The sequence below is a fragment of the Janthinobacterium sp. FW305-128 genome (assembly GCF_020858135.1).
Taxonomy (GTDB): Bacteria; Pseudomonadota; Gammaproteobacteria; order Burkholderiales; family Burkholderiaceae_D; genus Janthinobacterium.
Genome location: NZ_JACYMK010000006.1, coordinates 282060 through 338569 on the forward strand (window position 1 = coordinate 282060; position 56510 = coordinate 338569).

The following is a 56510-nucleotide window of genomic DNA, read 5'->3' on the forward strand; positions in this document are numbered from 1 at the left end:
GGAACAGCGCCTGCGAACAGTTGCTGGGCTTTACGGCCGCCGAAATGGTCGGCACGCGCGACCACTGGAAGGCGTTTTATCCGCAGCCGCGCGCCTGCCTGGCCGACCTGCTGGTGGCCGACGATATCGCGCTCGGCGAAAATGACCTTTACCTTGGCAAGCTGAAGCGTTCTCCCGTGATCCCCGGCGCCTTCGAGGCCGAGGATTTCTTTGCCGATATCGGGCCCGACGGCCACTGGCTGCATTTCACGGCGGCGCCCCTGCGAGACCGCCAGGGACGCCTGGTGGGCGCCATCGAAACCCTGCGCGACGTGAGCGAGCGGCGCCTGGCGGAACTGGCGCTGCGCAAGGCGCACGACAATCTGGAACACCTGGTGGCCAAGCGCACGGCCCAGCTGGCGGAAATGAACGAACGCCTGGCCGACGATATCCGCCAGCGCCAGATCGCCGATCTGGAACTGCGCGAGCGCAACCTGGCCCTGACGGAATTGAACAGCAAGCTGTCGCTGGCCCAGCAAAAGCTGCTGCAGTCGGAAAAACTGGCGTCGATCGGCCAGCTGGCCGCCGGCGTGGCGCACGAGATCAACAATCCCATCGGCTATGTGTTTTCCAATGTCGGCACCCTGGAAGGTTATCTGGATGACCTGTTCAGCATGCTCGACGCCTACGAGGACGCCGAGCCGGCCGTCGCCGACCCCGTGGTGGCGGCGCGCCTGCGCGCGCTGCGCGAACAGATCGACCTCGATTTCCTGCGCACCGACATTCCCATGCTGATGGGCGAGTCGAAGGAAGGCATTTCGCGCGTGCGCCGCATCGTGCAGGACCTGAAGGATTTTTCGCGCACGGATGCGCACCAGGAGTGGGTCTGGGCCGACCTGCGCCAGGGCATCGATACCACGCTCAACATCGTGAACAACGAGGTCAAGTACAAGGCCGACGTGGTGCGCGAATATGGCGACATTCCCGATATCGAATGCCAGCCTTCCGAACTGAACCAGGTGATCATGAACCTCGTCGTCAACGCGGCCCACGCCATGGGCGAGGCGCGCGGACGCATCACCCTGCGCACGGGCAGCGACAACGCCACGGAAGTGTGGATCGAGGTCGAGGACACGGGCGGCGGCATCGCGCCCGAACACCTGTCGCGCATCTTCGACCCGTTCTTTACCACCAAGGCGGTCGGCAAGGGCACGGGACTGGGCCTGTCGCTGGCCTACACGACGGTGCAGAAACACCATGGCCGCATCGACGTGCGCAGCATCATCGGCCGCGGCACCACCTTCCGCATCACCTTGCCCGTGCGCCAGGCGCAGCCCGTCACACCATGAACGAACAGGACAGCATGAGCACGAGCACGAGCACGAGCACTAGTACCAGCGCCAGCACCGCGGCCGCGCCGCCCACCATCCTGTGCGTCGACGACGAACCGAATATCCTGTCGTCGCTGCGGCGGCTGTTCCGCCCGCACGGCTACCGCGTGCTGACGGCCGACGGCGGCGCGGCCGGCCTGGCCCTGCTCGAGAGCGAAACGGTGGACCTGGTCATCTCCGACATGCGCATGCCGCACATGGACGGCGCGCAGTTCCTGGCCCAGGTGCGCCAGCGCTGGCCCGGCACCATCCGCCTGCTGCTGACCGGCTATGCCGATATCCAGTCCATCCTCGACGCCATCAACCAGGGTGAAATCTACCGCTACGTGACCAAGCCGTGGGACGAGAACGATATCGTGCTGGTGGTGCGCCACGCGCTGGAACGGCGCGCGCTGGAGCAGGAAAAACGGCGCCTGGAAGCGCTGACAGCCAGCCAGAACGTGGAGCTGCAGGCGCTCAACGCCAGCCTGGAAGCGAAGGTGGCCACGCGCACGCAGCAGCTGAAGCAGTCCCACGACGAGGTGCAGGCGGCCAACGAGCGCCTGAAAGCCACGTTCGTGACGACGATCAAGGTGTTTTCCAACCTGATCGAGATGCGCGGCGGCAAGCTGGCCGGCCATGCGCGGCGGGTGGCCGAGCTGGCGCGCAAGCTGGCGCAGGCGCTGGGCCTGGAAGGGCAGGAGGCGCGCGACGTGTTCATCGCGGCCTTGCTCAAGGATATCGGCAAGCTCAGCCTCAGCGACGACGTGCTGGAACTGCCGGCCAGTGCCTGGACGGGCGAGCAGCTGGCCGCCTTCCGCAAGCATCCGCTGCGCGCCGAACAGTTGCTGATGGCGCTCGACGAGCTGCGCGCCGTTTCCGTGATCCTGCGCTCGCAGCTCGAGCGCTTCGACGGCGGCGGCTTTCCCGATGGCCTGGTGGGCCTGGCCATTCCCATGGGCGCGCGCATCCTGGCGCTGGCGTCGGACTACGACGGCTTGCAGATCGGCGCCATGGTGCAGCGCAGCCTGCGCGCCGACGAAGCGCGCACCCTGATCTACGACAGCATCGGCAAGCGCTACGACCCGGCCGTGGTGGCCGCTTTCCGCAGCATCATGGAGGAGACGGAGCCGCCGGCGCGCGACCTGACCGTGCTGTCGGGCCAGCTGGAACCGGGCATGGTGCTGTCGCGCGACCTGATCAGCCGCGACGGCCTGATGCTGCTGGCGGCCGAACACGTGCTGACGGCCCGCGTGATCGCCCAGCTGCTCGATTTCGAAGGCAAGAATGGCGGGCGCCTCAGCATCCGCGTGTATGCGCCAGTGAAGGACGCCTAGGCGTTCGCGGCGGCGGTGGGCGGCTGCAGCGGCAGGTGCACGGTAAAGCGCGTGCCCTGGCCCACTTCCGAGGCCACCTCGATGCGTCCGCCGTGCTTGTTGACGATGCCGTACGAGAGCGACAGGCCCAGACCCGTGCCGCTGCCCACGGCCTTGGTGGTGAAGAACGGCTCGAAGATGCGGTTCAGGTGCTCGGGCGCGATGCCGGCGCCCGTGTCGCCGATTTCCACCCACACCCAGTCGCCCGCGTGGCCCGTGCGGATGCTGATCACGCCGTCGCTGCTGATGGCCTGGCCCGCGTTGACGAGCAGGTTCATGAAGACCTGGTTCAGCTGCGAGGCCAGGCACAGGATCGGCGGCAGCTCGCCATAGTGCTTCTCGATGCGCGCCTTGTATTTCAACTCGTTGGCGACGATATTGAGGGTGCTGTCCAGGCCCGCATGCAGGCTGGCCACTTGCCAGTCCGTCTCGCCCACGTGAGAAAAATCCTTCAGCGCCTGCACGATGTCGCGCACGCGTTTCAAGCCATCCATCGATTCGCGCACCAGATCGACCATGTCGTCCTGCAGGAAGGCCAGGTCGGCCTGCGCGCGCACCTCGGCCACGCGGGCGGCCAGGGCCGGGCCGTCGGGCGTCTCACGCATCGCCGCTTCGTATTGCCCGATCACGCCGAACAGGGTGCCGACATAGCCTTGCAGGGAACTCATGTTGGAGTTGACGAAGCCGATCGGGTTATTGATTTCGTGCGCGATGCCGGCCGCCAGCTGGCCGATGGACGCCATCTTTTCCGATTGCAGCAGCTGGTCGTGCGCTTCCTGTAACTTGCTGATCAGTAGTTGCTGCTCTTCGCCGCGCGCCTGCAGCATCGCTTCCATGCCCTTGCGTTCGGTGATGTCCGTCAGCGAGCCGATCACCTCGAACGGCACGCCGTGCTCGTCGCGCACGAGGCGCAGGCTGTCGTGCATCCACAGATAGCTGCCGTCGCGCACGCGGAAACGGTATTCATAGGCGCGGGCGCCTTCGACAAAGATCTGCGCCAGGCTGGAAAAAATACCGGGCGCATCGTCCGGGTGGATGTGGTCGAACCAGAAATTGGGATCGGCGACCATGTCCTCGGGCTGGTAGCCCAGCACGTTCAAGGCATTGTTGCTGACAAAAGTCATCTTGAAGTCGCCGCTGGGCACGGTGCAATAGATGATGGAGGGTGTATTGTCGAGCAGGTATTGCAGGCGCACGGCAGTTGCCGCCGATGTGTCATCGCCAGGCGCCGCCCCGGCATGCCGGCCGGTATCGGGAGTGGAAAGGTCGAAATCCTCGAACTGCATCGTCACACCTCGCTGCCTGCACGGCATAGCTGTCATCCTGGCTGAATTATGCCTGATTCCGCCTGCCTTGGGCCGCCATCGGCGCGCTCAGGGGGCCGGCGGCTGCTCGACGACCGCCATGCGCCGCGCGATGCGCTGCGCCGCTTGCGTGTCGCCCGCCTGTTCGGCGCGCAGGCGCTGCACGCCCAGCCAGGCCAGCAGCGGACGGCGCCAGCCCTGGTCCGAGGCGGTGGCGACGGCCGTGTCGAGCAGCGCCGGCGTGGCACGGCCCGAGCGCAGCAGCACGCCGGCCGCCACCAGCCGCGACAGCGGGTCATCGATGGCCGCCACGGCGCTGGCGGCGGCCGTGTCGGATGCGGCGCCTGCTGCCGCCCGCTGCGCTTCCGGCAGCAGGGCGACATCGGCCCCTTGCGCCTTGCCGGCCAGGTAAGCCGCATAGGCGCGGTCGGCGTCGTTCGCGTCCGCTTGCAGCGCATCGAAGCCCGTGCAGTCCTCGAAGGTCAGGCTGGCCACGCGCGCGGCGCAGCGCAGCAGTTCGATGCGCGCCACCAGTTCGAGCTTGCCCGTGCCCGCCACCTGGCTGCGGGCGCGCCGGAATTCCGTCTGTTCGACGAGGGCGTTGCCGCCCAGGTAGGCCGCTTGAAACCGTTCGACGGAACTTTGCGCATTCATTTTCCAGTCGGGCACGGGCGGGCCGCTGGAGCAGGCGGCGAGCAAGGTGGACAGCAGGGCGGCGAGGGCGGGGCGGGACATTTTCATGGCAGTTTGATCTCCGGATTGCGTTTGAACGGCCATTTGCGGTTGATTTCATTGACCAGCTGCTCGACCTTGCGCAGATTGCTTTCCACATCGGCGCGCAGCGGGCCCAGGTCGGCCGTGGCCGCCCTGGCGTTGGCGCCCACGGCTTGCGCCTCGACCAGCACGGCGTCGACTTTTTTCAGGCTGGCGCGGGTGTCGGCCAGCAGCGCGTTCAGCTGCACGATGGTCGCTTGCGCATCCGTCATCACGCCCTTGTCGCCAAACACGCGCGTATCGGCATTGGCCACCAGACCATCCGTGCGGCGCGCCAGCTGGTCGGCCGTGACCAGCAGGGCGTTGGCCCGCTCGACGAGCAGGCGCGACTGCTTGTCGTCGCCCGTCAGCAAGCCCATGGCGCCGCCCGGGCCGCTCAGCTTGCCCGTCACGGCCTGCACATTGCGCAAGGTGCCGTCGAGCGCGGAATCGCTGCCCGTCAGGGTCGCCACATTGTTCAGCAAATCCTTGGCGGCGGCCAGCAGACGGGGGATTTCCGCCGCCATGTCGCCCACCAGCAAGTCGCGCGTGGCGTCGTCGGGCAGCGGCGGGTCCGTCAGGATGCCGCTGTAGGCGCGCAGCTTGGCGCCGCCCACGATGCCCCGCTCCAGCGTGAAGATGGAGCTGCTGCGCAGCCAGTGCGCGTCCTTGCGCGGCACGTCGACGATGACGCGCGCGCGGCCGTCCGGTGCCAGTTCGATGCGCTGCACGCGGCCGATGGGAAAGCCGGAAAAGGTCAGGTCGGCGCCCACGCCCACGCCGTCGGAATCGTCGGCCGTCAGCACCAGGGTTTGCGTGGCTTCGAAGGCGCCGCGCGCATACATCAGGTAGACGACGGAGCCGACCACCAGCACGAACATGAAGATGAGCAGGATGGCCGCCTTCAGTTCGGCGTGGCGCACGGGCGGCGGGGCGGGCAGGACACTATCTTGCGCGAGACCGGCGGGCGCCGTGACGTCGACCTGGTCGGGATTTTGCGGTTGGCTCATGGCTTCTGGCTCTCGTATGGGTGGTTCGGGATCGCTGGCGGTGGCGGGCGGGGCATCAGTAGTAATTGCCCATCAGCGAAGCCACTTCGATCAGCAGGATGACGGAAAACAGGCGCAGCATTTCGGACAGGCCGTGCGCGGCCCACAGGCGGTTGCGCCGGCCGTGCGGGTCTTCCGGATAGTACGAGGAGGCCAGCGGGATCAGGGCCACGGCAAAGCTGAAGAAGATCACCTTGAGCATCAGGATCAGGGCCACGGCCGGATTGAAGATCTGCCCCACCACGCGCGTGTAGCCTTGCAGCGCCCACGGCGTGAAACCGTAGATGGTGAGATAGGCGAGGATCAGCGAGGTGACGCAGCTGACGATGGCCAGCATCCACACGGCGAAGATGCCCGACATGACACGTGGAAAATATTCGCGGCGCAGCAGGTCGACGCCCTGGCGCTGCATGGTATCGAGCATGCCGGACGAGCGCATTTGCGCGAAAGCAATGCCGTCGGGCAGGGTCAGGCGCAGGGCCACGAACAGGGCGGCCGTCAGCGGTATCAATTCCAGCACCAGCACGCGCACCACCATTTCCAGCGCATAGCGCGACAGGCCGTAGCTTTGGGCGCTGACGACGACGATGCGGATCAGCACCAGGCTGACGAGCGCGCAGGCCACGCTGAACCACACGAGATTGGGCGCCGTGTTCGTCACCAGGCGGTGCGCGAGGATGGGGCGGTTGTCGCGGTTATAGCTCGATGGCGACAGGGCCAGCGAAAACACGAGGATGGCGAAATGCAGCATGCGCCACCAGCTGACCAGCCAGGCCATGGTGGCCCGGTGCAGGCGGCGCAGGCTGATGATGAGGGAGACGGATAGGGTCATCATGGCATCTTAACATCTGCCCGCCCCGGCAAGCACGGCTAGCGTGCGGGCTGAAGTAGGTCGTAATAAATTATTGTTATTTCTGACTTCCATAACCGGCGCTCTGCGGCGTTACCCGCTGCTAGCAGTGCCTGCACTGCGTCGCAACGGGCGCCTTGCAGCGCATCCGGTTCTGTTCGTCATAACTTCACAATAATTTCCCACGACCTACTTACTCAAACAGGGCGAAGCCGGCCATGACGACCATCAGCACGGCGATGTATTGCATCGGAATCCAGAACAGGGTGTGGCGCTGGCGCAGGATCACGCGCTCCTGCGTGGCCGGGTCGATCAGTTCGCGTCCTGGCGCGCTGTTCAGGCGTACGCCCGCATACCAGCTGGCGGCAGCTGCCAGCAGGAAGGCCAGGGCCAGGGTCCATGTGTGGCTCTTTGTATAGGCCTCGCCCAGGGTGGCGTCAAACAGCGCCTGTGCGGCCAGTACGACGATCAAACAGATAAGGGGGCCAAGTATGCCGAAGCCTTGCCAGATAAGCATAAAAATTCTCCAGGGGGATTGAGGGATCCCGCGGCGATTGGCGGCGGCTGTGCGCGGCGGGGGGAGGAATTTTATCAGATTCGCAAGAGATAAAGTTTCTTTTGGGAATGATTTTTTTGAGGATGGACTTGCGCCTAGTGCGCCGGGCCGGCCACGCTGGCAATGATGGCGTCGGCCGCCGCCCGCACGCGGGCCGAGCGGTTCAGGTCCGCGTGCATGACCAGCCACACGTCGTAGCTTTCCGCCCGCTCGGGCCAGATGCGCACGAGCTGCGGGTCGATGTCGCCTAGATGAGTCGCCAGCTCGGCCACGCCCAGGCCCGCGCGCGTGGCTTCCTGCAGCATGGCCGCCGAGTTCACTTCCATGGCGACCCGGGCGTTGGCGACGGATTCGCCGGCGATTTTCTCTCCATGGCGCGGCGTCACGGACTGGTGGTAGATGACGATGTCGTGGCCGGCCAGCGCCGTGCCGCGCACGGGTTCGCCCCGTTCGGCCAGATAGGTTTTCGAGGCGTACAGGCCAAGGCTGCGTTTGACCAGGTGGCGCGAGATCAGGTCCGGGTCGGTGGGGCGCACGCCGCGCACGGCCAGGTCCGCTTCGCGCCGCGTCAGGCTGGCCAGCGCGGGCGCCACGTTGAGCACGATGCGGATGTCCGGGTGGGCCGCGTGCAGCCGCTGCATGGCGCGGATGACGAAATGGCTGGCCATGGTGTCCGTGGTGGCCACGCGCACCAGGCCGCTTAAACGGTTGTCGACGCCCTGCATCTCGCGCTGCAGCTTGTCGGCCGCCCGCTCCATCGCTTCGGCCGCCGTCAGCGCCAGCTCGCCGGCCGGCGTGGGCACGTAGCCCGATGGCGTGCGCAGGAACAGGGTGGCGCCCAGCGAGCTTTCCAGCGCGGCCAGGCGGCGCCCGCACGTGGCCTGGTCGATGCCCAGCAGGGCGGCCGCGCCGCGCAGGGTGCCGGCCCGCCCGATGGCGAGAAAGATGCGCGCGTTATCCCAGTCCATTGTATTTTCCTTTTTTTGTGATGCATTTTTGCATCAATGCGCCGAGTTTATGCCTGTTTACTGCATCATGCAACGCTTGCATAATGGCCGTCCCCCCCTGTTACTGCAAGGAGTACCATGTCTGCCCCCACACCGCGCCGCGCCAACGGCTTGATCCTGCTGACCCTGGCCTTCGGCTTCGTCATGGCGATGCTCGACGTCACGGCCGTCAACGTGGCGCTGTCCGATATCGCGCTGGACTTGCATATCCCGCTGACGGGCCTGGTCTGGGTGGTCGACGGCTACACCTTGACGTTTGCCGCGCTGCTGCTGGCCGGCGGCGCGCTGGCCGACCGCTACGGGGCGAAAGCCGTGTACCAGGGCGGCCTCGGCGTCTTCCTGCTCGGCTCGGTGCTGTGCGGCGCCGCGCCCGACGGGCATTTCCTGACGGCGGCGCGCCTGCTGCAGGGGGCGGGCGCGGCCCTGTTCATGCCCAGTTCGCTGAGTTTGCTCACGCACAGTTTTGACGACGAGCGCGAACGCACGCGCATGCTCGGCACCTGGTCGGCGCTGGTGGGCGTGGCCGGTGCATCCGGCCCCTTGATCGGCGGTATCCTCGTGCACCAGTTCGGCTGGCGCAGCGTGTTCTGGGTGAACGTGCCGCTGGGCGTGCTGGCCATCGTCATGGCGCAGCTGTTGCTGGTCGCGCCGGCGCGTCAGCCGCGCGATTTGTCGCTGTTCAGCCATGCACTGGGCGTGGCGGCGCTGGCGGGCCTCAGTTTCGTGCTGATCGAAGGGCCCGTGCTGGGCTGGCTGTCGCCGGATGTCGTGGCGGCGGGGGCATTGACCTTGCTGTCGGCCTGGCAATTGCTGCGGCGCGAGCGCAGCGGCAGCCATCCGCTGTTGCCGCGCGCGCTGTTTCACAGCAGCAGCTTCGGCGCGGCCAATGGCGTGGGTTTTTTGATCAATTTCTGCGTATTCGGCCAGCTGTTCTTATTGAGCCTGTTCCTGCAGCAGTCGGGCGGCGCCGACGCCCTGCAGTCGGGCTTGCGCCTGCTGCCCATGATGGCGGCCTATACGGTGGGCAATTTCATGGCGGGAAGTATTGCGGCGCGCCATGGCACGCGTAGGCCCATGCTGGCCGGCTTGCTGGTGGGCGCCGTCATGGCCTTGCTGCTGATGGGCTTGCGTCCGGGCACGCCGTATGGCTGGCTGGCGCTGGGCACGGCCGTCATGAATGTGGCCATCGGCATCGCCATTCCCGCCATGACGGCCACCGTGATGCGGGTGGCCGGCAAGCCGCATGCGAACAGCGCGGCGGCCGCCCTGAATGCCAACCGCCAGATCGGCGCCCTGGTGGGCGTGGCCCTGATCGGCAGCATCCTGCACATGTTGCCCGAATGGTCGCTGCGCCTGCCGCTGGCCTACGCGACGATTGCCGCCGCGTATGGCCTGGCGGCGGGCCTCGTCTACCGGCATGTGCATGTGCCGAAGGCCGTGGCCGCCTGAAGCAGGCTTACTGTTCGCGCGTGCTGCGCCATTCCACCAGTTCTTCGATGGTGAGGATCGGCATGCCATGCAGCTCGGCGAAGCGCTCGATATCATCGCCGCGCATCATGGTGCCGTCCGGGTTCATCAGCTCGCACAGCACGGCGGCCGGGTTCAGGCCCGCCATGCGCGACAGGTCGACGGAGCCTTCCGTGTGGCCACGGCGCTCGAGCACGCCGCCAGGCGCGGCGCGCAGGGGGAAGACGTGGCCGGGGCGCACCAGGTCGGCGGGCCTGGCGTCCGGCGCGATGGCGGCGCGGATGGTGGTGACCCGGTCGGCGGCCGACACGCCCGTCGTGACGCCGTCGCGCGCCTCGATGGAGACGGTAAACGGCGTGCCGTAGCGGCTGCCGTTGTCGGACGACATGGGCGGCAATTCCAGCGCGCTGACGACATCTGCCGGCAGGCACAGGCAGACGATGCCGCTGCATTCGCGGATCAGCAAAGCCATGGTTTCGTTCGTCAATTTTTCGGCAGACAGGATCAGGTCGGCTTCGTTTTCACGGTCGAAATCGTCGAGCAGGATGACGGGGATGCCGGCGCGCATGGCGGCCAGGGCGGACTGGATGCGACCTTCCAGGTCGTTGGAAAGCAGGGTATAGCTGTTGACTAACATGGTGAAACGCTCCTCGCATAGGCGAAAAACGCTGCAGGGCAAGCGAATAGACGCAACTGGCCGCATCGCCGTGGCGACGGGACATCACACTACTGCACATCTTCTTTCATCCGGACTATACCGTCGGCCCCGGAATCACACCGGATCTGCTGACCTCGCCAAGCGGTGCCTGGAAAGCGCTCGCGGGCTTGACCGTTGCCGGTCTTACCGCCGGTGGGGAATCGCACCCCGCCCCGAAGACGTATTGTTGTGCCGGTCCACATGACCGGCGGCAATACTTTAGCACAATTGAAAAAAGCTGGCAGGACACCGTTGAGTTTGTCATTCGGCAAAGTTGCCTGGGAAAAGCGGTTTTTCCTAAGCTGTTTTTAATGGCGGAAACAGAATTTCAGTGTAAGGTATGGCTACTGAATTTTACCGTTGAGAATACATGAAGCTGAGTAAATTACGCCTGATCTCGGGCGCCGTCTTGCTGGCGTGCGCCTGCATGGCCCAGGCGGAAATCCGTTTGACCGATCCCCTGCCGCTGGCACCAGAAGTTACCGTCGGAAAACTGCCGAACGGCTTGACCTACTACATCAAGAAAAATGCCCGTCCCGCGCAGAAAGTGGAATTGCGCCTGGTGGTGAAAGCCGGCTCCATTCTGGAAGATGACGACCAGCAAGGCCTGGCCCATTTCACGGAGCACATGGCCTTCAATGGCTCCACGCATTTCAAGCGCAATGAGCTGATTTCCTACTTGCAATCGATCGGCGTGAAGTTCGGCGCCGACCTGAATGCTTACACGAGCTTCGATGAAACCGTCTACGTGCTGCCGATTCCCACGAACAAGAAGGAAAACCTGGAAAAGGGTTTTCTCGTGCTGGAAGACTGGGCGCACGGCTTGAAATTCAATCCGGCCGACATCAATAGCGAGCGCGGCATCGTGCTGGAAGAGGCGCGCCTGGGCAAGGGCGCCAGCGACCGCATGAACAAGGTGCTGTATCCGAAGCTGCTGAACGGTTCGCGCTATGCGGAACGCATGCCGATCGGCAAGGAATCCGTGTTGAAAACCTTCAAGCCGGAAGCCATCAAGCGTTTCTACAAGGATTGGTACCGTCCCGACCTGATGGCCGTGATGGTGGTCGGCGACGTGGAGCCGAAACAGGCTGAAGCGATGATACGCCAGCATTTCGGCAAGCTGAAAAACCCCGCGAAACCGCGTCCGCGCCTGTATGCGGAAGTGCCGCAGCGCTCGCAGACGGAAGCGCTGGTGATCACGGACAAGGAAGCACCGGACGACAGCGTCTTCATCCGCTACCCGATCCGCGCCGCGCAGGAGCCCGTCACCATTGCCGACTACCGCCGCCAGATGATCGAAAACCTGTATGGGCAAATGCTCAGCGCGCGCATGCAGGAATTGACGCAGCAGGCCAACCCGCCGTTCATCCAGGGCGGCAGCAGCATGGGCAAGCTGGTGCGCGGCTATGAATCGTTTAGCGCCTATGCCTTGCTGGGCAAGGGCGGCGTGCAGCCGGCCGTCGATGCGCTGGTGCAGGAAGACGAGCGGGCGCGCCGCTTCGGTTTCAGCCAGGATGAACTGGACCGCGCGCGCAAGGACATGTTGCGCAATTACGAGCGCGCCTACAGCGAACGCGACAAATCCGATTCGGCCGGCTTCGTGGCCGAGTATTCGCGCAACTTCCTGGAGCAGGAAGCCATTCCCGGCATCGCCAATGAATTGCTGTACGCGAAGGAACTCTTGCCGCAGGTAACCTTGCAGGAAATCAACGAAACGGTGGCCAAGGTGATTCCCGACCAGCAAAAGAAGCTGGTGGTCTTCATGGGGGCCGAACCGAAAGCGGGCGATGCGACGTCCAGCGTGCCGACGCAGCAGCAATTGCTCGACGCCGTGGCGAAGGCCGAGCAGCAGAAGGTCGAGCCGCGCACGGAGAAAGTGCTCGCCAGCAAGCTGATGGACGGTCCGCCGGCCGGCGGCAGCATCGTTTCGGAAAAGTTGAACAGCGCCATCGGCGTGACGGAACTGACCTTGGGCAATGGCGTGCGCGTGCTGCTCAAGCCGACGGACTTCAAGAATGACCAGGTGCTGATGGGCTCGACGCGCTTCGGCGGCCAGTCGCTGTTTGGCGACGCCGACATCTACAACGCCCGCTACGCCAGCGCCGTGGTCGGCAGCATGGGGTTGAAGGATTTGGCGCCGCTGGACTTGCAAAAAGTATTGGCCGGCAAAACGGTCAATGTGGGCGCTTCGCTGGGCGAACTGAGCGAAGGCTTTGGCGGCTCGGCCAGCAGCGCCGACGTGGAAGCCATGTTGCAGCTCGTGTATTTGTATTTCAACGACGTGCGCAAGGATGCGGGCCTGTACCAGTCCTTCATCGGCAAGCAGCAAGACCTGGCGAAAAACAGCATGGCGCAGCCGGAAGCCGTGTTTTACGATGCCATCCAGCACGCCATGTATGGCGACAACCCCCGTGTCGATGGCGTGCCGCGTGCGGCCGACTTCGACAAGGTGGGCCTGGACCGCTCATTGGACATCTTCCGCCAGCGTTTTTCCAGCGCGCGCGACATGACCTTCATCTTTGCGGGCAGCTTCGAGCTCGACAAGATCAAGCCGCTGATCGCCAGCTACCTGGGCACCTTGCCCGTGGGCGAGGTGGCGCACGCCTACCGCGACGTGGGCATGCGCCCGGTGACCGGCGTCGTCAAGAAGGATATCTATATGGGCAGCGAGCCCAAGAGTACGATTTCCATCACCTTCAATGGCGACGTCGCGTATTCGGACGAGCAAAAGCTGACCCTGCAGGCGCTGGGCGAGGTGCTGAACCTGAAAGTCATCGAAGTGCTGCGCGAAAAGATGAGCATGATCTATGGCGGCGGCTTTGAAACCTCGATGGGCCAGCATCCGTACGGCCATTATTCGGTGGCCTTGAACTTGCCGACGGGACCGGAAAACGTGGACAAGGTGATCGCCGCCGCCTTTGCCGAAATCAACAAGATGAAGGCGGACGGGCCATCCGTGGCCGACCTGGAAAAGGTCAAGCTGAACTGGATCACGCGCCAGCAGAAATCCCTGCGCGAAAACAACTACTGGATGAACCAGCTGATGGGTTCGGTGACGCAGGGGCGCGATCCCGCGCACATCCTGAAGTACGAGCAGCGCGTGCGCGCCATCACGCCGCAAGCCGTCAAACTGGCGGCGCAGCGCTACCTGGACATGCATAATTATGTGCAGGTGGTGCTGTATCCGGAACGTAAAAATGTTGCAGCCAAGTAATCCTCGTGTTTGATCTGCATGGGCGGCAGCGTGGCGAAGCTGTTAAACTGCCGCTTATTGATGTGATATCGCAATTTAACAAGCAAGGAAATACGATGGCTAAGAAAGAAGAGCTCGATCCGGAAACCCTGGAGTTGATCAACTGGTGTATCGAGGTCGAAGGCTTCCTCGTGGCCGGCGGCGCCACCGTGGCGCAGGCGCAGGACCACATCGAAGAGCAGGTCGAGTGGTTTACCGACCAGTTCTACGACGGCTTGACGCCGGAAGAGGCGGCCAAGGAAGCCTTGGCCTGACCTTTTAAACACGACTTACAGCGGGCGGTGCCTGCCGGGCACAGCCCGGTAGCGCCGCCCGTTTTGCTTTTCTGAAAAGATTTCCATCGGGCAATTAAATTTCCTATTCACTCCAGGCACCCATGACACTCCGTTCACGCATTCTCCTCCTGTGTTTCAGCACCTTGCTGGGCATCGTCCTCATCGCTTCCTTCTCCCTGTATTCCCTGCGCCAGACCATGATGGCCGAGCGCGTCGAGCAATTGACGGTGCTGGTCGAATTGGCCAACGCATCCGTGGAAAAGGCGTACGCGCTGGAACAGTCGGGCAAGCTCACGCGGGAGCAGGCCCAGCAGCAGGCCAAGCTGGCTATCGGCAGCTTCGTCAAGGACGAAATGTATTACTTTGTGCGCGATTTCAGCACGGACTTGCTGTACGTGCATCCGAATGCGTCGCGCATCGGCACGCCGCAAAAGAACATGAAGCAGTCGGGCGACCGCTACCGCGCCGCGCTGGCCAACAGCCGCATCGGCCTCGTGCAGGCGGACGGCACGCGTCCGGGCGTGCCCGACCCCGTGGCGAAGATGTATGCCGTGGTGAAATTTGCACCGTGGGACTGGCTGATCGGCACGGGCACGTATATCGATGACATCAACCACAAATTCTGGGCCCAGGCGGGCGTGCTGCTGGCCATCGGCGGTGCGCTGATGCTGGTGGTGGGCGCGCTGGCGGCCCTGATGCTGCGCCGCATCCTGGCCCAGCTCGGCGGCGAACCCGACTATGCCGCCGCCATCGTGGCACAAATCGCGCAGGGCGACCTGACCACGCAGATCGACACGCGCCCCGGTGATACGTCCAGTCTGTTGATGGCCATCAAGGCCATGCGCGACAACCTGGCGCATCTGGTGAGCCAGGTGCGCAGCGATGCGGAATCGATTTCCACGGCATCGGGCGAGATCGCCTCGGGCAACCACGACCTGTCGGCGCGCACGGAGCAGCAGGCGGGATCGTTGGAAGAAACGGCATCGACCATGGAAGAGATGACCTCGACCGTGCGCCAGAATGCGGACAATGCGCGCCAGGCCAACCAGCTGGCCATTTCTGCCTCGCAAGTGGCGAGCCAGGCCGGCGGCGTGGTGAGCCAGGTGGTCGACACCATGGGCGCCATCAATGCCTCGTCGAAGAAAATCGGCGACATCATCGCCGTCATTGACGGCATCGCCTTCCAGACGAATATCCTGGCCCTGAACGCCGCCGTGGAAGCGGCGCGCGCGGGCGAGCAGGGCCGTGGTTTCGCCGTCGTGGCCAGCGAGGTGCGCAACCTGGCTCAGCGCTCGGCCAGTGCCGCCAAGGAGATCAAGCAATTGATCGACAGCTCCGCCGAACAGGTGGGCGCCGGTGAAAAACTGGTGGCGCTGGCGGGCGAAACGATGGAAAAAGTCGTCTCCAGCGTGCAGCACGTGACCGATATCGTGGCTGAGATTTCCTCGGCCAGCGCCGAGCAGAGCGCCGGCATCGAGCAGATCAACCAGGCCATCGTCGAGATGGATAACATGACGCAGCAAAACTCGGCCCTGGTCGAGCAGGCATCGGCGGCAGCGCAGGCCATGAACGAGCAGGCGGCCGGGCTGGCGCAGATCGTCAGCGTATTCAAGGTGGGCGCCGTGGCGCCGGCCGCGGCGCAGCGGCGCCTGACGCGCTAGCCGCTTTTTATCTGTCACGGGGGAACTTATCCCGGGCTCACCTGTCCAAACTTTTTCGTCCGCAATGGATGCACAGAAGAGGTGAGCATGACAGAAGGTTTTTCCTATCACGCGGCATTTGCCCGCAACCTGGGCTGGGTCACGCAGGCGGAGCAAAACAGCTTGCGCGGCAAGCGCGTGGCCATCGCGGGCATGGGCGGCGTGGGCGGCGTACACTTGCTGACCCTGGCGCGGCTGGGGATCGGTGCCTTCCACATCGCCGATTTCGACACCTTCGATATCGCCAACTTCAACCGCCAAGCCGGCGCCATGATGTCGACCCTGGGCCAGCCCAAGGTGGCCGTATTGGCGCAGATGGCGAAGGACATCAATCCCGAGCTGGAGATTAAACAATTTCCCGACGGCATACACGACAGCAACCTGGCCGAGTTCTTTGCCGGTGTCGACCTGTACGTGGATGGCCTCGATTTCTTTGCCTTCCCCGCGCGCCAGGCCACCTTCGCCACGTGCGCGCGCCTGGGCATTCCCGCCATCACGGCCGCGCCGCTGGGCATGGGCACGGCCGTGCTCAGCTTCATGCCGGGCGGCATGACGTTCGAAGAGTATTTTGGCTGGGGCGACTTGCCCGAAGAAGAGAAGGCCCTGCGCTTCCTCGTCGGGCTGGCGCCGTCCGGCTTGCACGGCCCGTATCTGGTCGACCCGTCCGCCATCAACCTGAAGGAGCGGCGCGGGCCGTCGACCATCATGGGCTGCCAGCTGTGCGCGGGCGCGGCCGCCACGGAAGCCTTGAAAATCCTGTTAAAACGGGGCAAGGTGATGGCGGCGCCGCACGGCGTGCATTTCGACGCCTACCGCAACAAGCTCGTGCATACTTGGCGTCCAGGCGGCAACCGTCATCCGCTGCAGCGCCTGACGATGGCCATCATCAAGCGGCGCCGCGCCGCACAGGGGGCATAAATGGCGCAAGCATTGCTGAACGATCCCGTGCTGGAAAACATCCTCGAGCAGGCGCGCTGGGCGCCCAGCGGCGACAATACGCAGCCGTGGCGCTTTGAAGTCGTCGACCAGCGGCACGTGGTCGTGCATGGTTTCGATACGCGCAGCCATTGCGTGTATGACCTCGACGGCCATCCCAGCCAGCTGTCGCTGGGTGCCTTGCTTGAAAGCATGGCACTGGCGGCCAGCTGTCACGGCTTGCGCATGGAAGCGCGCCGGCGTTTGTCCATGCCCGACACCTTGCCCACCTTCGATGTACGGCTGGTCGACAGCCCGGGCATGCTGCCCGATCCGCTGGCGGCCTTCCTGCCCCGCCGCAGCGTGCAGCGGCGCCGGCTCAGCACGCGCAGCCTGCGCGCCAGCGAAAAGGCGGCATTGGCGGCCAGCTTGCCGCCCGGCTACGGCGTGCAGTGGTTCGAAGGCGGGCGCGCGCGCCTGGCCTGCGCGCGGCTGATGTTCGACAATGCGAAGCTGCGCCTGACCATGCCCGAAGCGCACAAGGTGCACCGCGACGTGATCGAATGGGGGGCGCGCTTCAGTGCCGACCGCATCCCGGAGCAGGCGCTCGGCGTCGATGCCATGACGGCGCGGCTGATGCGCTGGGTCATGCACAGCTGGCGCCGCGTGGATTTTTTCAATACTTGGCTGGGCGGCACGATTGCTCCGCGGCTGCAGATGGACTTGCTGCCGGGCCTGTATTGTGCCGCGCATTTCGTGCTGCTGGCCGATGCGCCGCCGCGCCATATCGACGATTACGTGGCGGCCGGCCGCGCCATGCAGCGCTTCTGGCTGACGGCCACGCAACTGGGACTGCAATTGCAGCCGGAACTGACGCCGCTGATCTTTGCCCGCTACGTGCGCGAACGGCGCGCCTTTTCGCGCACCGATGGCATGCAGGACATGGCGCAGGAGCTGGCCGTGCAATGCCAGGGCGTGCTGGGGGAGGCGGCGGTCGAGCGGGCCGTGTTCCTCGGGCGCATCGGCGCCGGGCCGGCGGCGAGTGCGCGCTCGCTGCGCCGTCCGCTGCAAGACTTGCTGGTGGCGCCCACGGCTGGGCCGTGAGGCGTGACTCCCTGCGCGGTCAGCGCCGCCGCCGTGGCGCCAGGGCAGCCAGCGCCGCCAGACCCGCCACCAGCAGCGGCAAGGTGCCAGGTAGCGGTATCGGCGTGTCCGTCGGCACATAGGCCAGTTCGGAACTGTTCAGCATGTTCAATACCAGGGTATAGCTGCCTGCCACCAGATTGTCCGTGACGGCGCCATACTGCCCGCCGCACGTCGTGCCGATGCCCGTGCCCGTGGGCGCGCCGCAGCCGCCGGGATCGTAGGTGAACACGCTGCCGCTGGTCAGCGGCGTTTGCGCGTACCCTGTATTGAGGCTGGCGGCGTCGGCCAGTTCGGTGCCGCCCAGGATGCCGGAGCCCAGGTTGCCGTCGGGGGCCCAGTTGAAGACGATCTGGCCATGTTCATCGATGATGGTAAACGTCATCGCCATATTCGTCGTGGCCGCCGAGCCCGTGCCGGCCAGGGCATCGAGGTACAACTGCATGAAAGGCAGGGCCTGGAAGTCGAAGGCCAGGGTCGCGCCCGGTTGGCCGACGACGAAATTGACGGTCATCGCGGTACTGGAACCGTTGCGTCCCGAGGCGTCGGCGCTGCCGCCGCCCGTGAGGAAGGTTTCCGCCGCATTCACCGTGTGCGTACTGGTCGAGCCTGGCGGAAAGGGGGGGATTTGCGAGGTGACGATCTGCGCCTCGCCGCGCGCAAACGAGGCCGTGCCCATGCCTTGTTGCGTAAAATCATTTTCCCCCTTGGTGACGGCGCCGCGTGTCGCTTGCTGCGCATCGATCTCGTTGCTGCCGCCGTGGATGACGCTGCTGCCATTGAGCGTGGCGGTGGTGCGCGACAGGTCGATATTGCTGACCAAGGTGGTGGAGCCGGTGGGGTTGCTGATGACGAGGCCAAAGACGCTGGTGTACGAATAGCCATAGGCGGCGGCGCCGGCAGTGCCGCTGCTGGCCAGCAACAGCAAGGCCAGCAAGGCCGTTGGCAAGCGGGTACAAGAAAATGTAGTCATGAAAATCCTCATCTGCCGGTCGGCCGCGTTGTAAGGAAAACCGACAGGCTTGCCACATAAAAAAAGGCGAGGAGACTCCCTCGCCTGTAAATCCCCCCTGTTGCCTGGTTCAGGCGGCAACCTTGCGGCGGCGGGCATAGCCCAGGCCAGCCAGGCCCAGACCCAGCAGTGCCAGAGTGCCAGGTTCCGGCACCGCCTGTTTCACCAGGTCCACGCTTTCCACCGCATTCAAGGTCAAGGTGTAGTTGCCGGCCGTTAAAGCATTGCTGACGGAGCTGAAGTTGCTGCCGCAGCCCGTACCGACGCCCGTGCCCGTGGGCGTGCCGCAGCCGGAAGGGTCGTAGGTGAACAGGTTGCCGCGCGTCAGGAAATTGGTCGCCAGACTGGTGTTCAGGTTGGCGCCGTCGGCGTTTTCCGTGCCACCGAAGATGCCCGAGCCGATCACGCCATCGGGCGTCCAGTTGAACACCGTCAGGCCCGCCGCATCCGTGATGGTGAAGGTGACGACCAGGTTGGCCGTGGCCGTGGACAACTGGCCGACCGTGCTTTGCAGGAAGACCTGCATGAAGGGCGACGCCAGGAAGTCAAAGCTCAGCGTCGCCGTGGGCGAACCGACGACGAAATCGACGGAAAAACCCGTGGTCGAGCCATTGCGCCCGGAGGCATCGGCCGTACCGGCAGGGCCGCCCAGATGGGCTTCGGCCACGTTCACCACCTGGGTGGAGGTGGAGCCGGGCGGGAACGAAGGGAACTGCGTGCTGACGATCTGCGCATCGCCGCGCGAATAGGTGCCAGTGGGGCCTTGCTGGGTGAAGTCGTTTTCGCCCTTGGTGACGGCACCGACGTTGGCGCGCGGCGCGTCGAGCGAACCGGCGCCGCCGTTGATGACGCTCACGCCGTTCAGGGTGGCCGTGCTGCGCGAAATCGTGGTGCTGTTGGCCACCGTGATCTGGCCCGTCGGCACGGCGATGACCAGGCCGAAGATGTTGTTGTAGGAATAGCCGTAGGCGCCCGCTTGTGCGCTACCGGCCGCGCACAGCATGGCCAGTGTCGCTGCCGCCGGGAGCAGTTTCAGTTTAGAAAGTTTCATGTCATTCACCTCGTGGTTGAGTGAGTCTGGAAGTCTTGCCTGAGTCCTGTCGGCAGGTGCTCATGGCCAGACTTAAGCGACTTCCATGCCAACGCATGAGGTTCTTTTGAAATCAATGACTTGGCGTGCTTTTGTTGACACAGTGCAGGTGTTGCCGGACGCGTTGTAAGAAAAACCGACGGCGCCCGTCAAGGCTGGCTACCACGGGGCGACGAGCCCAGCAGGGCGTGCAGATGGGGCAGCAAGCGTTGCCCTGGCACATAGTCGCGCATGGCCGTGGCCAGTTGACGCGCCGCCAGCCTGGCGCGGCCATCGTCGAGCATGCGAGTGGCGGCATGGCGCAGGGCGGTTTCCTGGAAACGGTCGGCGCGCAGCAGCAGGCCGGCGCCGGCGCCCGCGATGCCGTGCATGTTGAGGAATTGGTCGAGGTTGCCGGCGATGCCGATGACGGGTACGCCTGCCGTCAGCGCCTGCTGGCTGGTGGGGCTGCCGCCGTTGCAGATCACCAGGCTGGCGCGGCGGGCGGCCGCGTCGCCCGGCAGAAAGGGCGCGACATAGGCATTCGGCGGCACGGCATCGACGCGGATGGTGCCGGCCGTGGCCGCCAGCACGGTGACGGGCAGGGGCGCCAGCGCGCGCAGCACGCGCGGCAGCAATTGCCCCTGGCCCGAGCTGCCCAGCGTGACATAGACGATCGGCCGTCCGCTGCTCAGTTCCGGTCGCTGCCACCAGTCCGGCAAGTCGAGCGGCGGCGCCCAGATGATGGGGCCCAGGTAGTCGTGCGTGGGTGGCATGCCATGCGGCGGGAACAGCTGGGGAATATCGGCGTACAAGGTGCGGTCGGCATCCGTATAGATGCGCCGCAGGTCGCTGCCCAGCGATGGCAGGCCATGGCGTCGGCGCACGCGGTTCAGGGGGACGGCATGCGAGGCGAAGGCCAGCGGGCGGATCAGGCGGAACAGGGGATCGGCCAGCCAGATGGGCAGCACGCCCGTCAGGGGCAGGCTGGGCACCGTGTAATGCTGGCGCACCCAGGGACTCCAGTAGGCGTTGCTGACGGTAATGTAGGGAATGTGCTGCAGGCGCGCGCTGACGGAGAGCGACAGGCGAAAGTCGCCGATCACGAGATCGGGCTGGGCGGCATTGAGCAGGCGTAAGTCATCTTCCACGTACGCGTGCAAGGTGCTTTCCGTATAGACGGGCTTGCCGTGGGCCAGCGCCTGCAGAAATTGCAATGATGAAATGCTGTCGATGCGCCAGCGGCGGAAGTGGGCTTGCCTGAAACAAAAGTCATACCCATCGGCGCAGGCAAAGTGCACTTCGTACGCTTCCTCGTCCAGGCCCTGGGCCAGGCTCAGTGGGCGGCCAACATGGGCCAGGGTCACTGCCTCGGCCATAAAGAGGATTTTCTTGCGCGCCATAGGGTCGCTTGCACTCGTGCTGTAGGGGATGCCTGCCAAGTTGGAGTGGCGCCACGCCGTTTAGTTCCCCTGCAGCGTGCCACTGGCGGGCGCCAGGATTTGGCCGCATCGGCTAGAGTGGGGCAAAGGAGGCCACCATGCAGCCACAATTCCATTTTTCCCCGCTGCGTGCACACAGCACGCCCGAACCCGATATGCCGCCACCGCCGGAAGGCGATCCCCTCACGCCGCCGCCGGAACAGCCGCCGCACATCGACCCCGTGCCGGTCGAGGAGCCAACGCCGCCGCCACCGCCCGTGAAAATGCATTGAGCGGTTTTCGTGCCATGGCGCCGCGCCAAGGCCTGCGGTGGGCAGGCGCGCGCCGTGTTTATTTCCAGTCAGAAATGGAAGGCGCGGGCCTCGCCGGAGGTACGCCATTTAAACAACAAAAATGCCCACAAATGTTGCCGAGTGGATACAAATCAAGCCCCAACTGTCGAGTGTCATGCGGCCGTCACGATTCTGTTCTTATAATGAGACATCATAAAAATTCTTGTACAGGAGACCATCGTGGGCAATTCCTTGCATAACAAAATCTACCTGGGCCGGCGGCCTGTGATCACCAGCAAACACCTCGTGGCGCTGGCCCTGGCGGGTGCCGTTGCTGGTTGCGGCCTCGCATGGCTGCTGCTGCGCAGCTACAAATAACGCTCATCACACGCGTGTTTCCGCCGCCTGGCCGCCTGGCCGGCGGCGGTAGATGCACGTTGCCTGTTGCCGATGCGCAGCGGGGCGCGTACCATGGGGGCCGAACACCTGGCCTTTTATGGAAAAGTAATGAAGAACGAGAAATTAACAACCGATGAATATGACGCGCTGGAGCAAGTTGCACGCGGCATCAAGACCGAGCGCCCCAGTGCTTGCGTTGCCCGCAATGCCAAGCGCCTGTCCGGCCTGAAGCTGCTCAGCTATGCACGCGATGGCCGTCTGTCCATCACCGATAAGGCGCAGCAACTGCTGTTCCTGCGCCGCTGCATCATGGGGCTGCGCGCCGTCGCCGCCGATCCGCTGACCAAGCTGGACACGGAAGTGGCATACTTCCTGGGCAAGAAAGCCCACATCGTGGCGCGCGCCGAAGGCGAGGGCCACGACATTTCCGACAAGGGCCGCGAATCGCTGGCCGACATCGACAACCTGGGACTGTAACAGCCTGTCCCGGCAACCGGCCCCTGGGGCCGGTTTTCACATCCCCCTCACTTTTATTTCCCCTTTGGAGAACACTTTGGACAGCGCGATGAACTGGTCGGCCCACGAACTGACGATGACGGTCTTGATGACGCCCGATATGGCCAACTTTTCCGGTAACGTGCATGGCGGCACCATCCTGAAATACCTCGACAGCGTCGCCTACGCCTGCGCCAGCCGCTATTCGGGCAGCTATGTGGTGACCCTGTCCGTGGACCAGGTGATGTTTTTGCAGCCTATACACGTGGGTGAGCTGGTGACGTTCCTCGCCTCGATCAATTACACGGGCACGACGTCGATGGAAGTGGGTATCCGCGTGGTGACGGAAAACATCCAGCAGCGCCTGGTGCGCCACGCCAACAGCTGCTATTTCACGATGGTGGCCGTGGACGCCAACCGCAAGCCGGTGGCCGTGCCGCCACTGGTGCTCGAGACGCCGGAGCAGCATGCGCGCTTCGAGCAAGCCAAGCTGCGCAAGCTGTCGCGCCAGAAGGTGTCGAAGAAGTAAAGGCAATCGGCATAAAAAAACGGCCGCCAGAGCAATCTGGTGGCCGTTTTTTTTATTGCCTGCCGCCTGCTGGCGGCATGGCGCCGTGATTAACGGTCGCCGTAGCTGCGGCGTGCGCCGTCGGTGCTGCGCGGGTTGGAACCCTTGTAGCCGCCGCCGGTGCTCGGCGCGCCGTCCTTGCGTGGTGCGCCCGGCTTGCTGAACGTGCGTTGGCCTGGCTTCGCGCCGCCACGGTTGTCGCCTGGTTTCCAGCCGCCTGGACGGGCGCTCGAACGTGGTGCCGATGCCGTTTTCTTCGGCTCGAAACCTTCGATGACATTGACCGGGATCAATTGCTTGGTGAAGCGTTCGATGCGTTTGACGTTCATGCCTTCAGCGTGGTTCACCAGCGAGATGGCCAGGCCATTGCGGCCAGCGCGGCCGGTACGGCCGATGCGGTGGACGTAGTCTTCCGGGAACTTCGGCAGATCGTAGTTGAACACGTGGGTGATCGTCGGCACGTCGATACCGCGGGCGGCAACGTCGGTGGCAACCAGCACTTTGACTTGGCCGCGGCGCATGCCGTCCAGGGTGCGGTTACGCGCGCCCTGATGCATGTCGCCGTGCAAGGCGGCAGCCGAGAAACCGGCGATGTTCAGGCGGTCGGCGATGGTGTCGGCGTCACGCTTGGTGGCGGTGAACACAACAGCCTGGTCCAGCGATTCGTCGCGCAGCAGGTGGTCCAGCAGGCGATTCTTGTGCGACAGATCGTCGACGAAGTGCACGCGCTGGGTGATGTTTTCATGCTTGTTGCTCGAGCTTGCCACCTGGATGACCAGCGGGTTTTTCGTGATGCGGCGGGCCATGTTGCCGACGACGCCGTCCAAGGTTGCCGAGAACAGCATGGTTTGACGGCCTTCCGGCGTCGCTTCCACGATTTTTTCGATGTCGTCGATGAAACCCATGTCCAGCATGCGGTCGGCTTCGTCCAGCACCAGGATTTCCAGTTGCGAGAAGTCGATCTTGCCCGAATCCATGTGGTCGATCAGACGGCCAGGGGTGGCGACCAGGATCTCAGGATTCTTGGCCAGCAATTGCATCTGTTTAGGGTAAGGCATGCCGCCCAGAATCGACACAGCCTTGATGCGGCGGATGCCGGTGCTGTACTTGTCTGTGTTGGTGGTCACTTGCAGGGCCAGTTCGCGCGTTGGCGTCAGTACCAGCATTTTTGGCTGGGCAGCCTTGAAGCGTGGACGCTCGCCGCGGGCGCGCGATGCTTGCATTTCCTGGTTCGGCGTCTTGCCGGCGGCACTTTGTTCGGCGCTGGCCAGTTTGTGCAGCGACGGCAGCATGAAAGCTGCGGTCTTGCCCGAACCGGTCTGCGACGAGACCAGCAGGTCACGGCCTTCGATCGCGGCTGGAATCGCTTGCGACTGTACCGCGGTTGGCGCGGTGTAGCCCGATTCGGTCAGAGCGGCGATGATGGACGGATGCAGGCCTAAGGATTCAAATGTCATTCTTTTCTTTCGTAAAAATCAGCGTTCTTGCAAAAAGCAGAACGCAAAATAGCAACGCCAACCAAAACGAAATGACTCAACTAAAAAGAAATTTCGGCACAAAAGCTTTGCGCCGGGACGGTGTCAGGTGCGACACACAAGGCGGGAGGGCTTTATAAGCGGCATCCTGTGGATGCGCTAAGGCTTGCGAAGCTGCTAAGTTTGTAGTGCATGACTGCGGTGTTGCCATCGCTTCAAGGGAACATATTGCAGCGCACAACGACACTATACCGTATTTGCCGCCGTTTTGCACGGGCTAAATGGGAAGAAACGCAAGTCCTACCACGTTTTGAAGATGTTTCCTATCTGAAATCAGTAGGAATACGTAGATTTCGCCCGTTTAATTGAGCATGGCCACGATGTCGGCGGGCAGCGGCGGTGCCTGCCGTGCAGGCCGGGCTCCAGCTGATACATTCCCTTGGCATGCCGCCAGGTCGGCACACGTCACCGCTTACTCTACTTCGGGATTGACGGCCATCACTTGTGAAAAGCCGCCATCGACGTAGGTAATCTCGCCCGTGATGCCCGACGCGAGGTCGGACAGCAGAAAGGCGGCCGTGTTGCCGACCTCTTCGATGGTGACGTTGCGGCGCAGCGGGGCGTGCTCGGCCACGAAGCCCAGCAACTTGCTGAAATCCTTGATGCCGGAAGCGGCCAGTGTCTTGATGGGGCCGGCGGAGATGCCGTTGGCGCGGATGCCGCGCGGGCCTAGCGATTCGGCCAGGTAGCGCACGGACGCTTCCAGCGACGCCTTGGCCAGGCCCATGGTGTTGTAGTAGGGCACGGCGCGCACGGCGCCCAGGTAGGTCAGGGTCAGGACCGACGCGCCCGGATGCAGCAGGGGCAGGGCCGCCTTGGCCATGGCGGGAAAACTGTAGGCGGAAATGTCGTGGGCGATGCGGAAGCTGTCGCGCGACAGGCCGTCGAGGAAGTCGCCCGCGATCGCCTCGCGCGGCGCGAAGCCGATGGCGTGCACGAGGCCGCCCAATTGATCCCAGTGGCGTGCCAGGTCGCGGAAGACGGCGGCGATCTGTTCATCGCTGGACACGTCGCAGTCGAACACCAGTTCGCTGCCGAATTCGGCCGCAAATTCCGTGATGCGCTCCTTGAAGCGTTCGCCCACATAGGTGAAGGCGAGGGTGGCGCCTTCGCGGTGGCAAGCCTTGGCGATGCCATAGGCGATGGAGCGGTTCGACAGCAAGCCCGTGATGAGGATTTTTTTGCCTTGCAAGAAAGCCATGACGACTCCTGTCTGGGGTGGTGGGTCGGGCGGATGTACAACCGGCCGCGACAGCAAAGCTGTGGCGGCCGGTGAAGTGCGTCAATACAACTCAGGCGATCAGTGACGCGCTTTTGCCCGACTGTTACCGCCGCCACGCTGGATGCGCGGCTTCACCAGCGAGATCGGTGCCGTTTGCGCCTTGCCGCCCTTGGCGACGCGGCGCAGCGCTTTGGCGGCCCGTTCAGGACGGTCCGCTTCCAGCAGCATGGTGGCGCTGTCGGCGATTTCCTGGGTGATGTCGCTGTTCATCGTGGCCGAGGTTTTCGGCACGAGGATGGTGGAACCGGCGCGCAGGCTGGTGCGCTGGGGAATATTGTTGGCCTGGCGCAGCACGTCGGCCGTGGTGCCGAATTTCGACGCCAGGGTTTCGATGCGTTCGCGCGCATTGGTGATCTTGTGCGTGGTCCAGCTCGACAAGGCATGGCCCCATTGCGCCAGGTTGGTGGTGAACTTGGCGGCGTTTTCCTGCGGCAACAGAATCTTGGTCTTTTCGCCGCCGATGATGACGGGGCGGTTAAATTGCGGATTCAAGGCCTTGAATTCATCCATCGACAGTTCGGCCAGCTGGGCGGCGACGGTGATGTCGATGTCGCTGGTCTTGTCGATGGCCGTGAAATACGGCTGGTTGTCGACCACCGGCAGGGTCAGGCCGAACTGGGCCGGATTGGCGATGATGTTTTTGACAGCTTGCAGTTTCGGCACGTAGTTGCGCGTTTCGGCCGGCATCAGGTCGGCCAGGCTTTCGAAATCGGTCGGCTTGCCCAGTGCCTGATTTTTCTTGATGGCGCGCTGCACCGAACCTTCGCCCCAGTTGTAGGCAGCCAGGGCCAGTTGCCAGTCGCCAAACATGTCATACAGGCGCTGCAGGTATGTCAGGGCCGCATCGGTCGAGGCCAGCACGCCGCGGCGCTCGTCCTTGAACATGTTTTGCTTGAGGTTGAAATCGCGCCCGGTGGCGGGCACGAATTGCCACATGCCGGCCGCATTGGCGCTGGAGAATGCCTGCGGGTTGAAGGCGGACTCGATGAACGGCAGCAAGGCCAGTTCCGTCGGCATGCCGCGCTTTTCTAGTTCCTGCACCACGTGGAAGATGTAGCGCGAGGCGCGTGCCGTGGTGCGGGCGATGTAGTCGGGGCGGGTGGCGTACCAGTTGACGTGATTCGCCACCAGCTGGTTGTTGATATCGGGAATCGCATAGCCGCTGCGAATGCGGCCCCAGACGTCGGCTTCGCGCAGCGGATCGGAATTGTCGCTGAGATTTTTCAGCAGACGGTCGGTCTTTTGCAGGCGGTTGTCGAGGGTGGGGAGTTTCGCCGTGACCTGGGCGGTCATCGGGATCAGGGCAGGTGCGGCGGCGGCGACTGGCGCGTTATCGCTCTCAACACCGGCTTCGTACGCCTGGCTGAGGGCGGGCGCAAGCGCCAGGGCCAACGCCGCCAGGACGGTAGATTTAAAGGAGTTTTCGTGCATAGTGTTCCATTGTTGTCGTCGGAGAAACATCGGACAGACCCATGATCAAGTTGCGAGTGTACGTATATCCACATGCCGGAGTCAAGAATTATGTCAGCATGATGACAGCACATAGGCGTCAATAGCGATGTTTCCAGTCGCTAATAATGCAATTATTACAAATTTAATTTGCCAGATGTGCGATTCGGCCGCTGTTATAGCATACATGGCGACGAGGCTGGCGCAAGCTTGGCGCCCGTCCGGTATGAGACTGCGCAAAGAGTGCGTACAATTTGGCTTTGGCCGGCCATTCGGCTGCCGGCCGCCTTATTGATAGAGAGTCAAGTATATGAACACCCCGCCGCGCCACGACGACGACAACGCCGTCATCATCGCCAATACCGTTGCCTGGCTGGAAAAGGCCGTGATCGGCCTGAACCTGTGCCCGTTCGCCAAGGCCGTGCACGTCAAGAAGCAGATCCGCTATGTGGTATGCGAGTCGGAGAACCCGGAAGATTTGCTGGCGATGCTGATGGACGAGCTGCAAACCCTGGCCGACACGGACCCCGAGCAGATCGACACGACCTTGCTGATCCACCCGTACACCCTGAACGATTTCCTCGACTACAACGAGTTCCTCGATGTGGCCGACGCGGCCGTGGAAGACATGCACCTGGCCGGCGAACTGCAAGTGGCCAGTTTCCACCCGCACTACCAGTTTGCCGAGACGTTCGAGGACGACATCAGCAACTACACCAACCGCTCGCCGTACCCGACCCTGCACCTTCTGCGCGAAGACAGCATCGAGCGCGCCGTCGAGGCCTTCCCGGAAGCGTCGGAAATCTTCGACAAGAATATCGCCACCCTGGAAGCGCTGGGCGTCGAAGGCTGGGAAAAGCTCGGCTTGCCGAAGGTATCCTGATGGCTGACAAGGAATTGCCGCCGCGTCCAGACACACCTTGCGTGGCCGTGTGCTCGACGACGTTCGATGAAATTTGCCGCGGCTGCGGCCGCACCGTGGTGGAAGTGGCCCACTGGGTGTCGATGACGGACGAGGAGAAGGAAGTGGTGTGGGTGCGCATCCTGGCGCAGGGGTATCCGCGCCGGAATACTTGACGTTTGTATTGCCAAACCCAAATGCAACTGCTGGGGTCAGACCCCCAAGGACGCCAACGCAGAGCTCAGCGTTGGCGGCCGCGAGGGTCTGACCCCGGTACTTTTGGCGTCAACTATTAATAACTACCGATAAAATCCTTCTTGCCGACTTCGATGCCATTGTGACGCAGGATGTCGTACGCCGTCGTTGCGTGGAAGAAGAAGTGCGGCAGTGCGTAGTGGAACAGATAGGTCTGGCCCGTGAAGTGCTTGGTCTTTTCGCCGCTGCCGGTGGTGATGGCGCGCGTTTCGCTGCCGTCGATGTCCGCTTGCGGCAGGCTTTCCAGGAAGGCGATGGTTTTCACGATGCGCGCTTTCAGCTCTGCAAAGCTCTGTTCGCTGTCTTCATACGGCGGCACGGCCACGCCGGCCAGACGCGCGCCGCAGCCCTTGGCGAAGTCGGTGGCGATCTGGATCTGGCGCACGAACGGCAGCATGTCCGGGAACAAGCGGAATTGCAGCAGGGCGTTCGGGTCGATTTTCTTGTCTTGCGCGTGCGTTTCCGCCTTGTCCAGGATGGCGGCCAGGCTGCCCAGGATCTGTTTGAAGACGGGGATCGAAGCGGAGTAGATGGAGAAGGTCATGGTGGTTCCTCTAGGTAAAGTGGCGCGATGATAGCAAGCCGCGCGCTTTTTTGCTGGCGCCGCCCGGGCGCGCCGGCCCACGTGTGGTTTTTCAAGCCTGTCTATATAGCATGACCTGGATGCTGACACGTGTTTATTGGTGACTTTTCCCGCTTTTTCCATGCATAATTGCTTTTGAAAAAGTTTCTTCCCGCCTTGTCACCTGAATTCCCCTGTAAAGTTCGATGATCGCCCGCCTGATCCCTGTTGCCCTGTTGCCGCATGTTTAATTCACCTTACCAGCGCCTGCGCGCCAGCCTGCGCGTGCTGTACGGCTCATCGATCTATGGCGCCCTGCTGCTGGTGGTGTTCGGCGGCCTGGTCGTGCCCGCCATTTTCGGCAGCTATGTGCTGGTCGGCGTGCATGAGCGCCAGTCGGCGCGGACCAGCCTGAACGAAGCCTTGCAGCGCAATGCCGACATCCTGGCGCTGGGCATGCAGGAGTCGCTGTGGAACATGAATGCGGAATCGGCCCATTCGCTGGTCGAATCGGTGATGCGCGACCGCGCCGTGCTGCTGGTGAAGGTGCTGGGGCAGGGCGACACGGAATTCATCCGTCTGCAGGCGCCGCAGCGGCCCGTGGGCAATCTGTACCGCGCCGAACGCGACATTCTCGTGCGCGGCGAACGCATCGGCCACATCGTCGTCGAGATGGACGACGCGCGCAGCCAGCAGGAGCTGCGCGAAAAGCAGATGTCCTATATTTTCGTGCTGGGCGCCCAGCTGGCCGTGTCGATGGCGCTGATCGTGCTGTTCCTGAACCGCCGCCTGCTCAAACCCCTGCGCCGCCTGACGCGCTTTTCCGACCGCCTGTCGCACGGCGATTTCGACACGCCGCTGACGTCGCACAGCAATGATGAACTGGGTCGCCTGACGGCCCAGCTCGAGCAAATGCGCGCGGCCATCGGCCAGCTGTTCGAGGATGTGGGCCAGCGCGAAGAGCGTTTCCGCACCATCGTCACGCAGGTGCCGGGTGCCGTTTTCCGCTACCGGCCCGACGGCCCCATCGACTTCGTCAGCGACGCCATCGAAGAGATCGCCGGCTATTCGGCGCACCAGTTCATGCGCGGCACCACGCATGCCTGGGCCGACCTGATCTGTCCGGAAGACCGGCGCGAGCACCGCCGCGCCGTGCGCCAGGCGGTGGCCGACGAACGGCCGTATGCGCTCGAATACCGCATCATCGACGCTTTCGGCATCGAGCGCTGGGTGGCCGAGAATGGCCAGCCGCAGGCGGGCGAGCAGGGCGTCATCTGGATCGACGGCATCATTGCCGACATCAGCCAGCGCAAGCACCACGAGATGCGCATCGAGGCGCTGCTCACGGAGCAGAGCGCGATCCTCGACAACGTGATGTTCGGCGTGATGTTCGTGCGCCACCGCCGCATCATTTCCGTCAACCGCCGCTGCGAGGAACTGTTCGGCTACGGCCATGCCGAGATGACGGGCAGTTCCACCGCCATCGTGTTCATGACCTCATATGACTTCGAGGAGGCGGGCGAGCGCCAGTATCCGGCAATGGCCGCGGGCGGCGATTTCAGCGAGGAGCGCCAGTACAAGCGCCGCGACGGCAGTCTGTTCTGGGCGCTGGTCAGCGGTTGCGCGCTCGATCCCCTGCGCCCCAACGAGGGCAGCATCTGGGTGTATGCCGATATCACGGCGCGCAAGGAAGCCGAGGAAAAGCTGCGCCTGTCGGCCACCGTGCTCGAACATATCGCCGACGGCGTGATGGTGGTCGATGCGGGCGGCATCATCGTCACCGTCAATCCCGCCTTCACGCAGATCACCGGCTATACCGAGGCCGAGGCGGTGGGCCAGCATTCCTCGCTGACACGCTCGGCGCGCCACGACTCTGCGTTCTACCAGGCCATGTGGGACGAATTGAAGGCCAGCGGTTTCTGGCGCGGCGAGATCTGGCACCAGCGCAAGAACGGCGAGCTGTATCTGGAGTGGCTGACGATCAGCGCCGTGCGCGACGCGCGCGCCGGCACCACGCATTACGTGGGCGTGTTCAGCGATATCACGCTGGTCAAGGAGTCGCAGGAAAAGCTCGACCACATGGCCCACCACGATCCGCTGACGGCGCTGCCGAACCGGCTGCTGTTCCACGACCGCCTGCAGCACGCGCTGCTGCGCGCCGCGCGCGACCAGGAGCAGCTGGCCGTGCTGTTCATCGACCTGGACCGCTTCAAGAACGTCAACGACACCCTGGGCCACCACGTGGGCGACGAATTGCTGCAGAAGGTGGCCGGCCAGCTGGCGGCCCGCCTGCGCGAAGGCGACACCCTGGCGCGCCTGGGCGGCGACGAGTTCATCGTGCTGCTCGAGGGTATCGACGGCGAGTACGGCGCGACGCAGGTGGCGGAAAAGCTGATGACCATGTTCGACCAGCCGTTCACGGTGGCCGACCACGAACTGTTCGTCACCTGCAGCGTGGGCATCAGCCTGTATCCGGACGATGCGCTGGACTTGAACATGCTGATACGTAATGCCGACGTGGCCATGTACCAGGCCAAGGCGCGTGGGCGCAACGGCTACCGCTTCTATGCGCCGTCGATGACGGGCGAGGGCGTCGAGCGGCTGCGCCTGGAAACGTTCCTGCGCCGTTCGCTGGAAAAGCACGAGATGTTCCTCAATTACCAGCCGCAGGTGGAAATCGACACGGGCCGCCTGGTCGGCGTCGAGGCGCTGGTGCGCTGGAACCACCCGGAACTGGGCCTGGTGCCGCCCGCGCGTTTCATCCCGCTGGCCGAAGACAGCGGTTTCATCAACCAGTTGGGAAAATGGGTGCTCGACGAAGCGTGCCGCCAGATGATGCGCTGGCAGGCGCAGGGCTTGCACGTGCCGAAGATGGCCGTCAACCTGTCCGTCAAGCAGTTCGAACGGGGCAGCATTGCCGGCATGGTGGCCGCCATCTTGCAGGAAACGGGTCTCGAGCCGCAGCGGCTGCAGCTGGAAGTGACGGAGTCCGTCATCATGAACACGGGCGACGCCCTCGGTTTCATCAATGATTTGCACGCCATCGGCGTGGGCCTGGCCATCGACGATTTCGGCACCGGCTATTCCTCGCTCGCGTATCTGAAACAGCTGCCCGTGCAGACCTTGAAGATCGACCGCTCCTTCATCAAGGATATCTCGACGGACGTCAATGACGAAGCGATTGCGATTGCCATCATCCAGCTGGGCAAGAGCATGCAATTGTCGGTGATCGCCGAAGGCGTGGAGACGGAAGAGCAGGCGGCCTTCCTGCTGCGCCATGGCTGCAAGCTGGCGCAAGGTTATTTTTATAGCCGTCCGGTGCTGGCACAGGATATGCTGGAGCGCTGGATCGATCACTCACTACTATAAAGGACAGCCCATGGCCGCACAATCCTCCCCGTCGCGCCGCCGTTTCCTGCTCGGCGGCCTTGGCCTCGGCGTGGCCGGCGTGGGCGCCCTGGTGCTGGGCTGGGGCGTGCTGCCGCCGCGCCAGCGCCTGCACGGCAGCGCGCCGCTGCCGCTGCACGATGGCGCCGTGGCCCTGAACGGCTGGCTGGCGATTCAATCGGACGGCACGGTGCTGCTGGCCATGCCGCGCAGCGAGATGGGGCAGGGCGTGCACACGGCCTTGCCCATGCTGGTGGCCGAGGAGCTCGACGTGCCTTTGAACAGCGTCAAGCTGATCCAGGCGCCCATGGACAAGATCTTCGGCAACGTCGCCATGCTCAAGGACAGCCTGCCGTTCCACCCCGATGACCAGGGCCGCTTAAAAGCGCTGGCGCAGTGGACGGTGGCCAAGGCGGCGCGCGAACTGGGCGTGATCGTCACGGGCGGCTCGTCGAGCGTGAAGGATGGCTGGGGTCCGATGCGCGAGGCGGGGGCGTCCGCGCGCGCCATGCTGCTGCAGGCCGCCGCCGCGTTGTGGCAGGTGCCGGCCGCGCAATGCCGCACGGAAAATGGCGACGTGCTCCACCCCGATGGCCGGCGCGCCAGCTACGCCAGCCTGGCGCAGCGCGCCGCCGCCATCGATCCGGGCACGCCCGTGCTGAAACTGCCCAAGGATTTCAAACTGATCGGCCAGCCGGCGCCGCGCCGCGACACGCCGTCCAAAGTCAACGGCAGCGCGCGTTTCGGCATCGATGCGCGTCCGCCCGGCATGCTGTATGCTGCCCTGCATCTGCCGCCGCGCCTGGGCGATACCTTGTCCGCGTTCGATGCGGCGCCCATCCTGGCCATGCCCGGCGTAAAGAAAGTGCTGGACCTGACGCCGCAGCTGGCCCAGCGCAGCGTGTCTTGCGCGGCCGTGGTGGCCGACACCTGGTGGCGCGCCAGACAGGCGGCGGCCGCCTTGCCGACGCAGTGGAAGGCAGGCCCGCAGGCGAACTTGTCCAGCGCGGGCGTGTATGCGGAATTTGCCCGCCTGCTGGACAGCGAAGCCGGTTACGCCTACCACGCCAGCGGCGAGGTGGAAAGTAAAGCCGTGCAAGGTTTGCGCAGCGTCAAGGCCGAATACCGCGCGCCGTTCCTCGCGCACGCCGCCATGGAACCCGTCAACTGCACCGCGCAGGTGAAAAATGGCAAGGTGATGCTGTGGGTGTCGACGCAGGCGCCCGGCATCGCCGTCGACGTGGCGGCGAAAGTGGCCGGCGTCGATGCGCAGGATGTCAGCATTGAAGTGCTGCTGCTCGGCGGCGGTTTCGGCCGCCGCCTGGAAGTGGACATGGTGGCGCAGGCCGTGGCCATCGCGCTGCAGTGCGATGGCGCGCCCGTGCAGCTGGTGTGGACGCGCGAACAGGACACCAAGCACGATATGTACCGTCCCGCCGCGCTGGCCCGCTTCGCGGCCCGGCTCGACGAGCATGGCCGCATCGCTTCCTGGGACAATAAATCCGTCAGCGGCTCCATCACGCACCAGTACCTGCAGCGCAATTTCGGCCTGCCCGGCGCGGGGCCGGACAAGACCACGGCGGAAGGCGAATTCGACATGCCGTATGAAATCGCCAACCAGCGCATCGCCCACGTGATCGCCGACAGTGCCGTGCCGGTCGGCTACTGGCGCTCCGTCGGGCATTCGCATAATGCATTCTTCAAGGAAAGCTTTATCGACGAACTCGCGCATGCTGCGGGGCAGGACGGCATCGCCTTCCGCCGCGCCATGCTGACGCAGCATCCGCGCCACCTGGCCGTGCTCGATGCAGCCGTCGCCAGGGCGGGCAGTGCTCCGCCCGGCCATGCGCATGGCGTGGCCCTGCACCAGTCGTTCGGCAGCATCGTCGCGCAAGTGGCGCAAGTGTCCGTGGAAAACGGCGAGATCCGCGTGCAGCGCGTCGTGTGCGCCATCGATTGCGGCATCGCCGTCAATCCGAACATCATCGCCCAGCAGATGGAGTCAGCCGTGCTGTTCGGCCTGTCGGCGGCGCTGGGCGGCGAGATCACGTTCCAGGAAGGGAAGGTCGAGCAAGGCAACTTCCACGACTATCCGGTGCTGCGCATGGGGCAAACGCCCGAGGTTGAAACCATCATCATCGCCAGCGCCGAGCATCCGGAAGGCGTGGGCGAACCGGGCACGCCGCCGATCGCGCCGGCCGTCGCCAACGCCGTGTTCACTCTGACGGGCAAACGCCTGCGCAGCTTGCCGCTGCGCCTGGCTTGATGCGGATCAGGCCAGCGTGGTAGCCAGTAAATGGCGCAGATTGCAGTCGCGCTGCCAGTCGCGCCGTTCCTGCGTGCTGGTGGCCAGCGCCGCCAGTTCCTCGGCGCTGAGCGCCTGCTGCGCCTGCACCATGCGGTGCGCCAGGCCGCCGTCGGGCAGCACGGTGCCGAAGAAGGCCACGTTGTCTTCGTGCTGGATCAGCAGGGTGGGGAAGTTGTCGATGTCGAGGTCGCCCACCACGTCGGCCTGGTCTTCGATGTCGATCCAGACGAAGACGGTGTCCGGATGGCGCGCGGCCAGTTCCTCGAACGTGGCGCGGTAGCTGCCGCAAGTGCCGCACCACAGCGCGCACAGGCAGGCCACCGTCCAGCGCGGGCCGGCCAGGGCTGCCGCGACGTCGGCGCGGTTATCGGTCGTGAGGGTCAGGCTGTGCATGGTCGTATCAGATCAGTAGGCGGATGGGCGCGGGCGCCCGATGCGCGTATTCTACCGCGCCCGGCCCCCTCAGTCCCGAGAATGCATGAGCTTGTTTATGGGTGTTTTTTGATGCAATACACCTTTCTGGTGGATAATGCTGATAATTGCGCGCTGATTACGCTGGTCCATGCTGTTTCCTGGCCCCGCAGCCTGACCCCCTCCAGTCTGTTTTCATGCCCTGCCCGGTGTCAGCGCTCCCGCCTTTGTTTATTTTTATTATGGAATTAGCCAGCTTATGTTGAGTTACCGCCACGCCTTTCACGCGGGTAATCACGCCGATGTGTTGAAACATTATGTGCAGATTCAGTTATTGCAATACCTGAATCAAAAAGATACCGCCTATAGTTATATCGATACCCATTCCGGCGCGGGCGTGTATGCGCTCGACGGCGGTTATGCCTCGAAAAATGCCGAGTACGAAACGGGCATCGCGCCCCTGTGGGACCGTACGGACTGGCCGGCCTCGCTGGCCGAGTACATGAAGCTGATCAAGGAAATGAATCCGAGCGGCAAGATGCGCTACTACCCGGGTTCGCCGTACTGCGCCGACAAGGTCAGCCGCGAGCAAGACCGTCTGCGCCTGTTCGAACTGCATCCTGCCGATGCCAAGATTCTGGCTGACAACTTCCGCAAGGTCGAGGCGCATGCGCTGGCCCAGGGCGAGCGTCCGACCGTGCGCGGCAAGCGCGTGCTCATCACCAAGGCGGACGGTTTCCAGAGCCTGAAAGCCCTGCTGCCGCCGCCATCGCGCCGCGCGCTGGTGCTGATCGACCCGCCATACGAAGACAAGATGGATTACCGCAAGGTCAAGGACACCCTGGCCGACGCCCTCGTGCGCTTCCCGTCCGGCATCTACGCCGTCTGGTACCCGGTGCTGCAGCGCATGGAATCGCGCCAGTTCGCCGACAAGCTCAAGCAATTGCCCAGCTCGGACTGGCTGCACGTGACCCTGACCGTCAATACGCCGTCGCCGGACGGCTTCGGCTTGCACAGCAGCGGCATGTTCATCTTGAACCCGCCGTACACCCTGGAGCCGATGCTGCGCGAAGTCATGCCCTACCTGGTCAAGGTGCTGGGCCGCGACGATGGCGCGAAGTTTGTGCTGGAGACGGGCAAGGGCGGTCAAAAGAACACCGGTACACGGCGCGTATAGTCGTCCTCGGTTAGTGCTGCAATAAAAAACGCCACGGGTAATTGCCCGTGGCGTTTGTGTTTACTGCCCCAACAGCAAGAACACGGTCGGTTTCTTGTGGAAGTCAGGTGCCTTGCCGGCGGCCAATTGTTTCTTCCACTGTCCGCCATTCCACGTCTGCACGTTTTCCGAGTCCAGGCTCAGGTCCGTGGCGACGCAGATCAGGGTTGACGGCGCGCATTGTGCCACGAGGGCTTCGAGCATGGCGGCGTTGCGGTATGGCGTTTCGATGAACAGCTGAGTTTGCTTTTCATTGCGCGAACGGCTTTCCAGTTCCTTGATGCGCTTGGCGCGCAGGGCCGCGTCCGTGGGCAGGTAGCCGTTGAAGGCGAAGCTCTGGCCGTTCAAGCCGCTGGCCATCACGGCCAGCAGGATCGACGACGGGCCCACCAGCGGACGCACTTTAATGCCGTGCTGATGCGCCAGGTGTACCAGGTCGGCGCCGGGGTCGGCCACGGCGGGCACGCCCGCCTCCGACACGAGGCCCGCATCGCGTCCCGCCAGCAGCGGTGCCAGCAAGCCGGCCAGCGCTTGCGCCGGGGTATTGACGTTGAGTTCGGAAATCGTGATTTCCTGCAGCGGCTTGGCCAGCGGATGCTGGTTGCCGATCAATTTCAGGAAGGCACGCGCCGTCTTGGCGTTTTCCGCAACGAAATAATCGAGTTGCGAGGTGATCTGCCGCACCTGCTCGGGAATGATGCGGGCCAGCGGGTCGATGGCGCCATCGGACAGGCCGAGGTGGTTGGGGATCAGGTACAGGGTGCCGGTCATGGATTTTAGTCAGTCATGTTAGTACCCCAACGTCAAACTGCCGGGGGCAGTCCCTTCGGGATCGGAGTGTGCTCCATTGGAGCGCACTCCCCCGTCGGGTCTGACCCCAGATGTTGCCGTTAGGGGTATTTTAAATTTTAAAAAACGCCACGCCCGCCTTGCGCAGCATGCCGGTGAGGGCGATCAGCGGCAAGCCGGTGAGGGCGGTCGGGTCGGTGCTGTCGATGCGTTCAAGCAGGGCGATGCCCAGGCCTTCGTTCTTGGCGCTGCCGGCGCAGTCGTACGGCTGCTCGATGCGCAGGTAGGCGTCCAGTTCCGCGTCGGGCAAGTCGCGCACGGTGACGAGGGTCTGGATATCTTCCACCTGCGCCACTGCCGGCGTCTGGCGGCCATCGAGCAGGCACAGGGCCGTGTGGAACACGGTCTGGCGCCCGCGCATGGTTTGCAGCTGGCGCAGGGCGTTCGCATGGCTGCCTGGCTTGCCGATCTGCGCGCCGTCCAGGGTGGCGACCTGGTCGGAGCCAATGACGAGACTGCCAGGATAGCGGTCGAGCACGGCCTGCGCCTTGGCCTGCGCCAGGCGCAAGGCCGTGGCGCTGGGGCTTTCGCCTGGCAGGGGGCTTTCGTCGAGATCGGGCACGGCCACCTCGAAAGGCAGGCGCAGGCGTTGCAGCAATTCCTTGCGGTAGGTCGAGCTCGATGCAAGAATCAAGCGCAATGGGGCGGAAGTTGGTATCATTCGGTAGTGGATGGCGGCCGGCATGGCCGCGCAGGTCGATGTCAGTGGGATTTCACGCAAATTCCAGGGCGCAGAGCCCATAACTGAGGCTCCATGCGGCATGACGGTGTTGATGAAGTTGTCATGTTGATGGCAATGATTGCGTCAAAAAAGATGCTTAGCCTTTGACTCCGTGCTAAAAACCCTGTTATTATCGCAGGTTTTCCGGGGAAATTTTCTACCAATGAATGCTTTTGTGATCGACGCCTTTGATTTTTGTCGTATCAGCGGGAGCCGCGAGGGTGTAACTCCTGTCGCTGAAATGACCCGGTTGACCAAGGATTGTGCAGATAATTCCGGCGAGATTGCCTGGAAGATCGTCGGCGGCACCAGCAAGCTGGGCTACCCACAACTGACCTTGTCGGTCAACGGCACCGTTCAGCTGGTTTGCCAGCGCTGCCTGACTCCGTATGCTTACGCAATTGATTCGACGACCACTCTGATGCTGGGCAAGGATGACGAGCACGCGGACGAGATCGAAGAAATCATCAACGATGAATCGATCGACGTGATCGTCGGCAGCCGCAGCATGGATGCCGCGGCCCTGATCGAAGATGAAGCCTTGCTGGCCCTGCCGCAGGTACCCAAACACGACGTCTGCCCCGATACGGCGCAGCTCGATGCTCTCAAGTCTGAAAAGAAGTCGCCGTTCGCGGCACTGAAAGACTTGAAGCCAGAATAAGTTAAGTAGTAGTGGTAGTTTGTAGGGGGCCTCAAAAACCGTAGCGAGCGGCCCAATATCGTCTTGAGTAGCGCAAGCGTACGGAAGTACTGAGCGCCGCCAAGGCGATAGTGGGAAGCGCAGTAGGTTTGTGAGGTCCCTTTTAGAGAACGTGTCAAACGCGTGTAGTAATCGAGTATGGCAAGTGTAGTGAAATGTAATTGTAATAAACGATGTCGGTCCGGGCTATTTTCGGGTAGTCTTTGCCGCTGGGATACTCGATTCGCATGTATTTGCCAATCGATTGTGCTAAAATTTTAGAACTTATGTATTAGGAGTCATCATGGCAGTTCAACAGAACAAGAAAACCCCTTCCAAGCGCGGCATGCACCGTTCGCACGACTTCCTGGTCGCGCCGCAATTGAGCGTCGAGCCAGTTACCGGCGAAACACACATGCGTCACCATATCAGCCCTAACGGCTTCTATCGTGGCCGTAAAGTGTTGAAGACCAAAAACGACGAGTAATCGACGTTTTTGTTGGGTAAGATGAAAGCGGTGTTGCGTGGTTATTCGGCGTGGCGCCGCTTCTTCTTTTTTATCGGCTGCAATTCATCTTGCACACCCGTCATTTTGAATCACGCTGTCCAGGCCTGTGCATGACATGCTGCGCCCTGCATATGCTCCAGTCCGATTCACATCTTGCCGCACGCCCGCAGCGGTATTGAATCAACACAAATGACAATCAAAATTTCTATCGACTGCATGGGCGGAGATCACGGTCCCTCAGTCACTATCCCCGCAGCAATTTCCTTCGTAAAACATGAGCCTGAAGCCGAACTGATCCTTGTTGGATTGGAAGATGTGATTCGTGCCGAACTGAAGAAACATAAAGCCGACACGCATCCGCGCCTGTCGGTATTGCATGCCTCCGAACAAGTTACCATGGACGATCCCCTGGAAGTGGCCCTGCGCCGCAAGAAGGATTCCTCCATGCGCGTGGCCATCGAACAAGTCAAGAGCGGCGTGGCGCAAGCCTCCGTTTCCGCCGGTAATACGGCAGCCTTGATGGCCGTGTCGCGCTACGTATTGAAAACCATGTCCGGCGTCGACCGCCCGGCCATCTGCAGCATCTTGCCGAATCAAAAGAACGGCCCGACCTACATGCTGGACCTGGGCGCCAACGTCGATTGCGAACCGCATCACTTGCACCAGTTCGCCATCATGGGCTCCGTGCTCGTGTCCGCCATGGAGGGTATCGAACGCCCGACGATCGGCTTGCTGAACGTGGGCACGGAAGATATCAAGGGCAATGAAGTGGTGAAACTCACCTCGAAGCTGCTGCAGGCCGACCACGAGCGTGGCGCGCTGAACTTCTACGGCAACGTGGAAGGCAACGATATCTTCAAAGGCACGACCGATATCGTCGTCTGCGACGGTTTTGTCGGCAATGTGACCCTGAAAGCCATCGAAGGCCTGGCGCGCTTCATGAAAGACGTGCTCACTTCCGAATTCAAGCGCAATCCGATTACCATGCTGGGCGCGCTGATCGCCCGCGGAGCCCTGAAAGCCATCGGCAACCGCTTGAATCCATCGCGTTACAACGGCGCCAGCCTGCTGGGCTTGCGTGGCCTCGTCTTCAAGAGCCATGGCAGCGCCGATGCTTATTCCTTCGAATGGGCCTTGCGCCGCGCCTTTGATGCGGCAAAAAATGACGTGCAAGCGCACTTGGCCAGCATGATCGCCGAGTTGATGCCGCGCACGCCAGTTCCAGATGAACCTACATCAACAAGCTCTACCATTTAGTGGACGGGTACTTGCATGACTATTTTTAGCAAAACTTACAGCAAAATTATCGGTACCGGCAGCTACCTGCCGGAGAAGCGCGTCACCAACCAGGACTTGACCGAACAGCTGGCCGCCAAGGGCATCGAGACGTCGGATGAATGGATCGTCTCGCGCAGCGGCATCTCGGCGCGCCATTACGCGGCGCCAACGCAAAACTCCTCGGACCTGGGCGTGGAAGCGGCCAAAAAGGCCTTGGAGATGGCTGGCCTGAACGGCAACGACCTCGACCTCATCATCGTCGCCAGCTCGACCCCCGACTTCTTCGGCAGCTTCCCCAGCACCGCCTGCATCGTGCAAAACAAGCTGGGCATCACGAACAATTGCGCCGCCGTCGACGTGCAAGCCGTCTGCAGCGGTTTCGTGTATGCGGTGGCCACGGCCGACAGTTTTATTCAATCGGGCATGCATAAAAACGTGCTGGTGATCGGCGCCGAAGTGTTTTCGCGCATCCTCAATTTCGACGATCGCGGCACTTGCGTGCTGTTCGGGGACGGCGCCGGCGCCATCGTCATGACGGCGTCGAAAGACCCCGGCATTCTGGCCACCAAGCTGCACGCGGACGGCCGCCACTCGAACATCCTCAGCGTGCCGGGCAGCCTGGCTGGCGGCGCGCTGGACGGCAGCGCCTTCCTGTACATGGATGGCCCCGCCGTCTTCAAGCTGGCCGTGTCCGTGCTGGAAAAGGTCGCACACGAAGCCCTCGAACACGCCAACATGACGTCGGACCAGATCGACTGGCTGATCCCGCACCAGGCAAATATCCGCATCATGAACAGCACGGCGAAGAAACTGGGCTTGCCGCTGGACAAGATGGTCGTCACCGTCGACCAGCATGGCAACACTTCGGCCGCCTCGATCCCGCTGGCGCTCGACATCGCCGTGCGCGACGGCCGGGTCAAGAAGGGCGACAACGTCATGATGGAAGGCGTGGGCGGCGGCTTTACCTGGGGCGCCGTGCTGGCAAGGATGTGATAGCCGAAGGCTGACTTTGGGGTCCGACCCGTCGGGGGAATACATTCCAATGGAATGCATTCCGATCCCGCAGGGACGTACCCCAGCAGTTGCCTTTGGGTCTCTGATTCTCTAAATAGTAAAAAAACGGAGTCGACATGACACAATTTGCATTTGTTTTCCCAGGCCAAGGCTCGCAAGCGATTGCGATGCTCGATGGTTTCGCCGGCAACCCCGTGGTTGCGCAAACCGTCGCCGAAGCGTCGGATGCCCTGCAATGCGACCTGGGCAAGCTGATCGCCGAAGGTCCGAAGGAAGAGCTGGACCTGACCACCAATACGCAACCGGTGATGCTGACGGCGGCCGTGGCCTTCTACCGCGCCTGGCTGGCGGCCGGCGGCCCCGTGCCGACGGTCGTGGCCGGCCACAGCCTCGGTGAATATTCGGCGCTGGTCGCCGCCGGCGTGATCTCGTTCAAGGATGCCGTGCCGCTCGTGCGTTTCCGCGCGCAAGCCATGCAGGAAGCCGTACCGGTAGGGCAGGGCACGATGGCTGTCGTGCTGGGCCTGTCGGATGATGACGTGCGCGCCGCCTGTGCGGAAGCGGCGGCGGAAAACCCGGCCTTGGTGGTCGAGCCCGTCAATTTCAATGCGCCGGCGCAAGTGGTCATCGCCGGCCACACGGCGGCCGTTGAGCGCGCCTGCGAACTGGCCAAGGCCAAGGGCGCCAAACGCGCCATGAAGCTGCCCGTTTCCGCGCCATTCCACTCGTCGCTGCTGAAACCGGCATCGGACCGCTTGCGCGAGTACATGGCCGGCCTGACGTTCGCCGCGCCGCAGATCGCCCTGATCAACAACGTCGACGTGGCCATCGTCAACGACGTCGCCGGCATCAAGGATGCGCTCGTGCGCCAGGCAGCCAGTCCCGTGCGCTGGGTGGAAACCATGCAAAAAGTGGCGGCAGACGGCATCACGCAAGTGATCGAATGCGGCCCGGGCAAGGTCCTGATGGGCCTGGCCAAGCGCATCGATCCCGTGCTGGTGGGCGACGCCATCGTCGACCAGGCTTCGCTGGAACGCATTTTGACGCAGCTCAAATAAACATCAGATCGCGGCAGCCTGCCTGCCGCGCTTGCTTTTAAGGATACTCATGAATTTAGCAAATCAAGTCGTGCTGGTCACGGGCGCCTCGCGCGGCATCGGCCGCGCCATCGCCACCGAACTGGGCAAACAGGGTGCTACCGTGGTTGGCACCGCCACCTCGGAAAGCGGTGCGCAAGCGATCACCGATTACCTGGCCGCCGAAGGCGTCACGGGCAAGGGCCTGGTCCTGAACGTGACCGATGCGGCGCGCTGCGCAGCCGTCGTCGATGAAGTGCAGAAAGCCTACGGCAGCCTGTCCATCCTCGTCAATAACGCGGGCATTACGCAAGACCAGCTGGCCATGCGCATGAAGGATGAAGAGTGGGACAGCGTGATTTCCACGAACCTGTCGGCCGTCGGCCGCCTGTCGCGCGCCGTACTGCGCGGGATGATGAAAGCCAAAACTGGGCGTATCATTAATATCACGTCGGTGGTGGCGTCGTCGGGCAATCCGGGGCAAATGAATTACGCGGCGGCCAAGGCCGGCGTGGAAGGCATGAGCCGCGCCCTGGCGCGCGAAATCGGCAGCCGCAACATTACCGTGAACTGCATCGCCCCTGGCTTCATCGATACCGACATGACCAAGGCCCTGAGCGAAGAGCAGCACGCGGCCCTGTTGACGCAAATTCCCCTTTCCCGCCTGGGCAAACCGGAAGACGTGGCGGCGGCGGTGGCCTTTTTGGCCTCGCCGCAAGCGGCCTACATCACGGGCACCACCCTGCACGTGAACGGCGGTATGTACATGAATTGATGTGAAAGCTAGACGGGGCGGGCGTTTGTGGCATCATTCAATGGCCGTTTTTGTCTATAATCGCATCTTTTAGCAGCAGCTTCGGTCGAATTAGCAGCAGACACCGAAATTAGTATTCGGACGCGCAAACCTGATAAAATGCGCGCACTTTCCGTAACACACACTTTGGAGCCATAACATGTCGGATATCGAACAACGCGTTAAGAAAATCGTCGCTGAGCAACTGGGCGTTGCAGAAGCAGACATCAAAATCGAATCCTCCTTCGTCGACGATCTCGGCGCCGATTCCCTGGACACCGTGGAACTGGTCATGGCCCTGGAAGACGAATTCGAAATGGAAATCCCTGACGAACAAGCTGAAAAAATCACCACCGTGCAACAGGCGATCGACTACGCCACCGCACACGTCAAGGCCTAAGCCTGTCTGACCGACTTCAGGAGAATCGCTTGAGCCGTTCTAAAAACCGTCGTGTTGTTGTCACCGGCCTGGGCTGCGTTTCACCTGTCGGCAATACTATTGCCGAGGCGTGGGGCGCAATCATTGAAGGTAAATCCGGCATTGCCACGATTACCAAGTTTGATGCACAGCCATTCACCACGCATTTTGCCGGTGAAGTCAAAGGCTTCAATATCGAAGAGTATATCTCCGGTAAGGAAGCACGCCACATGGATACCTTTATCCATTACGGCATGGCTGCCGGCATCCAGGCGATGCAGGACTCCGGCCTGGAAGTGACCGAAGAAAACGCCGAGCGCATCGGCGTGATCATCGGTTCCGGTATCGGCGGCTTGCCGCTGATCGAGGAAACCAAGTCCGAGTACGAAAAGCGCGGTCCGCGCCGTATCTCGCCCTTTTTCGTGCCTGCCTCGATCATTAACATGATCTCTGGCAACCTTTCGATCAAATATGGTCTGAAGGGCCCGAATCTGGCGATCGTGACGGCGTGTACCACCGGTTTGCACAGCATCGGTGCCGCAGCGCGCATGATCGAGTACGGCGATGCCGACGTCATGATCGCCGGTGGCGCTGAATCGACCGTGTCGCCGCTGGGCCTGGGCGGTTTCGCCTCGGCGCGCGCCTTGTCGACCCGCAACGACGATCCGGCAACGGCATCGCGTCCGTGGGATACCGACCGCGACGGCTTCGTGCTGGGCGAGGGCGCTGGCGTCATGGTGCTGGAAGACTACGAGCACGCGGTGGCCCGTGGTGCCAAGATCTATGCCGAAGTGCATGGTTTCGGGATGAGCGCAGATGCTTATCACATGACCTCGCCGCTGGAAGATGGCAGCGGCGGCAGCAAATCGGTGATCGCGGCCCTCAACAACGCCGGCTTGAACGCGGATCAGATTCAGTACCTGAACGCGCACGGCACGTCGACCCCGCAAGGCGACGTGGCGGAAGTGATGGGCATCAAACGCACCTTCGGCGAGCACGCCAAGAATCTGGTTGTCAACTCGACCAAGTCGATGACGGGCCATTTGCTGGGCGGCGCGGGCGGTCTGGAAGCGGTGTTTACGGTCCTGGCATTGCACCATCAGGTGTCGCCACCGACCATCAACATCTTCAACCAGGATCCGGCTTGCGATCTCGATTTCTGTGCCAACACGGCGCGGGATATGAAGATCGATTATGCAGTGAAGAATTCGTTCGGCTTCGGCGGCACGAATGGCACACTGATTTTCGGTAAAGCGAAATAAGCAGGAACTTTCAAGCGCTCGCTACGGTCAAATCGTAGTGAGCGCTGATTCGGCGCCAACGTTCGTTGGCGCCTGAATTTGCCCGGCATGTTGCCGGCGCGCCTTTTTTTTCCCATGAAGTATGTCAATCGCAGTAGCGGCTGTCATTCGCACGCCTGTCTGTTTGCGTCTGTTGCAAGCGGTGCTGGGACTGTGCGCCTTGCTGGCCGCCTGGCCCCTGAGCGGTGCGTGGCGCGCTGCGGCGGTGCCTGGCCAACTGGTGGGCGGCTATGCGCTGGGCTGGCCCGGTGCGTTGCTGAGCACGGCTGGCGGCGTGTTGTTGCTCGCTTTGCTGCGCAGGCGCAGAAAGCCGCAGACGCTTGATATTTCGCCGGTTGGCCAATTGCGGCTGGCGGTATATCTGGAGCATGGCGGAGCGCCAGGGGCGGATGCCGGCGGGGTGGCGGCGCCGCCCGGCCCGGGGCCGTCGCCGCCGTCAGGACTGCGCCTGTTGCCGGGCTCGACCCTGTGGCCGTCGCTGCTGGTGCTGTGCCTGGCCGATGCCGCAGGGCGGCGCACGCAGGTGCTGGTGCAGCGCGGCGGCGGCTGCCCCGCCTTCCGCCCGCTGGCCGTGGCGTGCCGGGCCATTGCGGCGCGGAGTGGGGACGAATAAAAGTGGGGCGAACACTGAACTTCTTGCAGCGGGCCAACTCTATATCCATACAGGCGCCCACGCTGCATGACTACAGGGACATTGGGCGTGAGGACAGAGCGCGAGTATGATCAGTTACTGGTCGAGCGGGTGCAGGCTGGCGACAAAAGGGCATTCGATGTGCTGGTATCGAAATACCAGCGCCGCTTGATGCGCCTCGTGTCGCGCCTGGTGCACGACCCGGCGGAGGCCGAAGATGTGGTGCAGGAAACCTTTATCAAGGCATACCGGGCGCTGCGCCATTTTCGCGGCGATGCCGCCTTTTATACCTGGCTGTACCGCATCGGCATCAATACGGCCAAGAATTATCTCGTCACGCAGGGGAGGCGCGCCGCCACGTCCAGCGATGCCGACGCCGAGCAGGCCGAGTCCTTCGATGATGGCAATAAATTGCGTGACAACAATACACCGGAATCGGTGCTGGCGAGCAAGCAGATTGCGGCCACCGTCAATGCGGCCATGGATGTGCTGCCCATCGAATTGCGCACTGCCATCGTGCTGCGCGAGATCGAGGGCCTGAGCTATGAAGAAATATCGGAGATCATGGCGTGCCCCATCGGCACCGTGCGCAGCCGGATTTTTCGCGCGCGCGAAGTGATTGCGGAAAAATTGAAACCGTTGCTGGACATGCCAATTGACAAGCGCTGGTAATCTGAAGAGTATGAGGTTGGCATGGCTGCGCCCGGTTTTCGCACCGATCCTCTTGAAATGGCAGGACCCATCATGGATACGCACACACGATTGCACGAGACTATTTCCGCCCTGGCCGATGGCGAGCTGGCGGCGAGCGAACTCGAACTGGCTTTTGCCGCCCTCGACACGGATGAGGGGAGGCAAGCCTGGAATGTCTATCGCCATATCGGTGACGTGCTGCGCTCGGAGCAGTGCGGCCATGCACTGAGCGCCCAGTTCGATGCACGCCTGGCCAGCCGCCTGGCCGCCGAGTCGGCGCCTGCCCATGCGGAACCGCTGCTGCCCCTGTCCGCCGCCATCGTGCCGCCGGGTGCAGCCGAGCCGCTGGAGGCGGGGCCGCTGGCGCAGCGCTAGGGCGTTTCGCCATCTTATGCCAGGCTTAACGTTCCTGTCGCCCTCTTGACACTGGCCTTCGGTACGATTGACACTGTGTGCAGGCAATATCTTGCTTTTGCGATATATTGTTGCTGCCATGCGCGCTACCGGATGGGTTTGCCCCGGGGACGCCGTCATGACGGCCAATCGTGCACGCAGGCAATCGCCTGATTCGCGTTTTGATCCGTTTATATATTCGAAGAGATCCTTTCCATGAAAAAAAACATGTGTGCCGCCAGCAAGTCGTTTTCAGTAAAGACGCTTTCCGCCTTATTGTTCGGTACCGCTGGCGTGTTTCTGGCTCCCACCATGCTGGGCCTGGCGCCACAGGCGCAGGCCGCCGTGCCGGCAGTGAAACTGCCTGATTTCTCGGACCTGGTCGACGCCGTTGGCCCGGCCGTGGTGAATATCCGCACCACCGAACGCCTGAGAATGGGCGGCGCCGGCGCCGGCAGTCAGGATGAGCAGGAAATGCAGGAATTCCTGCGCCGCTTCTTCGGCGGCACCATGCCGACGCCGCGCCAGCAGGCGCCGCGTGGCGGCCGCCGCGCCGTGCCGCAGGAACAGGAAGTGCAGCGCGGTGTCGGTTCCGGCTTCATCATCTCGGCCGATGGCTACGTGCTGAGCAATGCCCACGTGGTCGATGGCGCCGACGAGGTTTACGTGACGCTGACGGACAAGCGCGAATTCAAGGCCAAGGTGATCGGCGCCGATGCGCGCACCGACGTAGCCCTGCTGAAAATCGAGGGCGGCAACCTGCCGCGCCTGACTATCGGCGATTCGAACAAGATCCGCGTGGGCGAATGGGTGATCGCCATCGGCTCGCCGTTCAACCTGGAAAACACGGTGACGGCCGGCATTATTTCCGCCAAGTCGCGCGACACGGGCGACTACCTGCCGTTGATCCAGAGCGACGTTGCCGTCAATCCCGGCAACTCGGGCGGTCCCCTGATCAATATGCGCGGCGAAGTGATCGGCATCAATTCGCAGATCGCTACCCTGTCCGGCGCCTACAACGGCATTTCATTTGCCGTGCCCATCGATGAAGCCATGCGCGTAGGCGAGCAGCTGAAAAAGACGGGCAAGGTCGTGCGCGGCCGCATCGGTGTGCAGATCGGCGAAGTGAGCAAGGACGTGGCGGGATCGCTGGGCTTGCCGAATGCCAAGGGCGCGCAAGTGTCGATGGTGGAGCCGGGCGGTCCGGCCGACAAGGCGGGCATCAAGCCGGGCGACATCATCCTGAAATTCAACGGCGCGCCGATCGAGCGTTCGTCCGACCTGCCGCGTCTGGTGGGCGGCGCTCCCGTCAACGGCAAGTCCACGCTCACCGTCTGGCGCAAGGGTGCGCAGCAGGACATTCCCGTCACCGTCGTCGAGCTGGAAAGCGAGAAAACGGCGAAGAAGGGCGCCAGGGAGCCGGAAGCGCAAGCCGTCAATGCACTGGGGCTGAAGGTCAGCGACGTGCCGGCCGCGAAGAAACAGGAATTGAAGATCGACGCCGGCGTGCAGGTTGACGAGGCCGATGGCGTGGCGGCTCTGGCCGGCCTGCAGCCTGGCGACGTGATCTTGCAGCTGAATAACGTTGCCGTGAAAGACGCCAAGCAGTTCAACGCCCTCGTGGCCAAGCTCGATCCGAAAAAGACGTCGGCCGTGCTGGTGCGCCGTGGCGACGTAGCGCAATTCGTTTCGCTGCGCCCGTCGGCGAAGTAAGGTTCTGATTCACCTGCATCCCGGCTGTGGCCGGGATGCCTTTTTCTCTTTTCCATGCACTTCACGCTCTATTCCCGCAGTTATTGCCACCTTTGCCAGGACATGCTCGACGCCTTGCTCCTGCTGCAGCCGCCCGGCAAACCGTTCACGGTGGAGGTGATCGACATCGACGCCTCGCCCGACGCCTCCCTGCTGGCCCGTTTCGACGAGCTGGTGCCGGTGCTGTTCGGCGACCTGGCGCAGCCCGAGCTCTGCCATTATTTTCTCGACGAGGCGGCCGTGCGGCGCAGCCTGATGTAGTTTAACTGTCAATATTGACACTGCATTGCACCATTCTGGTGCTGAAAACAGCCGAAAATATCGGCTTGCCCCGGTGCCGGCCTCATAAGACGGGCTTTCTACTCTGAAATCCGGTAAAATGGGGAGGTCGAAAAAGCTACTGTCCGAGGCAGCAGCTTCTGTCGCTTCAAAAGCGCTCGCCTGGGCATGCAGATGTCCTGCTCGGAGCGCTTTTTTCATCATGAGTGGGGCGCCTGGTTTTGGCCCTGTTTGGCCCGGACATGATCCCCCTGATTCCTGTTAAAGCAGTGTCGTCAACTTCGCACTTATATTAGTTAATGAACAACATACGCAACTTCTCCATCATCGCCCATATTGACCACGGTAAATCGACCCTGGCTGACCGCATCATTCAATTGTGCGGCGGCTTGTCCGACCGCGAGATGGAGGCGCAGGTGCTCGATTCGATGGATCTGGAGCGCGAGCGCGGCATTACCATCAAGGCGCAAACGGCGGCCCTGCACTACAAGGCGCGCGATGGCCAGATCTACAACCTGAACCTGATCGATACGCCCGGCCACGTCGACTTCAGCTATGAAGTGTCGCGCTCGCTGTCGGCGTGCGAAGGCGCGCTGCTGGTGGTGGATGCATCGCAAGGCGTGGAAGCGCAAACGGTCGCCAACTGCTACACGGCGCTGGATCTGGGCGTGGAAGTGGTGCCCGTCCTGAACAAGATCGATTTGCCGAACGCGGATCCGCCGAGCGCGATTGCCGAGATCGAAGACGTGATCGGCATCGACGCGGGCGACGCCGTGCATTGCTCGGCCAAGACGGGCTTCGGCGTGCTGGACGTGCTCGAGCAGCTGATCGTCAAGGTGCCGCCACCGAAGGGCGACCCCGATGCACCGCTGCAGGCGCTGATCGTCGACTCCTGGTATGACGCCTATGTGGGCGTGGTCATGCTGGTGCGCGTGATCAACGGTACCCTGAAACCGAAAGACAAGATCCGCCTGATGGCCACCGATTCGGTGCAGCTGGTGGAAGACATCGGCGTGTTTTCGCCCCGTTCGCAATCCTTGCCGCAGTTGTCGGCAGGCCAGGTGGGCTTCATCATCGCCGGCATCAAGGAATTGAAAGCGGCGAAAGTGGGCGATACCGTCACCCTGGCCAACCGTCCTGCCGCCGCGCCATTGCCTGGCTTCAAGGAAGTGCAGCCGCAAGTGTTCGCGGGCCTGTTCCCCGTGGAAGCGAACCAGTACGACGCGCTGCGCGACTCGCTGGAAAAGCTGAAACTGAACGATGCGGCCCTGATGTACGAGCCGGAAGTGTCACAGGCGCTGGGCTTCGGCTTCCGCTGCGGCTTCCTGGGCTTGCTGCACATGGAAATCGTGCAGGAGCGCCTCGAACGCGAATTCGACATGGACCTGATCACCACGGCGCCGACCGTCGTGTACGAAGTGATCCAGCGCGACGGCACCATGATCAACGTCGACAATCCGTCGAAGATGCCCGATCCGTCGCGCATCGAGGAAGTGCGCGAGCCTATCGTCACGGTCAATCTGTACATGCCGCAGGAATACGTGGGCTCCGTGATCACCCTGTGTATCGGCAAGCGCGGCATCCAGATGGACATGAGCTACCACGGCCGCCAGGTCAAGCTCGTGTATGAAATGCCGATGGCCGAGATCGTGCTGGACTTCTTCGACCGCCTGAAATCGACGTCGCGCGGCTATGCCTCGATGGATTACGAGTTCAAGGAATACCGCGCGGCCGACGTGGTCAAGGTTGACATGCTGATCAACAGCGAAAAAGTCGATGCGCTGGCCATCATCGTTCACCGTTCGAACAGCCAGTACCGTGGCCGTCAGGTGGCTGCCAAGATGCGCGAACTGATTCCGCGCCAGATGTTCGACGTGGCCATCCAGGCGACCATCGGCGCGAACATCATTTCGCGCGAGAACGTAAAAGCCTTGCGCAAGAACGTCCTGGCCAAGTGCTACGGCGGCGACATCAGCCGCAAGAAGAAATTGCTGGAAAAACAAAAAGCGGGCAAGAAACGCATGAAGCAAGTGGGTTCCGTGGAGATCCCGCAAGAGGCATTCCTGGCAATTTTACAAGTGGATGGTTAATCAATGAACCTGCAAGTGATTTTAGGAAATTTCGCTTTAATCCTGTTCGTGCTGATGGTGTTGACGGGCCTGGTCTGGTGCCTGGATGTATTTTATCTGTCCAAGCAGCGCCGCAAGGCGGCCGACCGTGCCCTGGCCGAGTTCGATGAGCGTCAAGCGAAGTCGTTGGCTGAAGGCATCAAGTCCGATGGTAGTAGCAGCAGCCGCCGCGCCGCCATCGAGGCAGATCTGTTGCGCCAGCCGACCTGGGTCGAGTATTCGGGCAGCTTCTTTCCCGTCATCGCCCTCGTGTTTTGCCTGCGTTCGTTCCTGTACGAGCCGTTCAAGATCCCGTCGAGCTCGATGGTGCCGACCTTGCTGGTCGGCGATTTGATCCTGGTAAACAAGTTCACCTATGGCATTCGTTTGCCGATCGTCAACAAGCGCATCATTGAAGTCAATGATCCGCAGCGCGGCGACGTGATGGTGTTCAAGTATCCGAAAGATATGTCGCAAGACTATATCAAGCGCGTGATCGGGGTGCCCGGTGATAAAATCACCTATGAAAACAAGCGCTTGACGGTCAACGGCAAGGAAGTGGCGTACACCCCGCTGGACGACTACCTCGATGACGAAAGCACGGTCTACCACAAGCAGCTGGAAGAAAACCTGACGGGCGTGAGCCACCGCATCCTCAACGACGAGCCCGCTCCCACGTTGAACTTGCGCGAAGTGAAGGATTTCCCGCACAAGGAGGCGTGCAACTACAACGAAGACGGCTTCACGTGTGTGGTGCCACAAGGCAATTACTTCATGATGGGCGATAACCGCGACAATAGCGCGGACAGCCGCTACTGGGGTTTCGTGCCGAACGAGAATATCGTCGGCAAGGCTTTCCTGGTGTGGATGAACTTCAGCAATCCGAAACGCGTGGGCGGCATACACTAAGCCGGCCTGGTCTGTAATGGACCAACCATGGCTGCCGCGCCGACTCCCCGCGCGGCGGCCAGCCGAATTACTCAGATGACACAGAAACAACAATGAATCTTCAGCTATTGCAAACCCGTTTAGGCTATACGTTCCAGGATGCTGGCCTGTTGCAGCAAGCCTTGACGCACCGTAGCCACAGCAGTTTGCATAACGAGCGGCTGGAATTCCTCGGCGACTCCATCCTCAACTGCGTGGTCGCTTCCATCCTGTACGAACGTTTCAAGACCATCGACGAAGGCGACCTGTCGCGCCTGCGTGCCAACCTGGTCAAGCAGCAGTCGCTGTATGAAATCGCGCAAAAGCTGGAATTGTCGCAATTTTTGCGCCTGGGCGAAGGCGAGCTCAAATCGGGCGGCTTCCGCCGTCCGTCGATCCTCGCCGACACGCTGGAAGCCTTGCTGGGCGCCATCTTCCTCGACACGGGCTTCGACGCCGCCAGCACGGTGATCCGCGCCTTCTACATTCCCATCCTCGACTCGGTCGATCCGCAAACCCTGGGCAAGGATGCCAAGACCCTGCTGCAGGAGTTTTTGCAAAGCAAGAAAATTTCGCTGCCACAGTACAACGTGGTGGCTACCCATGGCGCCGCCCACAGCCAGGAATTCGAGATCGAATGCCTGGTGCCGAAATTGAACATCCAGGTTTACGGCCGTGGCGGAAGCCGCCGCGCCGGTGAGCAAGCCGCCGCCAAACTGGCGCTGGACGTGGCCGAGCAGGCGCTGTTGAAGTCGCCTGCCGCCAGCCGCAAGCCCAAACCGCGCGCCGCCCAGCTCAAGCTGGCCGGCATTGCCACCATCCAGAGCGACGACGCGCCAGCCCCGGCTGCCCCGGCGATCGCCGCTCACACTAAACAGAATCGACACTAGCATGACAGCCACCAAAATGCCCGACAACTTCCGCTGTGGCTATATCGCCATCGTGGGCCGCCCCAACGTGGGCAAATCGACCCTGATGAACGTGCTGATCGGCGCGAAGGTCAGCATCACTTCGCGCAAGGCGCAAACCACGCGCCACCGCATCACGGGCATCCAGACGGTGCCGGACGCGCAATTCATCTACGTCGACACGCCTGGCTTCCAGACGCGCCACTCGAACGCGCTGAACAAGACGCTGAACAAGACCGTCACGAACACCCTGATTTCCTCGGACGTGATCTTATACGTGATCGAGGCGGGCACGTTCGGCCCGGCCGACCAGCAAGTGATGGACCTGCTGCCGAAGGAAGTGCCGTGCATCCTCGTCATCAATAAATCGGACAGGGTCAAGGACAAGGCCGTGCTGCTGCCGTTCGCGCAAAAGATCGCCGCCATGCGCGACTTCGCCGCCATTGTTCCTGTGTCCGCCAAGCTGCATTTCCAGCTGGAAGGCCTGCAGAACGAGATCAAGCGCTTCTTGCCGGAAAACCAGCCTATCTTTGGCCCGGACGACATCACGGACCGCAGCGAGAAATTCCTCGCCTCGGAAATCGTGCGCGAAAAACTGTTCCGCTTCGTCGGCGACGAACTGCCGTACACGAGCACCGTGCTGATCGAGAAATTCGAGCAGGAAGGCGATTTGCGCCGCGTGTTCGCCGCCATCCTGGTCGAGCGCGATACGCATAAATCCATGATCATCGGCAACAAGGGCGCGCGCCTGAAGGAAGTCTCCACCCAGGCCCGCCTGGATATGGAAAAACTGTTCGGCGGCCCCGTGTACCTGGAAATCTGGGTCAAGGTCAAGTCGGGCTGGGCCGACAACGAGGCGGGCTTGCGCGCCTACGGCTACGAGTAATCCGCAACCCGGGGGCGACACCACACGCATGAGCACCACCACGCCAGCGCTGCACGATCCCGCGCCAGCCTCACCCGTTGTCCCCGCGCCGGCGGCCATCGCGCCGCCGGCCGCACCTTCCGCAGCACCCCGGCGCAGCCGTCCGCCCGCGCGCGACGGCCGCATCACGGGCCAGCCAGCCTTCGTGCTGCACAGCTATCCGCATAAAGAGACCAGCCTCATCGTCGACGTGTTTACGCGCGAGTACGGCCGCATCGCGCTCGTCGCCAAGGGCGCCAAGCGGCCCCATTCGCAGTTGCGCGGCGTGCTGCAGACGTTCCAGCCGCTGCAGGCGGGCTGGGCGGGCAAGTCCGAACTGCGCATCCTGACGGGCGCGGAATGGGTGGGCGGCATGCTGCCGCTGGAAAAGACGGCCCTGCTGTGCGGCTTCTATCTGAACGAATTGCTCGTCAAACTGCTGGCGCGCGATGACCCGCATCCCGTGCTGTTCGACCACTACGTTGCCACCTTGAATCAACTGGCGCACAATGAGCCGCCGCCCATCGTGCTGCGCAAGTTCGAGCGCGCGCTGCTCAAGGAAACGGGCGTGGCGGCCGACTTGACGCGCTGCACGGGCACGCGCCAGGCCGTCGAAGCGGGGCAGGTGTACGTGGTCGACCCGGAACGGGGACCGCGCCCGGCGCGCGCCGCCGACGCCTGGCCCAAGATCACGGGCAAGACCCTGCTCGACATGGAGCGCGAAGATTACCTTGACGTGGCCACGCAGGCGCAAAGCAAGCTGCTGATGCGATTTTTGCTGGCCCATCAACTGGGGGGCGCCACCTTGAACACGCGCCAGATACTGATCGATTTAATGCAGTTGTAGCGGTTGCGCTACAGCACTTTACGGATACCATCACTATGAGCTTTTTGCAGCCTTCCGGCCCCGTCATCGACCTGGGCGTCAATATCGACCACGTGGCCACCTTGCGCAATGCGCGCGGCACCGCGTATCCGGACCCGATCCGCGCGGCCTTGCTGGCCGAACAGGCGGGCGCCGACGCCATCACCCTGCACCTGCGCGAAGACCGCCGTCACATCAAGGATGCGGACGTGATCGCCATCGCGCCGCAGTTGCTCACGCGCATGAACCTGGAAGCGGCCGTGACGCAGGAAATGATCGACTTCGCCTGCGGCATCCGCCCGGCCGACGTGTGCCTGGTACCGGAAAAACGCACGGAAGTGACGACCGAGGGTGGCCTGGACGTGGTGCGCTATTTCAAGGAAGTGCAGGCTGCCGTCAAGCAATTGCAGGGCGAGGGCATCCGCGTGAGCCTGTTCATCGACGCGGACGAACAGCAGATCGCCGCCGCCGCCGAACTCGGTGCGCCCGTGATCGAACTGCACACGGGGCGCTACGCCGATACGCAAGGCGCGGAACAGCTGGCGGAACTGGAACGCATCAAGGCGGGCGTGCTGTTCGGCGTGGGCCGCGGCTTGAAGGTCAACGCGGGCCACGGCTTGCATTACACCAATGTGCAGGCGATCGCCGCGATTCCCGATATTGCCGAACTGAACATCGGCCACGCCATCGTCGCTCATGCCGTGTTTGTCGGCTGGGAAAACGCCGTGCGCGAAATGAAGGCCATCATGGTGGCGACGCGCCTCGCTGGCAAAGCATAAACGCGCACAAGGGAGAGCGCCATGATCTACGGCATCGGCACCGACATCTGCAAGATTCCCCGCATCGAGGCGGCTCTGGCGCGCCACGGCGAGCGTTTCGCCAAAAAGATACTGGGACCGCAGGAGCTGGACAAGTTCCGCGCCCGCAGCGCCAAGAACGCCGTGCGCGGCGTGCGTTTTCTCGCCACCCGTTTTGCGGCCAAGGAGGCGTTTTCCAAGGCCATCGGCCTGGGCTTGCGCATGCCGATGACGTGGCCCGCCGCGCAAATGCTGAACCACCCCAGCGGCAAGCCGATGATCGTCTGCAGCGGCGTGCTGGCCGACTTCATGGAAAAGAATCGCTTGAGCGCGCAAGTGACGATCAGCGATGAAGAAGAGTATGCCGTGGCGTTTGTGATTGTGGAGCAAGCGCCGTAATGCAGACGACTGCTGGGGTCAGTCTTTTCGATCGGAATGCGTCCCACTGGGACGTATTCCCCCGGCGGGTCTGACCCCATTTAAGAGCCAGCAATGACCGAAGCAATACCCGACCTCAATTCCACGGAAACGCCGCCCGACCCGCGCGCGCAGGTGCTGGCCACCGTCGCCAAGCTGCCGAACCTGCCCGGCGTGTACCGCTATTTCGACGCCGCCGACAAGGTGCTGTACGTCGGCAAGGCGCGCGACCTGAAAAAGCGCGTGTCCAGCTATTTCCAGAAAAACCTGGCCAGCCCCCGCATCGCCATGATGGTCGAGCGCATCGCGCGCCTGGAAACGACGGTCACGCACAGCGAGGCGGAAGCGCTGATCCTGGAAAACAACCTGATCAAGGCGCTGCAGCCGCGTTACAACATCCTGTTCCGCGATGATAAATCGTATCCGTATCTGAAAATCACCAATGGCGATGCGCCGCGCATGGTGTATTACCGGGGCGCGGTGGACAAGAAAAACCAGTATTTCGGGCCGTTCCCCAGTTCCTGGGCCGTCAAGGAATCGATGCAGATCCTGCAAAAGGTTTTTCTCATCCGCACCTGCGAGGACAGCGTGTACGCCAACCGCACGCGGCCCTGCCTGCTGCACCAGATCGGCCGCTGCAGCGCACCCTGCGTGGACCTGATCAGCAAGGAAGACTACAAGAACGACGTGGAAAACGCGGCGCGCTTCCTGCGCGGGCGCCAGAGCGAAGTGCTGGCCGACCTGGAAAAGAAGATGCACGCGTTTGCCGCCGAACTGAAATTCGAGCAAGCCGTGGTGGTGCGCAACCAGATCGCCTCGCTGTCGCGCGTGCTGCACCAGCAGAGCATGGAAACGACGGGCGACGCCGACGTCGACATCATCGCCGTGCTGGTGCAGGGCGGGCGCGCCTGCGTCAACCTGGCCATGGTGCGGGGCGGGCGC

The 56510-nt window shown here is 62.8% G+C and carries 55 protein-coding genes and 1 riboswitch (2 of these 56 cut by a window edge); of the genes, 38 read left to right on the forward strand and 17 right to left on the reverse strand.

Annotated features, from left to right (window positions below):
* Positions 1 to 1328, forward strand: partial view of an ATP-binding protein gene (locus IGS60_RS14995; RefSeq protein WP_070223938.1) — the 3' portion only. The gene continues 136 nt to the left of window position 1, outside the view; 1328 of the gene's 1464 nt are visible here — the last part of the coding sequence; the start codon falls outside the window, past its left edge; the stop codon is at positions 1326 to 1328.
* Positions 1325 to 2686 carry an HD domain-containing phosphohydrolase gene (locus IGS60_RS15000; protein ID WP_230505264.1) on the forward strand — a complete coding sequence of 454 codons (1362 nt, stop codon included), beginning with the start codon at positions 1325 to 1327 and terminating at the stop codon, positions 2684 to 2686. Before IGS60_RS14995 ends, IGS60_RS15000 begins: the two co-directional genes overlap by 4 nt.
* Here the strand turns inward: IGS60_RS15000 and IGS60_RS15005 are convergent.
* The 6 genes from IGS60_RS15005 to IGS60_RS15030 form a co-directional block, all read right to left on the reverse strand.
* Positions 2683 to 4011: an ATP-binding protein gene (locus tag IGS60_RS15005; protein ID WP_230505337.1), complete on the reverse strand. Its 1329-nt coding sequence runs from the start codon at positions 4009 to 4011 to the stop codon at positions 2683 to 2685. The genes IGS60_RS15000 and IGS60_RS15005 overlap by 4 nt on opposite strands.
* A gap of 87 nt (positions 4012 to 4098) precedes the next feature.
* On the reverse strand, positions 4099 to 4770 hold the full coding sequence (locus tag IGS60_RS15010; protein ID WP_230505266.1) for a hypothetical protein: 672 nt from the start codon (positions 4768 to 4770) through the stop codon (positions 4099 to 4101).
* Entirely contained in the window at positions 4767 to 5792 is a 1026-nt protein-coding gene (locus IGS60_RS15015; protein WP_121670018.1) for an MlaD family protein, read from the reverse strand. The genes IGS60_RS15010 and IGS60_RS15015 overlap by 4 nt, the downstream gene beginning before the upstream one ends.
* A gap of 55 nt (positions 5793 to 5847) precedes the next feature.
* Positions 5848 to 6663: an ABC transporter permease gene (locus IGS60_RS15020; protein WP_070224172.1), complete on the reverse strand. Its 816-nt coding sequence runs from the start codon at positions 6661 to 6663 to the stop codon at positions 5848 to 5850.
* Between the two features lie 211 nt (positions 6664 to 6874).
* The gene (locus IGS60_RS15025; RefSeq protein WP_230505268.1) at positions 6875 to 7198 is read right to left on the reverse strand and encodes a hypothetical protein; all 324 of its coding nucleotides are present in this window, start codon (positions 7196 to 7198) and stop codon (positions 6875 to 6877) included.
* A gap of 134 nt (positions 7199 to 7332) precedes the next feature.
* Positions 7333 to 8205 (reverse strand): LysR family transcriptional regulator, encoded by an 873-nt coding sequence (locus tag IGS60_RS15030; RefSeq protein ID WP_230505270.1) that lies wholly within the window; start codon positions 8203 to 8205, stop codon positions 7333 to 7335.
* Between the two features lie 117 nt (positions 8206 to 8322).
* Between IGS60_RS15030 and IGS60_RS15035 the strand changes: the two genes are divergently transcribed.
* Positions 8323 to 9693, forward strand: a complete 1371-nt coding sequence (locus IGS60_RS15035; RefSeq protein WP_230505272.1) for an MFS transporter — start codon at positions 8323 to 8325, stop codon at positions 9691 to 9693.
* Positions 9694 to 9700: 7 nt separating this feature from the next.
* Here the strand turns inward: IGS60_RS15035 and ribB are convergent, their stop codons facing one another.
* Positions 9701 to 10348, reverse strand: a complete 648-nt coding sequence (gene ribB / locus IGS60_RS15040) for a 3,4-dihydroxy-2-butanone-4-phosphate synthase (protein ID WP_230505273.1) — start codon at positions 10346 to 10348, stop codon at positions 9701 to 9703.
* 94 nt (positions 10349 to 10442) lie between these two features.
* Positions 10443 to 10593, reverse strand: a riboswitch (FMN riboswitch).
* A gap of 185 nt (positions 10594 to 10778) precedes the next feature.
* Here ribB and IGS60_RS15045 point away from each other — a divergent pair.
* The 5 genes from IGS60_RS15045 (at position 10779) to IGS60_RS15065 (ending at position 17655) form a co-directional block, all read left to right on the forward strand.
* Positions 10779 to 13622, forward strand: a complete 2844-nt coding sequence (locus tag IGS60_RS15045) for a pitrilysin family protein (RefSeq protein ID WP_230505275.1) — start codon at positions 10779 to 10781, stop codon at positions 13620 to 13622.
* Positions 13623 to 13717: 95 nt separating this feature from the next.
* Positions 13718 to 13915, forward strand: a complete 198-nt coding sequence (locus tag IGS60_RS15050) for a hypothetical protein (protein ID WP_010399555.1) — start codon at positions 13718 to 13720, stop codon at positions 13913 to 13915.
* A gap of 122 nt (positions 13916 to 14037) precedes the next feature.
* Entirely contained in the window at positions 14038 to 15597 is a 1560-nt protein-coding gene (locus IGS60_RS15055) for a methyl-accepting chemotaxis protein (RefSeq protein ID WP_070311430.1), read from the forward strand.
* 87 nt (positions 15598 to 15684) lie between these two features.
* The gene (locus tag IGS60_RS15060) at positions 15685 to 16554 is read left to right on the forward strand and encodes a ThiF family adenylyltransferase (RefSeq protein ID WP_070223918.1); all 870 of its coding nucleotides are present in this window, start codon (positions 15685 to 15687) and stop codon (positions 16552 to 16554) included.
* Positions 16555 to 17655 carry a nitroreductase family protein gene (locus IGS60_RS15065; RefSeq protein WP_070288671.1) on the forward strand — a complete coding sequence of 367 codons (1101 nt, stop codon included), beginning with the start codon at positions 16555 to 16557 and terminating at the stop codon, positions 17653 to 17655.
* A gap of 19 nt (positions 17656 to 17674) precedes the next feature.
* Here IGS60_RS15065 and IGS60_RS15070 read toward each other — a convergent pair whose 3' ends face one another.
* The 3 genes from IGS60_RS15070 to IGS60_RS15080 all read right to left on the reverse strand — a co-directional run bounded on the left by IGS60_RS15070 (position 17675) and on the right by IGS60_RS15080 (position 21154).
* Complete coding sequence (locus IGS60_RS15070) at positions 17675 to 18667, reverse strand: EDSAP-1 family PEP-CTERM protein (RefSeq protein ID WP_083293526.1); 993 nt, start codon at positions 18665 to 18667, stop codon at positions 17675 to 17677.
* Between the two features lie 109 nt (positions 18668 to 18776).
* The gene (locus IGS60_RS15075; RefSeq protein WP_083287582.1) at positions 18777 to 19757 is read right to left on the reverse strand and encodes an EDSAP-1 family PEP-CTERM protein; all 981 of its coding nucleotides are present in this window, start codon (positions 19755 to 19757) and stop codon (positions 18777 to 18779) included.
* 188 nt (positions 19758 to 19945) lie between these two features.
* Positions 19946 to 21154 carry a glycosyltransferase gene (locus IGS60_RS15080; RefSeq protein WP_230505277.1) on the reverse strand — a complete coding sequence of 403 codons (1209 nt, stop codon included), beginning with the start codon at positions 21152 to 21154 and terminating at the stop codon, positions 19946 to 19948.
* Positions 21155 to 21315: 161 nt separating this feature from the next.
* Between IGS60_RS15080 and IGS60_RS15085 the strand changes: the two genes are divergently transcribed.
* The 4 genes from IGS60_RS15085 to IGS60_RS15100 all read left to right on the forward strand — a co-directional run bounded on the left by IGS60_RS15085 (position 21316) and on the right by IGS60_RS15100 (position 22912).
* Positions 21316 to 21489, forward strand: coding sequence for a hypothetical protein (locus IGS60_RS15085; RefSeq protein WP_162995740.1), 174 nt, complete (start codon positions 21316 to 21318; stop codon positions 21487 to 21489).
* Positions 21490 to 21729: 240 nt separating this feature from the next.
* On the forward strand, positions 21730 to 21867 hold the full coding sequence (locus IGS60_RS15090; RefSeq protein WP_162995739.1) for a hypothetical protein: 138 nt from the start codon (positions 21730 to 21732) through the stop codon (positions 21865 to 21867).
* A 129-nt stretch (positions 21868 to 21996) separates the two neighbouring features.
* A complete protein-coding gene (locus IGS60_RS15095) occupies positions 21997 to 22365 on the forward strand; it encodes a hypothetical protein (RefSeq protein ID WP_121670010.1) in 369 nt (122 codons plus the stop codon).
* An 88-nt stretch (positions 22366 to 22453) separates the two neighbouring features.
* A complete protein-coding gene (locus IGS60_RS15100) occupies positions 22454 to 22912 on the forward strand; it encodes an acyl-CoA thioesterase (RefSeq protein ID WP_034750191.1) in 459 nt (152 codons plus the stop codon).
* A gap of 89 nt (positions 22913 to 23001) precedes the next feature.
* Here the strand turns inward: IGS60_RS15100 and IGS60_RS15105 are convergent, their stop codons facing one another.
* From IGS60_RS15105 to IGS60_RS15115, 3 genes are all read right to left on the reverse strand, one after another.
* The gene (locus IGS60_RS15105) at positions 23002 to 24408 is read right to left on the reverse strand and encodes a DEAD/DEAH box helicase (protein ID WP_035820280.1); all 1407 of its coding nucleotides are present in this window, start codon (positions 24406 to 24408) and stop codon (positions 23002 to 23004) included.
* A 490-nt stretch (positions 24409 to 24898) separates the two neighbouring features.
* Positions 24899 to 25687, reverse strand: coding sequence for an enoyl-ACP reductase FabI (fabI, locus tag IGS60_RS15110; protein WP_230505279.1), 789 nt, complete (start codon positions 25685 to 25687; stop codon positions 24899 to 24901).
* Positions 25688 to 25786: 99 nt separating this feature from the next.
* Positions 25787 to 27199 carry a transglycosylase SLT domain-containing protein gene (locus IGS60_RS15115; RefSeq protein WP_070288666.1) on the reverse strand — a complete coding sequence of 471 codons (1413 nt, stop codon included), beginning with the start codon at positions 27197 to 27199 and terminating at the stop codon, positions 25787 to 25789.
* A gap of 328 nt (positions 27200 to 27527) precedes the next feature.
* On the opposite strand from IGS60_RS15115, the gene IGS60_RS15120 reads away from it, so the two are divergent.
* Together IGS60_RS15120 and IGS60_RS15125 are read left to right on the forward strand one after the other, a co-directional pair.
* Positions 27528 to 28100, forward strand: coding sequence for a DUF1415 domain-containing protein (locus IGS60_RS15120; protein ID WP_070311434.1), 573 nt, complete (start codon positions 27528 to 27530; stop codon positions 28098 to 28100).
* A complete protein-coding gene (locus IGS60_RS15125) occupies positions 28100 to 28294 on the forward strand; it encodes a DUF1289 domain-containing protein (protein WP_034749680.1) in 195 nt (64 codons plus the stop codon). The genes IGS60_RS15120 and IGS60_RS15125 overlap by 1 nt, the downstream gene beginning before the upstream one ends.
* 116 nt (positions 28295 to 28410) lie before the next feature.
* Here the strand turns inward: IGS60_RS15125 and IGS60_RS15130 are convergent, their stop codons facing one another.
* Positions 28411 to 28917 carry a DUF1993 family protein gene (locus IGS60_RS15130; protein WP_034779265.1) on the reverse strand — a complete coding sequence of 169 codons (507 nt, stop codon included), beginning with the start codon at positions 28915 to 28917 and terminating at the stop codon, positions 28411 to 28413.
* Between the two features lie 261 nt (positions 28918 to 29178).
* Here IGS60_RS15130 and IGS60_RS15135 point away from each other — a divergent pair, with 261 nt between their 5' ends.
* Both IGS60_RS15135 and IGS60_RS15140 read left to right on the forward strand, forming a co-directional pair.
* Positions 29179 to 32304, forward strand: a complete 3126-nt coding sequence (locus IGS60_RS15135) for an EAL domain-containing protein (protein WP_070223898.1) — start codon at positions 29179 to 29181, stop codon at positions 32302 to 32304.
* A gap of 10 nt (positions 32305 to 32314) precedes the next feature.
* Complete coding sequence (locus IGS60_RS15140; RefSeq protein WP_230505281.1) at positions 32315 to 34588, forward strand: xanthine dehydrogenase family protein molybdopterin-binding subunit; 2274 nt, start codon at positions 32315 to 32317, stop codon at positions 34586 to 34588.
* A 6-nt stretch (positions 34589 to 34594) separates the two neighbouring features.
* Here the strand turns inward: IGS60_RS15140 and IGS60_RS15145 are convergent, their stop codons facing one another.
* Positions 34595 to 35023: a thioredoxin family protein gene (locus IGS60_RS15145; RefSeq protein WP_070288662.1), complete on the reverse strand. Its 429-nt coding sequence runs from the start codon at positions 35021 to 35023 to the stop codon at positions 34595 to 34597.
* A gap of 277 nt (positions 35024 to 35300) precedes the next feature.
* On the opposite strand from IGS60_RS15145, the gene IGS60_RS15150 reads away from it, so the two are divergent.
* Complete coding sequence (locus IGS60_RS15150; protein WP_070288661.1) at positions 35301 to 36218, forward strand: 23S rRNA (adenine(2030)-N(6))-methyltransferase RlmJ; 918 nt, start codon at positions 35301 to 35303, stop codon at positions 36216 to 36218.
* A gap of 60 nt (positions 36219 to 36278) precedes the next feature.
* Here the strand turns inward: IGS60_RS15150 and IGS60_RS15155 are convergent, their stop codons facing one another.
* Together IGS60_RS15155 and IGS60_RS15160 are read right to left on the reverse strand one after the other, a co-directional pair.
* Positions 36279 to 37028: an SAM-dependent methyltransferase gene (locus IGS60_RS15155; protein ID WP_230505283.1), complete on the reverse strand. Its 750-nt coding sequence runs from the start codon at positions 37026 to 37028 to the stop codon at positions 36279 to 36281.
* A 130-nt stretch (positions 37029 to 37158) separates the two neighbouring features.
* Positions 37159 to 37767: a Maf-like protein gene (locus IGS60_RS15160; protein WP_230505285.1), complete on the reverse strand. Its 609-nt coding sequence runs from the start codon at positions 37765 to 37767 to the stop codon at positions 37159 to 37161.
* A 223-nt stretch (positions 37768 to 37990) separates the two neighbouring features.
* On the opposite strand from IGS60_RS15160, the gene IGS60_RS15165 reads away from it, so the two are divergent.
* The 21 genes from IGS60_RS15165 to uvrC all read left to right on the forward strand — a co-directional run.
* Positions 37991 to 38488, forward strand: coding sequence for a DUF177 domain-containing protein (locus tag IGS60_RS15165; protein WP_121670008.1), 498 nt, complete (start codon positions 37991 to 37993; stop codon positions 38486 to 38488).
* A gap of 322 nt (positions 38489 to 38810) precedes the next feature.
* Complete coding sequence (gene rpmF, locus IGS60_RS15170; protein ID WP_034749653.1) at positions 38811 to 38993, forward strand: 50S ribosomal protein L32; 183 nt, start codon at positions 38811 to 38813, stop codon at positions 38991 to 38993.
* A 210-nt stretch (positions 38994 to 39203) separates the two neighbouring features.
* Positions 39204 to 40271, forward strand: a complete 1068-nt coding sequence (gene plsX, locus IGS60_RS15175; protein WP_230505287.1) for a phosphate acyltransferase PlsX — start codon at positions 39204 to 39206, stop codon at positions 40269 to 40271.
* Between the two features lie 15 nt (positions 40272 to 40286).
* Entirely contained in the window at positions 40287 to 41285 is a 999-nt protein-coding gene (locus tag IGS60_RS15180; protein ID WP_230505288.1) for a beta-ketoacyl-ACP synthase III, read from the forward strand.
* Between the two features lie 137 nt (positions 41286 to 41422).
* A complete protein-coding gene (gene fabD / locus IGS60_RS15185) occupies positions 41423 to 42364 on the forward strand; it encodes an ACP S-malonyltransferase (protein ID WP_070223879.1) in 942 nt (313 codons plus the stop codon).
* A gap of 49 nt (positions 42365 to 42413) precedes the next feature.
* On the forward strand, positions 42414 to 43157 hold the full coding sequence (gene fabG / locus IGS60_RS15190) for a 3-oxoacyl-ACP reductase FabG (protein ID WP_070223877.1): 744 nt from the start codon (positions 42414 to 42416) through the stop codon (positions 43155 to 43157).
* Positions 43158 to 43335: 178 nt separating this feature from the next.
* Positions 43336 to 43575 carry an acyl carrier protein gene (gene acpP, locus IGS60_RS15195; protein ID WP_008449912.1) on the forward strand — a complete coding sequence of 80 codons (240 nt, stop codon included), beginning with the start codon at positions 43336 to 43338 and terminating at the stop codon, positions 43573 to 43575.
* Between the two features lie 29 nt (positions 43576 to 43604).
* Positions 43605 to 44855, forward strand: a complete 1251-nt coding sequence (gene fabF, locus IGS60_RS15200; RefSeq protein WP_070223875.1) for a beta-ketoacyl-ACP synthase II — start codon at positions 43605 to 43607, stop codon at positions 44853 to 44855.
* A 121-nt stretch (positions 44856 to 44976) separates the two neighbouring features.
* The gene (locus IGS60_RS15205; RefSeq protein WP_162995738.1) at positions 44977 to 45507 is read left to right on the forward strand and encodes a hypothetical protein; all 531 of its coding nucleotides are present in this window, start codon (positions 44977 to 44979) and stop codon (positions 45505 to 45507) included.
* A gap of 66 nt (positions 45508 to 45573) precedes the next feature.
* Complete coding sequence (gene rpoE / locus IGS60_RS15210) at positions 45574 to 46197, forward strand: RNA polymerase sigma factor RpoE (protein ID WP_070223871.1); 624 nt, start codon at positions 45574 to 45576, stop codon at positions 46195 to 46197.
* A 72-nt stretch (positions 46198 to 46269) separates the two neighbouring features.
* Positions 46270 to 46593: a sigma-E factor negative regulatory protein gene (locus tag IGS60_RS15215; protein ID WP_070288657.1), complete on the forward strand. Its 324-nt coding sequence runs from the start codon at positions 46270 to 46272 to the stop codon at positions 46591 to 46593.
* A gap of 234 nt (positions 46594 to 46827) precedes the next feature.
* Positions 46828 to 48324 carry a DegQ family serine endoprotease gene (locus IGS60_RS15220; RefSeq protein ID WP_070288656.1) on the forward strand — a complete coding sequence of 499 codons (1497 nt, stop codon included), beginning with the start codon at positions 46828 to 46830 and terminating at the stop codon, positions 48322 to 48324.
* Between the two features lie 54 nt (positions 48325 to 48378).
* A complete protein-coding gene (locus tag IGS60_RS15225; RefSeq protein ID WP_070288655.1) occupies positions 48379 to 48624 on the forward strand; it encodes a glutaredoxin family protein in 246 nt (81 codons plus the stop codon).
* A gap of 317 nt (positions 48625 to 48941) precedes the next feature.
* Positions 48942 to 50732 (forward strand): translation elongation factor 4, encoded by a 1791-nt coding sequence (lepA, locus tag IGS60_RS15230; protein WP_034749621.1) that lies wholly within the window; start codon positions 48942 to 48944, stop codon positions 50730 to 50732.
* 3 nt (positions 50733 to 50735) lie between these two features.
* Complete coding sequence (gene lepB, locus IGS60_RS15235) at positions 50736 to 51659, forward strand: signal peptidase I (protein ID WP_121670004.1); 924 nt, start codon at positions 50736 to 50738, stop codon at positions 51657 to 51659.
* A gap of 92 nt (positions 51660 to 51751) precedes the next feature.
* Positions 51752 to 52567, forward strand: coding sequence for a ribonuclease III (rnc, locus tag IGS60_RS15240; protein ID WP_070223860.1), 816 nt, complete (start codon positions 51752 to 51754; stop codon positions 52565 to 52567).
* Between the two features lies 1 nt (position 52568).
* Complete coding sequence (gene era, locus IGS60_RS15245) at positions 52569 to 53471, forward strand: GTPase Era (RefSeq protein ID WP_034749612.1); 903 nt, start codon at positions 52569 to 52571, stop codon at positions 53469 to 53471.
* Between the two features lie 28 nt (positions 53472 to 53499).
* Positions 53500 to 54336, forward strand: coding sequence for a DNA repair protein RecO (gene recO / locus IGS60_RS15250; RefSeq protein ID WP_230505290.1), 837 nt, complete (start codon positions 53500 to 53502; stop codon positions 54334 to 54336).
* A 35-nt stretch (positions 54337 to 54371) separates the two neighbouring features.
* Positions 54372 to 55133 (forward strand): pyridoxine 5'-phosphate synthase, encoded by a 762-nt coding sequence (pdxJ, locus tag IGS60_RS15255; RefSeq protein WP_230505293.1) that lies wholly within the window; start codon positions 54372 to 54374, stop codon positions 55131 to 55133.
* Between the two features lie 21 nt (positions 55134 to 55154).
* Positions 55155 to 55550, forward strand: coding sequence for a holo-ACP synthase (acpS, locus tag IGS60_RS15260; protein WP_070223854.1), 396 nt, complete (start codon positions 55155 to 55157; stop codon positions 55548 to 55550).
* A gap of 93 nt (positions 55551 to 55643) precedes the next feature.
* A protein-coding gene (gene uvrC / locus IGS60_RS15265; RefSeq protein WP_230505295.1) for an excinuclease ABC subunit UvrC crosses the window boundary here: on the forward strand, positions 55644 to 56510 show its start. It continues 1014 nt past the right edge of the window; only the first 867 of its 1881 coding nucleotides appear in the window; the start codon lies at positions 55644 to 55646; its stop codon lies beyond the right edge, outside the window.

Coding starts and splice junctions, on each gene's coding strand:
- IGS60_RS15180 (WP_230505288.1), top strand. CDS start 40,287: ATGACTATTTTTAGCAAAACTTACAGCAAAATTATCGGTACCGGCAGC.
- plsX (WP_230505287.1), top strand. CDS start 39,204: ATGACAATCAAAATTTCTATCGACTGCATGGGCGGAGATCACGGTCCC.
- IGS60_RS15055 (WP_070311430.1), top strand. CDS start 14,038: ATGACACTCCGTTCACGCATTCTCCTCCTGTGTTTCAGCACCTTGCTG.
- IGS60_RS15015 (WP_121670018.1), bottom strand. CDS start 5,792: ATGAGCCAACCGCAAAATCCCGACCAGGTCGACGTCACGGCGCCCGCC.
- IGS60_RS15095 (WP_121670010.1), top strand. CDS start 21,997: ATGAAGAACGAGAAATTAACAACCGATGAATATGACGCGCTGGAGCAA.
- IGS60_RS15160 (WP_230505285.1), bottom strand. CDS start 37,767: ATGATACCAACTTCCGCCCCATTGCGCTTGATTCTTGCATCGAGCTCG.
- rpoE (WP_070223871.1), top strand. CDS start 45,574: ATGACTACAGGGACATTGGGCGTGAGGACAGAGCGCGAGTATGATCAG.
- IGS60_RS15030 (WP_230505270.1), bottom strand. CDS start 8,205: ATGGACTGGGATAACGCGCGCATCTTTCTCGCCATCGGGCGGGCCGGC.
- IGS60_RS15085 (WP_162995740.1), top strand. CDS start 21,316: ATGCAGCCACAATTCCATTTTTCCCCGCTGCGTGCACACAGCACGCCC.
- IGS60_RS15100 (WP_034750191.1), top strand. CDS start 22,454: ATGAACTGGTCGGCCCACGAACTGACGATGACGGTCTTGATGACGCCC.
- era (WP_034749612.1), top strand. CDS start 52,569: ATGACAGCCACCAAAATGCCCGACAACTTCCGCTGTGGCTATATCGCC.
- IGS60_RS15225 (WP_070288655.1), top strand. CDS start 48,379: ATGCACTTCACGCTCTATTCCCGCAGTTATTGCCACCTTTGCCAGGAC.
- fabG (WP_070223877.1), top strand. CDS start 42,414: ATGAATTTAGCAAATCAAGTCGTGCTGGTCACGGGCGCCTCGCGCGGC.
- IGS60_RS15165 (WP_121670008.1), top strand. CDS start 37,991: ATGAATGCTTTTGTGATCGACGCCTTTGATTTTTGTCGTATCAGCGGG.
- IGS60_RS15140 (WP_230505281.1), top strand. CDS start 32,315: ATGGCCGCACAATCCTCCCCGTCGCGCCGCCGTTTCCTGCTCGGCGGC.
- IGS60_RS15205 (WP_162995738.1), top strand. CDS start 44,977: ATGTCAATCGCAGTAGCGGCTGTCATTCGCACGCCTGTCTGTTTGCGT.
- fabD (WP_070223879.1), top strand. CDS start 41,423: ATGACACAATTTGCATTTGTTTTCCCAGGCCAAGGCTCGCAAGCGATT.
- IGS60_RS15215 (WP_070288657.1), top strand. CDS start 46,270: ATGGATACGCACACACGATTGCACGAGACTATTTCCGCCCTGGCCGAT.
- IGS60_RS15220 (WP_070288656.1), top strand. CDS start 46,828: ATGAAAAAAAACATGTGTGCCGCCAGCAAGTCGTTTTCAGTAAAGACG.
- IGS60_RS15120 (WP_070311434.1), top strand. CDS start 27,528: ATGAACACCCCGCCGCGCCACGACGACGACAACGCCGTCATCATCGCC.
- acpP (WP_008449912.1), top strand. CDS start 43,336: ATGTCGGATATCGAACAACGCGTTAAGAAAATCGTCGCTGAGCAACTG.
- IGS60_RS15050 (WP_010399555.1), top strand. CDS start 13,718: ATGGCTAAGAAAGAAGAGCTCGATCCGGAAACCCTGGAGTTGATCAAC.
- acpS (WP_070223854.1), top strand. CDS start 55,155: ATGATCTACGGCATCGGCACCGACATCTGCAAGATTCCCCGCATCGAG.
- IGS60_RS15000 (WP_230505264.1), top strand. CDS start 1,325: ATGAACGAACAGGACAGCATGAGCACGAGCACGAGCACGAGCACTAGT.
- IGS60_RS15150 (WP_070288661.1), top strand. CDS start 35,301: ATGTTGAGTTACCGCCACGCCTTTCACGCGGGTAATCACGCCGATGTG.
- IGS60_RS15115 (WP_070288666.1), bottom strand. CDS start 27,199: ATGCACGAAAACTCCTTTAAATCTACCGTCCTGGCGGCGTTGGCCCTG.
- IGS60_RS15060 (WP_070223918.1), top strand. CDS start 15,685: ATGACAGAAGGTTTTTCCTATCACGCGGCATTTGCCCGCAACCTGGGC.
- pdxJ (WP_230505293.1), top strand. CDS start 54,372: ATGAGCTTTTTGCAGCCTTCCGGCCCCGTCATCGACCTGGGCGTCAAT.
- IGS60_RS15070 (WP_083293526.1), bottom strand. CDS start 18,667: ATGACTACATTTTCTTGTACCCGCTTGCCAACGGCCTTGCTGGCCTTG.
- rpmF (WP_034749653.1), top strand. CDS start 38,811: ATGGCAGTTCAACAGAACAAGAAAACCCCTTCCAAGCGCGGCATGCAC.
- IGS60_RS15025 (WP_230505268.1), bottom strand. CDS start 7,198: ATGCTTATCTGGCAAGGCTTCGGCATACTTGGCCCCCTTATCTGTTTG.
- IGS60_RS15020 (WP_070224172.1), bottom strand. CDS start 6,663: ATGACCCTATCCGTCTCCCTCATCATCAGCCTGCGCCGCCTGCACCGG.
- IGS60_RS15010 (WP_230505266.1), bottom strand. CDS start 4,770: ATGAAAATGTCCCGCCCCGCCCTCGCCGCCCTGCTGTCCACCTTGCTC.
- IGS60_RS15125 (WP_034749680.1), top strand. CDS start 28,100: ATGGCTGACAAGGAATTGCCGCCGCGTCCAGACACACCTTGCGTGGCC.
- IGS60_RS15105 (WP_035820280.1), bottom strand. CDS start 24,408: ATGACATTTGAATCCTTAGGCCTGCATCCGTCCATCATCGCCGCTCTG.
- IGS60_RS15145 (WP_070288662.1), bottom strand. CDS start 35,023: ATGCACAGCCTGACCCTCACGACCGATAACCGCGCCGACGTCGCGGCA.
- IGS60_RS15075 (WP_083287582.1), bottom strand. CDS start 19,757: ATGAAACTTTCTAAACTGAAACTGCTCCCGGCGGCAGCGACACTGGCC.
- IGS60_RS15155 (WP_230505283.1), bottom strand. CDS start 37,028: ATGACCGGCACCCTGTACCTGATCCCCAACCACCTCGGCCTGTCCGAT.
- IGS60_RS15045 (WP_230505275.1), top strand. CDS start 10,779: ATGAAGCTGAGTAAATTACGCCTGATCTCGGGCGCCGTCTTGCTGGCG.
- IGS60_RS15080 (WP_230505277.1), bottom strand. CDS start 21,154: ATGGCCGAGGCAGTGACCCTGGCCCATGTTGGCCGCCCACTGAGCCTG.
- rnc (WP_070223860.1), top strand. CDS start 51,752: ATGAATCTTCAGCTATTGCAAACCCGTTTAGGCTATACGTTCCAGGAT.
- lepA (WP_034749621.1), top strand. CDS start 48,942: ATGAACAACATACGCAACTTCTCCATCATCGCCCATATTGACCACGGT.
- IGS60_RS15135 (WP_070223898.1), top strand. CDS start 29,179: ATGTTTAATTCACCTTACCAGCGCCTGCGCGCCAGCCTGCGCGTGCTG.
- ribB (WP_230505273.1), bottom strand. CDS start 10,348: ATGTTAGTCAACAGCTATACCCTGCTTTCCAACGACCTGGAAGGTCGC.
- lepB (WP_121670004.1), top strand. CDS start 50,736: ATGAACCTGCAAGTGATTTTAGGAAATTTCGCTTTAATCCTGTTCGTG.
- IGS60_RS15065 (WP_070288671.1), top strand. CDS start 16,555: ATGGCGCAAGCATTGCTGAACGATCCCGTGCTGGAAAACATCCTCGAG.
- IGS60_RS15130 (WP_034779265.1), bottom strand. CDS start 28,917: ATGACCTTCTCCATCTACTCCGCTTCGATCCCCGTCTTCAAACAGATC.
- recO (WP_230505290.1), top strand. CDS start 53,500: ATGAGCACCACCACGCCAGCGCTGCACGATCCCGCGCCAGCCTCACCC.
- IGS60_RS15005 (WP_230505337.1), bottom strand. CDS start 4,011: ATGCAGTTCGAGGATTTCGACCTTTCCACTCCCGATACCGGCCGGCAT.
- fabI (WP_230505279.1), bottom strand. CDS start 25,687: ATGGCTTTCTTGCAAGGCAAAAAAATCCTCATCACGGGCTTGCTGTCG.
- IGS60_RS15035 (WP_230505272.1), top strand. CDS start 8,323: ATGTCTGCCCCCACACCGCGCCGCGCCAACGGCTTGATCCTGCTGACC.